This is a genomic window from Ruegeria sp. K3 (assembly GCF_056531845.1).
On the sequence record NZ_JBQFMM010000005.1, the window covers coordinates 1 to 53,894 of the forward strand.

Annotated in this window: 68 protein-coding genes, 1 tRNA gene and 1 pseudogene (1 of these 70 running past the window's edge); 56 read left to right on the forward strand and 14 right to left on the reverse strand. The window is 55.9% G+C overall.

All coding sequences use genetic code 11. The features are described from left to right. The 40 genes and pseudogenes from ACR0MP_RS10240 to rplQ all read left to right on the forward strand — a co-directional run. A partial coding sequence (locus ACR0MP_RS10240) for an EF-Tu C-terminal domain-related protein (RefSeq protein ID WP_211330766.1) occupies nt 1-90 on the forward strand: 90 nt, incomplete at its 5' end. A 238-nt stretch (nt 91-328) separates the two neighbouring features. Continuing rightward, the gene (locus ACR0MP_RS10245) at nt 329-2,041 is read left to right on the forward strand and encodes an amidohydrolase (RefSeq protein ID WP_480886685.1); all 1,713 of its coding nucleotides are present in this window, start codon (nt 329-331) and stop codon (nt 2,039-2,041) included. A gap of 275 nt (nt 2,042-2,316) precedes the next feature. Continuing rightward, nucleotides 2,317-2,796 carry a hypothetical protein gene (locus ACR0MP_RS10250; protein WP_170402823.1) on the forward strand — a complete coding sequence of 160 codons (480 nt, stop codon included), beginning with the start codon at nt 2,317-2,319 and terminating at the stop codon, nt 2,794-2,796. A 151-nt stretch (nt 2,797-2,947) separates the two neighbouring features. Further along, nucleotides 2,948-3,262: a 30S ribosomal protein S10 gene (gene rpsJ / locus ACR0MP_RS10255; protein ID WP_008756422.1), complete on the forward strand. Its 315-nt coding sequence runs from the start codon at nt 2,948-2,950 to the stop codon at nt 3,260-3,262. Nucleotides 3,263-3,280: 18 nt separating this feature from the next. Next, nucleotides 3,281-4,006, forward strand: a complete 726-nt coding sequence (rplC, locus tag ACR0MP_RS10260) for a 50S ribosomal protein L3 (protein WP_039538255.1) — start codon at nt 3,281-3,283, stop codon at nt 4,004-4,006. Beyond that, a complete protein-coding gene (gene rplD / locus ACR0MP_RS10265; RefSeq protein WP_010437039.1) occupies nt 4,003-4,620 on the forward strand; it encodes a 50S ribosomal protein L4 in 618 nt (205 codons plus the stop codon). The genes rplC and rplD overlap by 4 nt, the downstream gene beginning before the upstream one ends. Beyond that, complete coding sequence (locus ACR0MP_RS10270) at nt 4,617-4,913, forward strand: 50S ribosomal protein L23 (protein ID WP_008757532.1); 297 nt, start codon at nt 4,617-4,619, stop codon at nt 4,911-4,913. The genes rplD and ACR0MP_RS10270 overlap by 4 nt, the downstream gene beginning before the upstream one ends. Then, nucleotides 4,910-5,542: a hypothetical protein gene (locus ACR0MP_RS10275; protein WP_170737458.1), complete on the forward strand. Its 633-nt coding sequence runs from the start codon at nt 4,910-4,912 to the stop codon at nt 5,540-5,542. Before ACR0MP_RS10270 ends, ACR0MP_RS10275 begins: the two co-directional genes overlap by 4 nt. Nucleotides 5,543-5,793: 251 nt before the next feature. After that, entirely contained in the window at nt 5,794-6,828 is a 1,035-nt protein-coding gene (locus tag ACR0MP_RS10280; protein WP_170402816.1) for a fatty acid desaturase, read from the forward strand. 23 nt (nt 6,829-6,851) lie between these two features. Further along, nucleotides 6,852-6,929, forward strand: a pseudogene (locus ACR0MP_RS10285) (50S ribosomal protein L23); the annotation flags it as partial. 165 nt (nt 6,930-7,094) lie between these two features. Continuing rightward, a complete protein-coding gene (locus ACR0MP_RS10290; protein WP_170737463.1) occupies nt 7,095-8,000 on the forward strand; it encodes a hypothetical protein in 906 nt (301 codons plus the stop codon). Further along, nucleotides 8,000-8,548 carry a hypothetical protein gene (locus ACR0MP_RS10295; RefSeq protein ID WP_170402810.1) on the forward strand — a complete coding sequence of 183 codons (549 nt, stop codon included), beginning with the start codon at nt 8,000-8,002 and terminating at the stop codon, nt 8,546-8,548. The genes ACR0MP_RS10290 and ACR0MP_RS10295 overlap by 1 nt, the downstream gene beginning before the upstream one ends. 236 nt (nt 8,549-8,784) lie before the next feature. Beyond that, nucleotides 8,785-9,627, forward strand: coding sequence for a 50S ribosomal protein L2 (gene rplB, locus ACR0MP_RS10300; RefSeq protein WP_008757664.1), 843 nt, complete (start codon nt 8,785-8,787; stop codon nt 9,625-9,627). Between the two features lie 3 nt (nt 9,628-9,630). Next, nucleotides 9,631-9,909, forward strand: coding sequence for a 30S ribosomal protein S19 (gene rpsS / locus ACR0MP_RS10305; protein WP_010437056.1), 279 nt, complete (start codon nt 9,631-9,633; stop codon nt 9,907-9,909). Nucleotides 9,910-9,912: 3 nt separating this feature from the next. Beyond that, entirely contained in the window at nt 9,913-10,293 is a 381-nt protein-coding gene (rplV, locus tag ACR0MP_RS10310; RefSeq protein WP_039538267.1) for a 50S ribosomal protein L22, read from the forward strand. After that, complete coding sequence (gene rpsC / locus ACR0MP_RS10315; protein ID WP_008758042.1) at nt 10,293-11,003, forward strand: 30S ribosomal protein S3; 711 nt, start codon at nt 10,293-10,295, stop codon at nt 11,001-11,003. Before rplV ends, rpsC begins: the two co-directional genes overlap by 1 nt. 12 nt (nt 11,004-11,015) lie before the next feature. Further along, nucleotides 11,016-11,429: a 50S ribosomal protein L16 gene (gene rplP / locus ACR0MP_RS10320; RefSeq protein ID WP_039538270.1), complete on the forward strand. Its 414-nt coding sequence runs from the start codon at nt 11,016-11,018 to the stop codon at nt 11,427-11,429. A gap of 160 nt (nt 11,430-11,589) precedes the next feature. Beyond that, nucleotides 11,590-12,138 (forward strand): amino acid synthesis family protein, encoded by a 549-nt coding sequence (locus ACR0MP_RS10325; RefSeq protein WP_170402807.1) that lies wholly within the window; start codon nt 11,590-11,592, stop codon nt 12,136-12,138. A gap of 40 nt (nt 12,139-12,178) precedes the next feature. After that, nucleotides 12,179-12,799, forward strand: coding sequence for a 2OG-Fe(II) oxygenase family protein (locus ACR0MP_RS10330; RefSeq protein WP_170402804.1), 621 nt, complete (start codon nt 12,179-12,181; stop codon nt 12,797-12,799). Nucleotides 12,800-12,853: 54 nt separating this feature from the next. Further along, the gene (locus tag ACR0MP_RS10335) at nt 12,854-13,636 is read left to right on the forward strand and encodes an SDR family NAD(P)-dependent oxidoreductase (RefSeq protein WP_170402801.1); all 783 of its coding nucleotides are present in this window, start codon (nt 12,854-12,856) and stop codon (nt 13,634-13,636) included. 272 nt (nt 13,637-13,908) lie between these two features. Continuing rightward, nucleotides 13,909-14,115 carry a 50S ribosomal protein L29 gene (gene rpmC, locus ACR0MP_RS10340; protein WP_010437082.1) on the forward strand — a complete coding sequence of 69 codons (207 nt, stop codon included), beginning with the start codon at nt 13,909-13,911 and terminating at the stop codon, nt 14,113-14,115. A 4-nt stretch (nt 14,116-14,119) separates the two neighbouring features. Beyond that, nucleotides 14,120-14,350 (forward strand): 30S ribosomal protein S17, encoded by a 231-nt coding sequence (rpsQ, locus tag ACR0MP_RS10345; RefSeq protein WP_170402798.1) that lies wholly within the window; start codon nt 14,120-14,122, stop codon nt 14,348-14,350. Between the two features lie 75 nt (nt 14,351-14,425). Continuing rightward, a complete protein-coding gene (gene rplN, locus ACR0MP_RS10350; protein ID WP_008757934.1) occupies nt 14,426-14,794 on the forward strand; it encodes a 50S ribosomal protein L14 in 369 nt (122 codons plus the stop codon). Nucleotides 14,795-14,796: 2 nt separating this feature from the next. Next, the gene (gene rplX, locus ACR0MP_RS10355; RefSeq protein WP_010437096.1) at nt 14,797-15,108 is read left to right on the forward strand and encodes a 50S ribosomal protein L24; all 312 of its coding nucleotides are present in this window, start codon (nt 14,797-14,799) and stop codon (nt 15,106-15,108) included. Beyond that, nucleotides 15,101-15,661, forward strand: a complete 561-nt coding sequence (gene rplE, locus ACR0MP_RS10360; protein ID WP_170392897.1) for a 50S ribosomal protein L5 — start codon at nt 15,101-15,103, stop codon at nt 15,659-15,661. Before rplX ends, rplE begins: the two co-directional genes overlap by 8 nt. A 19-nt stretch (nt 15,662-15,680) precedes the next feature. Then, a complete protein-coding gene (rpsN, locus tag ACR0MP_RS10365) occupies nt 15,681-15,986 on the forward strand; it encodes a 30S ribosomal protein S14 (RefSeq protein ID WP_010437098.1) in 306 nt (101 codons plus the stop codon). A 13-nt stretch (nt 15,987-15,999) separates the two neighbouring features. Then, on the forward strand, nt 16,000-16,392 hold the full coding sequence (rpsH, locus tag ACR0MP_RS10370) for a 30S ribosomal protein S8 (protein ID WP_010437099.1): 393 nt from the start codon (nt 16,000-16,002) through the stop codon (nt 16,390-16,392). An 11-nt stretch (nt 16,393-16,403) separates the two neighbouring features. Further along, on the forward strand, nt 16,404-16,937 hold the full coding sequence (rplF, locus tag ACR0MP_RS10375) for a 50S ribosomal protein L6 (RefSeq protein WP_170392896.1): 534 nt from the start codon (nt 16,404-16,406) through the stop codon (nt 16,935-16,937). Nucleotides 16,938-16,948: 11 nt separating this feature from the next. Beyond that, nucleotides 16,949-17,308: a 50S ribosomal protein L18 gene (gene rplR, locus ACR0MP_RS10380; protein WP_170392895.1), complete on the forward strand. Its 360-nt coding sequence runs from the start codon at nt 16,949-16,951 to the stop codon at nt 17,306-17,308. Between the two features lie 116 nt (nt 17,309-17,424). After that, nucleotides 17,425-17,994, forward strand: coding sequence for a 30S ribosomal protein S5 (gene rpsE / locus ACR0MP_RS10385; protein WP_155148691.1), 570 nt, complete (start codon nt 17,425-17,427; stop codon nt 17,992-17,994). A 12-nt stretch (nt 17,995-18,006) separates the two neighbouring features. After that, on the forward strand, nt 18,007-18,195 hold the full coding sequence (gene rpmD, locus ACR0MP_RS10390) for a 50S ribosomal protein L30 (RefSeq protein ID WP_170402795.1): 189 nt from the start codon (nt 18,007-18,009) through the stop codon (nt 18,193-18,195). Between the two features lie 192 nt (nt 18,196-18,387). After that, nucleotides 18,388-19,257 carry a hypothetical protein gene (locus ACR0MP_RS10395; RefSeq protein ID WP_480886688.1) on the forward strand — a complete coding sequence of 290 codons (870 nt, stop codon included), beginning with the start codon at nt 18,388-18,390 and terminating at the stop codon, nt 19,255-19,257. 216 nt (nt 19,258-19,473) lie between these two features. Beyond that, nucleotides 19,474-19,689, forward strand: a complete 216-nt coding sequence (locus ACR0MP_RS10400) for a DUF1127 domain-containing protein (RefSeq protein WP_170402789.1) — start codon at nt 19,474-19,476, stop codon at nt 19,687-19,689. Nucleotides 19,690-19,890: 201 nt separating this feature from the next. After that, on the forward strand, nt 19,891-20,364 hold the full coding sequence (rplO, locus tag ACR0MP_RS10405; RefSeq protein ID WP_170567425.1) for a 50S ribosomal protein L15: 474 nt from the start codon (nt 19,891-19,893) through the stop codon (nt 20,362-20,364). A gap of 109 nt (nt 20,365-20,473) precedes the next feature. Next, nucleotides 20,474-21,838, forward strand: a complete 1,365-nt coding sequence (gene secY, locus ACR0MP_RS10410; protein WP_170737469.1) for a preprotein translocase subunit SecY — start codon at nt 20,474-20,476, stop codon at nt 21,836-21,838. Beyond that, entirely contained in the window at nt 21,835-22,479 is a 645-nt protein-coding gene (locus ACR0MP_RS10415; RefSeq protein ID WP_170737472.1) for an adenylate kinase, read from the forward strand. Before secY ends, ACR0MP_RS10415 begins: the two co-directional genes overlap by 4 nt. 549 nt (nt 22,480-23,028) lie before the next feature. Then, entirely contained in the window at nt 23,029-23,397 is a 369-nt protein-coding gene (gene rpsM, locus ACR0MP_RS10420) for a 30S ribosomal protein S13 (RefSeq protein ID WP_008757392.1), read from the forward strand. A 15-nt stretch (nt 23,398-23,412) separates the two neighbouring features. Then, complete coding sequence (rpsK, locus tag ACR0MP_RS10425; protein ID WP_008757289.1) at nt 23,413-23,802, forward strand: 30S ribosomal protein S11; 390 nt, start codon at nt 23,413-23,415, stop codon at nt 23,800-23,802. A gap of 114 nt (nt 23,803-23,916) precedes the next feature. Next, nucleotides 23,917-24,933 carry a DNA-directed RNA polymerase subunit alpha gene (locus ACR0MP_RS10430; protein ID WP_010437127.1) on the forward strand — a complete coding sequence of 339 codons (1,017 nt, stop codon included), beginning with the start codon at nt 23,917-23,919 and terminating at the stop codon, nt 24,931-24,933. A gap of 118 nt (nt 24,934-25,051) precedes the next feature. After that, nucleotides 25,052-25,474 carry a 50S ribosomal protein L17 gene (gene rplQ, locus ACR0MP_RS10435; protein WP_170392888.1) on the forward strand — a complete coding sequence of 141 codons (423 nt, stop codon included), beginning with the start codon at nt 25,052-25,054 and terminating at the stop codon, nt 25,472-25,474. An 87-nt stretch (nt 25,475-25,561) separates the two neighbouring features. Here the strand turns inward: rplQ and budA are convergent, their stop codons facing one another. Beyond that, entirely contained in the window at nt 25,562-26,350 is a 789-nt protein-coding gene (budA, locus tag ACR0MP_RS10440) for an acetolactate decarboxylase (protein WP_170402783.1), read from the reverse strand. Nucleotides 26,351-26,578: 228 nt separating this feature from the next. Between budA and ACR0MP_RS10445 the strand changes: the two genes are divergently transcribed. From ACR0MP_RS10445 to ACR0MP_RS10485, 9 genes are all read left to right on the forward strand, one after another. Further along, nucleotides 26,579-27,964 (forward strand): trypsin-like peptidase domain-containing protein, encoded by a 1,386-nt coding sequence (locus ACR0MP_RS10445; protein ID WP_170737474.1) that lies wholly within the window; start codon nt 26,579-26,581, stop codon nt 27,962-27,964. Between the two features lie 3 nt (nt 27,965-27,967). Further along, on the forward strand, nt 27,968-29,281 hold the full coding sequence (locus ACR0MP_RS10450; RefSeq protein ID WP_480886690.1) for a replication-associated recombination protein A: 1,314 nt from the start codon (nt 27,968-27,970) through the stop codon (nt 29,279-29,281). Between the two features lie 104 nt (nt 29,282-29,385). Next, the gene (locus ACR0MP_RS10455) at nt 29,386-30,429 is read left to right on the forward strand and encodes an RluA family pseudouridine synthase (RefSeq protein WP_170402777.1); all 1,044 of its coding nucleotides are present in this window, start codon (nt 29,386-29,388) and stop codon (nt 30,427-30,429) included. Next, nucleotides 30,426-31,097, forward strand: coding sequence for an HAD-IA family hydrolase (locus tag ACR0MP_RS10460; RefSeq protein ID WP_170737479.1), 672 nt, complete (start codon nt 30,426-30,428; stop codon nt 31,095-31,097). The genes ACR0MP_RS10455 and ACR0MP_RS10460 overlap by 4 nt, the downstream gene beginning before the upstream one ends. Nucleotides 31,098-31,101: 4 nt before the next feature. After that, nucleotides 31,102-31,809 (forward strand): ATP12 family protein, encoded by a 708-nt coding sequence (locus ACR0MP_RS10465; RefSeq protein ID WP_170392883.1) that lies wholly within the window; start codon nt 31,102-31,104, stop codon nt 31,807-31,809. A gap of 206 nt (nt 31,810-32,015) precedes the next feature. Then, nucleotides 32,016-33,035: an amino acid ABC transporter substrate-binding protein gene (locus ACR0MP_RS10470; protein ID WP_170392882.1), complete on the forward strand. Its 1,020-nt coding sequence runs from the start codon at nt 32,016-32,018 to the stop codon at nt 33,033-33,035. A 124-nt stretch (nt 33,036-33,159) separates the two neighbouring features. Then, complete coding sequence (locus ACR0MP_RS10475) at nt 33,160-34,428, forward strand: ABC transporter permease subunit (RefSeq protein WP_170392881.1); 1,269 nt, start codon at nt 33,160-33,162, stop codon at nt 34,426-34,428. Between the two features lies 1 nt (nt 34,429). Further along, a complete protein-coding gene (locus tag ACR0MP_RS10480; protein ID WP_480886693.1) occupies nt 34,430-35,785 on the forward strand; it encodes an amino acid ABC transporter permease in 1,356 nt (451 codons plus the stop codon). A 12-nt stretch (nt 35,786-35,797) separates the two neighbouring features. Further along, nucleotides 35,798-36,589 (forward strand): amino acid ABC transporter ATP-binding protein, encoded by a 792-nt coding sequence (locus ACR0MP_RS10485; protein ID WP_304621965.1) that lies wholly within the window; start codon nt 35,798-35,800, stop codon nt 36,587-36,589. 47 nt (nt 36,590-36,636) lie between these two features. Here ACR0MP_RS10485 and ACR0MP_RS10490 read toward each other — a convergent pair whose 3' ends face one another. The 11 genes from ACR0MP_RS10490 to rpmH form a co-directional block, all read right to left on the reverse strand. After that, a complete protein-coding gene (locus tag ACR0MP_RS10490; protein ID WP_170402764.1) occupies nt 36,637-37,134 on the reverse strand; it encodes a SixA phosphatase family protein in 498 nt (165 codons plus the stop codon). Beyond that, a complete protein-coding gene (locus ACR0MP_RS10495) occupies nt 37,131-37,832 on the reverse strand; it encodes a ferredoxin (RefSeq protein ID WP_480761626.1) in 702 nt (233 codons plus the stop codon). Before ACR0MP_RS10495 ends, ACR0MP_RS10490 begins: the two co-directional genes overlap by 4 nt. Nucleotides 37,833-37,847: 15 nt before the next feature. Next, entirely contained in the window at nt 37,848-38,711 is an 864-nt protein-coding gene (argB, locus tag ACR0MP_RS10500) for an acetylglutamate kinase (RefSeq protein ID WP_170392876.1), read from the reverse strand. Between the two features lie 147 nt (nt 38,712-38,858). After that, entirely contained in the window at nt 38,859-39,512 is a 654-nt protein-coding gene (gene yihA, locus ACR0MP_RS10505) for a ribosome biogenesis GTP-binding protein YihA/YsxC (protein WP_170402761.1), read from the reverse strand. Next, nucleotides 39,509-40,246, reverse strand: coding sequence for an MOSC domain-containing protein (locus tag ACR0MP_RS10510; protein ID WP_170402759.1), 738 nt, complete (start codon nt 40,244-40,246; stop codon nt 39,509-39,511). The genes yihA and ACR0MP_RS10510 overlap by 4 nt, the downstream gene beginning before the upstream one ends. Next, the gene (yidC, locus tag ACR0MP_RS10515) at nt 40,243-42,066 is read right to left on the reverse strand and encodes a membrane protein insertase YidC (RefSeq protein WP_170737482.1); all 1,824 of its coding nucleotides are present in this window, start codon (nt 42,064-42,066) and stop codon (nt 40,243-40,245) included. Before yidC ends, ACR0MP_RS10510 begins: the two co-directional genes overlap by 4 nt. Nucleotides 42,067-42,192: 126 nt before the next feature. Further along, nucleotides 42,193-43,734: a GGDEF domain-containing phosphodiesterase gene (locus ACR0MP_RS10520; RefSeq protein WP_170402753.1), complete on the reverse strand. Its 1,542-nt coding sequence runs from the start codon at nt 43,732-43,734 to the stop codon at nt 42,193-42,195. Nucleotides 43,735-43,804: 70 nt separating this feature from the next. Continuing rightward, a complete protein-coding gene (ttcA, locus tag ACR0MP_RS10525; protein WP_170402750.1) occupies nt 43,805-44,689 on the reverse strand; it encodes a tRNA 2-thiocytidine(32) synthetase TtcA in 885 nt (294 codons plus the stop codon). Nucleotides 44,690-44,727: 38 nt separating this feature from the next. Next, nucleotides 44,728-44,961 carry a membrane protein insertion efficiency factor YidD gene (yidD, locus tag ACR0MP_RS10530; RefSeq protein ID WP_170508727.1) on the reverse strand — a complete coding sequence of 78 codons (234 nt, stop codon included), beginning with the start codon at nt 44,959-44,961 and terminating at the stop codon, nt 44,728-44,730. Continuing rightward, a complete protein-coding gene (rnpA, locus tag ACR0MP_RS10535; protein WP_170392869.1) occupies nt 44,958-45,383 on the reverse strand; it encodes a ribonuclease P protein component in 426 nt (141 codons plus the stop codon). Before rnpA ends, yidD begins: the two co-directional genes overlap by 4 nt. A 26-nt stretch (nt 45,384-45,409) precedes the next feature. Further along, a complete protein-coding gene (rpmH, locus tag ACR0MP_RS10540) occupies nt 45,410-45,544 on the reverse strand; it encodes a 50S ribosomal protein L34 (RefSeq protein WP_005980833.1) in 135 nt (44 codons plus the stop codon). A 295-nt stretch (nt 45,545-45,839) separates the two neighbouring features. Here rpmH and ACR0MP_RS10545 point away from each other — a divergent pair, with 295 nt between their 5' ends. The 6 genes from ACR0MP_RS10545 to ACR0MP_RS10570 all read left to right on the forward strand — a co-directional run bounded on the left by ACR0MP_RS10545 (nt 45,840) and on the right by ACR0MP_RS10570 (nt 50,575). Beyond that, nucleotides 45,840-46,571, forward strand: coding sequence for a TVP38/TMEM64 family protein (locus tag ACR0MP_RS10545; protein WP_170392949.1), 732 nt, complete (start codon nt 45,840-45,842; stop codon nt 46,569-46,571). A gap of 3 nt (nt 46,572-46,574) precedes the next feature. Beyond that, the gene (locus ACR0MP_RS10550; RefSeq protein ID WP_170392868.1) at nt 46,575-47,993 is read left to right on the forward strand and encodes an FAD-dependent oxidoreductase; all 1,419 of its coding nucleotides are present in this window, start codon (nt 46,575-46,577) and stop codon (nt 47,991-47,993) included. Between the two features lie 18 nt (nt 47,994-48,011). Further along, nucleotides 48,012-49,394 carry a sensor histidine kinase gene (locus ACR0MP_RS10555; protein ID WP_480886695.1) on the forward strand — a complete coding sequence of 461 codons (1,383 nt, stop codon included), beginning with the start codon at nt 48,012-48,014 and terminating at the stop codon, nt 49,392-49,394. 64 nt (nt 49,395-49,458) lie between these two features. Then, nucleotides 49,459-49,535: transfer RNA gene (locus ACR0MP_RS10560), tRNA-Arg, on the forward strand. 183 nt (nt 49,536-49,718) lie between these two features. Next, entirely contained in the window at nt 49,719-49,988 is a 270-nt protein-coding gene (locus ACR0MP_RS10565; RefSeq protein WP_480886697.1) for a hypothetical protein, read from the forward strand. 293 nt (nt 49,989-50,281) lie between these two features. After that, nucleotides 50,282-50,575, forward strand: a complete 294-nt coding sequence (locus tag ACR0MP_RS10570) for a hypothetical protein (protein ID WP_480886698.1) — start codon at nt 50,282-50,284, stop codon at nt 50,573-50,575. 195 nt (nt 50,576-50,770) lie between these two features. Here ACR0MP_RS10570 and ACR0MP_RS10575 read toward each other — a convergent pair whose 3' ends face one another. Further along, nucleotides 50,771-51,544, reverse strand: coding sequence for a hypothetical protein (locus ACR0MP_RS10575; protein WP_480886700.1), 774 nt, complete (start codon nt 51,542-51,544; stop codon nt 50,771-50,773). A gap of 447 nt (nt 51,545-51,991) precedes the next feature. On the opposite strand from ACR0MP_RS10575, the gene ACR0MP_RS10580 reads away from it, so the two are divergent. Beyond that, entirely contained in the window at nt 51,992-52,447 is a 456-nt protein-coding gene (locus ACR0MP_RS10580) for a hypothetical protein (RefSeq protein WP_480886701.1), read from the forward strand. Nucleotides 52,448-52,600: 153 nt separating this feature from the next. Here the strand turns inward: ACR0MP_RS10580 and ACR0MP_RS10585 are convergent, their stop codons facing one another. After that, nucleotides 52,601-53,894, reverse strand: partial view of a pentapeptide repeat-containing protein gene (locus ACR0MP_RS10585; RefSeq protein ID WP_480886703.1) — the 3' portion only. 437 nt of this gene lie beyond the right edge of the window; only the last 1,294 of its 1,731 coding nucleotides appear in the window; its start codon lies off the right edge, out of view — the gene reads right to left on this strand; it ends in the stop codon at nt 52,601-52,603.

The following is a 53,894-nucleotide window of genomic DNA, read 5'->3' on the forward strand; positions in this document are numbered from 1 at the left end:
CCGATCGCGATGGAAGACGGCCTGCGCTTTGCGATCCGCGAAGGCGGCCGCACCGTCGGCGCCGGCGTCGTCTCGAAAATCATCGAGTAATTCGCGTAAGCGAATATACAAAGAAAGGGCGTCCCTCGGGGCGCCCTTTTTCGTTTTTGCCTAAGCCAACAGTAATGCTAACTTCTTTCGTATTGAGACATTGCAATTAGAAAGAGGTCATAAGATGCACTTTTGGGCGCGTTCAGTTTGTCTTGTCGCAGCGGTTGCTTTCTCATCTACCTCTGCGTCCTCACAACAGATTGCGGATCGGATCTATTTGGGCGGACCAATTGTAACGATGAACGATACGGCTCCGTCCGCCGAAGCTGTCGCAGTCAAAGACGGGCGCATTCTTGCGGTCGGGTCGCTATCTGACTTGTCGGTGCATCAGGGTGAGGAAACCGAAACCTATGATCTGGAAGGGCGCGCGATGCTTCCGGGTTTCGTTGATAGCCACGGACATGTCGTCATGGGCGGCCTGCAAGCCCTGTCCGCTAACCTTCTTGCGCCACCGGACGGGGATGTCATTGATATCGCCAGTCTGCAATCCACACTGACTGACTGGGCCGAGGAGAATGCGCAAGCCGTTGAGCAGGTCAAAATGATCATCGGCTTTGGTTACGACAATGCTCAGTTAAAGGAACTCCGTCACCCAACACGACAAGAGTTGGACATTGTGTCTGAGGACTTGCCGGTCGTCATTATTCATCAGTCTGGGCATATAGGTGTCGCAAACTCGAAAGCATTGGAATTGGCTGGTATAACGGCGGCTTCCGAAGCACCTCCGGGCGGGGTGATCCAACGCGATGAGGCCGGAGAGCCAAACGGTGTTCTGGAGGAGTACGCGTTCTTTTCGGTTCTCGTGCCGATGCTGGGGAATTTGGGTGAGGAAGGTCTGGCAGCATTTGCCCGAGCTGGGACCGAACTCTGGGCAAAGTTTGGATATACGACCGGACAAGAAGGTCGATCTTCAGGTGAAATCGTCGAAGTTCTTAAGAAAGTTGCCGCAGAAGAAGGGCTTCCTATCGACGTTGTAGCGTTTCCGGATGTTCTCGAGTCGAGGGAGTATATCGGAGCAAACACCTCGGCGGATTATGACAACCGGGTTCGGATAGGGGGCTGCAAGCTGACAATTGACGGTTCGCCGCAGGGCTTCACGGCTTTGCGGGATCGACCCTACTATGATCCGGTTGGAAACTATGCCGCGGGGTACGCAGGTTATGCCGCCATAACCATGGAACAACTCCAGGACGCTGTGAACTGGTGTTACGAGAATGATTTCCAGATCCTTGTGCATTCCAACGGCGAAGGAGCATCTGACATGCTGATTGCTGCGCTCGAAGAGGCGCAGATCAAGTATGGCGACCCTGGCAACCGGCCCGTTCTGGTGCACGGTCAGTTTCTAAGAGAGGATCAGGTTGCCAGTTTTAAGCGCCTTGGTGTGTTTCCGTCGTTATTCCCGATGCATACGTTTTATTGGGGCGATTGGCACCGAGATCATACTGTTGGGCCGGTCAATGCAGACAATATCTCTCCTACAGGATGGCTACGCGAACGTGACATGATGTTCGGCACGCATCACGATGCGCCGGTGGCCTTTCCAGATAGCATGCGTGTTCTTGCGGCTACGGTCACGCGTCGCACGCGGTCAGGTGACATTCTGGGGCCGTATCAGAGGGTCGATGTCATGACGGCATTGAAGGCAATGACGATCTGGCCTGCATGGCAGCATTTTGAGGAAGATGAGAAGGGCTCGATTGAGGTCGGCAAAGTGGCGGATTTTGTGATCCTGTCGGATGATCCCACGGCAGTCGATCCGGAGACTCTGGCTGAACTTGAGGTGCTGGTGACTGTCAAAGGGGATGAGGTTGTCTATGAAGCTGAGGAGGGCGTCAGAGAGGGCAATTTGCAATTCTCGCCATTTTCAAATGACCCTGTGATTGCTCATCTTTTCCTGCACGCGGTTTATCAAGGCATGAAGGTAGAAGATCCTTGGTTAGTGAGGAATTAGGTTAAGTTTTGATTGAAACAGACCGAAAATGGAGCCGAGGTGGACATGCGTATCGTTCGGCGTTGAGCTAATGGCACCGATCGCGATGGAAAACGGTCTGCGCCGGTGTAGTATCGAAAATCATCGAGAAAGGCGCGCTTGTCGCACCTGGTTGCGGCAGGCGATTTTCCATGGAAAAATCTGCCGAGAGCAACTCAGTGAGGAAATCAAGAAGGCCGTCCCTCGGGGCGGCCTTTTTCTTGTAATCAGCTTCTGAAGTTGAAATAGATTTTTGTATGGCGAGTAGAGATCAGCTTTATGCAAAGTTCGGAATTACTGCGGAAGCGGCACAGCTATTCGAGACTGCGCTCGGAACTGTTGTGTTGGCGAGCAAGGGACATAACAACAATTGGTACAGCGAACAGGACCCAAATGCGGCCGCAAGGGCTCTAGAAGTTATTGAATGCAGCACGTTGGGCAGAGTCCTGGAAATGCTAAAACAAGAATTGCGGTTTGAAGACGATCTAATCATCAAACAGTTCAAACGAGGCTTGGTCGCAAGAAACAAACTTTTTCACGGGTTTTTTGAGCGTCATAACTTTAAGATTCAGTCCGAAGTGGGGCGGGATGATATGGTCGCTGACTTAGAAGAGTTGCATGAAGAGCTTTTTCAGTGCTGGAGGGTGGCTGATAGTCTCGCGAGTGCGCTTGCGGAAGAACTCATCACTGAAGAGCAGATTAAGAAGCACACTTCAGGTGAAAGTCCAATCAAATAGGCCTTGCCAAATCCCACCAACCCCACTAATACGCGCGAGTTCTCATCAAGAACATCAAGGCGGGATGATTCCCGCCTTTTGGGTTCGAAGAGGGTTGGCGATGCGCGTCTGTCCTCCTCTCAACCTCAACGCCTGATAAAAGGCTGTATCTATGCAAAGCCAAAACATCCGTATTCGGCTGAAGGCATTTGACTATCGCGTTCTGGATGCCAGCACGCAAGAGATCGTCAACACTGCCAAGCGGACCGGCGCGAACGTGCGCGGCCCGATCCCGCTGCCGAACAAGATTGAGAAGTTCACGGTTCTCCGTGGCCCTCACGTTGACAAGAAATCCCGCGACCAGTTCGAGATCCGCACGCACAAGCGTCTCTTGGACATCGTTGATCCGACCCCCCAGACCGTTGACGCGCTGATGAAGCTCGACCTCGCTGCTGGTGTGGACGTCGAGATCAAGCTGCAGTCGTAAGATCGGAGGGTATAGATTATGCGCTCTGGTATTATCGCAAAAAAAGTTGGCATGACCCGCCTGTTCATGGAAGACGGCAAGCAGATCCCTGTGACCGTTCTCCACCTGGACAACCTGCAGGTCGTTGCACAGCGCACCGCTGACAAAGACGGCTACACTGCCGTTCAGCTGGGCGCCGGTGCTGCCAAAGCAAAACGCACCTCGAAGGCCATGCGCGGTCACTATGCCGCTGCCAAGGTCGAGCCCAAGCGTAAGCTGGCCGAGTTCCGCGTCTCCGAAGATGGCCTGATCGATGTGGGCGCCGAGATTTCGGCAGAACACTTCCTGGAAGGTCAGAAAGTTGACGTTTCAGGCACCTCGATCGGTAAAGGCTTTGCCGGTGCAATGAAGCGTTGGAACTTTGGTGGTCTGCGCGCCTCGCACGGTGTTTCGATCAGCCACCGTTCGCACGGTTCGACAGGTCAGTGTCAGGACCCGGGCAAGGTGTTCAAAGGCAAGAAGATGGCCGGTCACATGGGTGCTGCCCGTGTTACCACCCAGAACCTGGAAGTTGTCAAAACCGACGCCGACCGGAACCTGGTCTTCATCAAAGGCGCCGTTCCCGGACCGAAATCGGGCTGGGTCACCGTCAAGGACGCCGTCAAGAAGAAAGCACCCGAAGGTCTGCCTTTCCCGGCAGCCGTAAAAGGTGCTGCAACTGAAGCACCTGCGGAAGAAGCTCCCGCGGAAGGTGGTGAAGCATGAAACTTGATGTAATCAAACTGGACGGCGGCAAAGCCGGCAACATCGAGCTGGATGCAGACCTGTTCGGTCTCGAGCCGCGCGCGGACATCCTGCACCGTGTGGTCCGTTGGCAGCGCAACAATGCGCAGGCCGGCACCCACAAGGTCAAGACCCGCTCGGAAACCAGCTATTCGACCAAGAAGATCTATCGCCAGAAGGGCACCGGTGGTGCACGCCATGGTGACCGTAATGCGCCGATCTTCCGTGGTGGTGGTATCTACAAAGGCCCCGTCGTGCGTTCGCATGGTCATGACCTGCCAAAGAAGTTCCGCAAGCTTGGCCTGCGCCACGCTCTGTCGGCCAAAGCCAAGGCAGGTGAACTGGTCGTGATCGAGAACGCCGAAGCCGAAGGCAAGACCGCCGCTCTGGCCAAACAGGTTGCAAACCTGGGCTGGAAACGTGCTCTGGTCATCGACGGCGCGACCGTGAACGAAGGGTTCCTGAAAGCGTCCAAGAACATCGAAGGTCTGGATATCCTGCCGTCGATGGGCGCAAACGTCTATGACATCCTCAAGCGTGACACCCTGGTGCTCACCAAAGCGGCTGTCGAAGCACTGGAGGCTCGTCTGAAATGAGCGCGAAGGCAGAACACTACGACGTGATCCGCAAGCCGATCATCACTGAAAAGTCGACCATGGCGTCCGAAAACGGCGCAGTTGTCTTTGAAGTGGCGATCGATAGCAACAAGCCGCAGATCAAAGAGGCCGTTGAGGCTCTGTTTGGTGTGAAGGTCAAAGCGGTGAACACCACCGTGACCAAAGGCAAGGTCAAGCGGTTCCGCGGCCAGCTGGGCCGTCGGAAAGACGTCAAAAAAGCATATGTGACCCTGGAAGAGGGTAACACAATCGACGTGAGCACCGGTCTTTGATCCGACGCTTACTGCGACTATTCACGGCCCCGGCGGTTCAACCCGCCGGGGCCGATTTCGTTTTAGACCCTGAAACTGCGCGTGCGCAGGTGTTGGAGAAGATGCGGGCCTTCAGCGCCGAGCCCTATTTTCAGATCGCCGATGAAAAGCTGGGGCTTTTGTCGGTTTTCGACGATCTGAAATACGACCGGGCGGATGTGGACATGATCTCTCCGGCGATGCGCAATCATGTGGTCGATAAGCTTGGTCCGCTGGGGTTTCGCCAGACCTCGGGTACGGTGTTGGAACACGTCGAGGCCGAGATGCGTGTGCACATCCCCAAGTTCCACGCCCTCGGTGCGTCGCCCTTCGACATCACGCGCTATACTGAGAAACGCCCGCAGGATTACTGTCTCCTGACGCCTACACAGGTGGCCTGCCAGTATGTGGATCACTACGTGCTGGACGAAGCGGTGCAGCGGATCGAGACGTTAATTACGAAGCACCCGATCAACCTGCTCAAACTGGCGGATTATCTGGAAGGCAAACCCAAGCACCGCGCATTTCGCAAGGTTTTGGGTCATATCCAACTCAAGCAACGTATCGCGGTAGAGTCTGAGCCGCTCTGCAGAAGGCGGTCGTTGGGCTAAGAGTTTCGTTGACTCATCAGAAACGCGTCAGAAGCACGTGCAACCCTGGAAGAGAGGCCACACATCGATATATCCGGCGGTCCGTGATTGGACGCGTCTTTGGGGAGAGGTAAGTGGCGTGCTCATGGGGGTTGTTCTTACGCGGCGACACAAAATTTTGAGCACTAAACTCTCATATTTTGCACAATTCGCTTGCTATGTCGCGCGGGTAGTCTATCCGGCTTCCAACAAGCAAAAGACATGGCAGGCGCATGACCGAAACCTCTCTCTCGACCCGGGAAAACCCGGATAGAACTGCCGCGCGGGATTGGGTTTCGACGCTTGCCAAATACCGCGAACCTAATCAATGGCGCAGTTCCTTTGAGCTGGGTGTCAGCATTATCCCATTCTTTGTGCTTTGGGCGCTGTCCTGGATGGCATTATCCATCAGCTACTGGCTGGCATTTGCCATTGCGGTCCTGAATGCGGCCTTCCTGCTGCGCCTGTTTGCGATCCAACACGATTGCGGGCACGGGGCGTTCTTCAAGAACCGGACAGTCAGCGACTGGGTTGGACGGGTGATCGGGGTGCTGACCCTAACACCCTATGATGTCTGGCGCCGCACTCATTCTTACCATCACAACAGTTCGGGTAACTTGGACAAGCGGGGAATGGGGGATATCCACACGCTGACAGTGGCTGAGTACCAATCCAAGTCTCCCATGAACCGGTTCTGGTATCGCGTTTACCGAAATCCCATTACTCTGTTCGTGCTTGGCCCCGGTTATTTGTTCCTGTTCCAGAACCGCCTCCCGCTGGGTTTGACGGGCAGTGTGAGGTTCTGGGTCAGCGCGATGGGCACCAATGTTGCCATCCTGGCCGCTCTTCTGGCCGTCTACTACTTTGGCGGCATAATGCCGGTCTTGCTGATCTTTCTGCCATCAACCCTGATTGCGGCAACTGCCGGAGTATGGCTGTTTTATGTACAGCACCAATTCGAAGAAACGCATTGGGATTCGGACGACGATTGGCAACTGCATGAGGCGGCCCTTCACGGTAGCTCGCACTATATTCTGCCGTCCGTGTTGCAGTGGTTCAGCGCCAATATCGGCATCCACCACGTGCACCATCTGTACAGCCGCATTCCGTTCTACCGCCTGACCGAGGTGCTGCGGGATCACGACGAACTGGCCAACAGCAATCAGATGACCATCCGCGAGAGCCTCGCCAATGCGCGGCTGCATCTGTGGGATGAGCAAAGTCGTCGCCTGTTATCCTTCGCCGAGGCGCGCGCGCTTTATGGGTGAGAGGCAGGTTCTGCAGCCAGTAGGGCCGTCGGATAGACGTCAAAAAAGCATATGTGACCCTGGAAGAGGTTAACACCATCGACGTATCCACTGGTCTTTGATCGGACCTGTCTTTGGAGAGAGATAGAAGCCCCCGCGAAAGCGGGGGTTTTTTGTTAACTACGGGCAGAATGGGTGTGACGAATTTTCCTTTAGGTTGAGGAAGTATTGCGTATCTCGACCTAAGAGTTATCAAGTCTTGATATTAAATTTGTTGAGAGGGCCCTATGAGCAAAATTGGTCTTTATGTTTATCAATTGATGCTTAGTCGAAAAGACAACTACCAGTCGGTTCCGTTTTCTGATGCTGGGACTGGATCGGAGTTACATGAATTTCTTCCGCAGTTTGTTGCTTCTAAGTTCACAACCCTCCAAAATAACAACATTGAGAGAAGCTGGCGCTTGGAACCGGAAGAAGATCAAGGGCGTAGTCGTCATGGACTTGTTCATTACGGCACCTATGGATTTAGCTCCAAGATAGTTAATCCTGCGAATAGCGAAGTTCTCTACGACCGAACTGCCGGGGACGTTGAAGAGATTCCGCTATATTATCAGTTCTGGGTTCCTGATTTTGGAAACTATGGATTTGCAGCGCTCCAGTCCTTTCGAGAGCGTTCATGTGTGTCTCAGGTATTGGGTGATCTAACTAAGGATTTCAGCGACAGATTTGAGCATCTTAGGTTGACAACGAGAAAGGTAATGCCGACCTCCGATGACGCGTATCGAAACTCTCCAGTCAAGAAGCTTATATTATCGAAAAAGAGGGTGCCAAAAGACAGGGCTGAGATTTTGAGAAACTTGCCTCCAGAAGAACTCAATGTTGAGCTTTCGTTCTCTGCGGGCAGGTCAGGATTGTTCGGAACGTACTCCGATGTAGCCCCACAAATTCGCGCGGCTCAAGGGGGTACGGCGTTTTTGTTTGAGGGTATCGAGTTTGAGGAAGCAAGCGCTCTGATCAGCATCGGAAAAACCTATCGAAAAGTTGGTATTGTTGGTCCTTCAAACAACGCAGGTGTCATCGACATCACCGAAGACGTTGATTTGGATGAGGATCAGCATCCTTCTTTCGACTCTATTTCGGAAGTCGCGACAAATGTCATTACTGACTTTCGCGCAGAATATGGGATGTTGTAATGAAGATTTCGGTTGGAGCCATCGTCAATGCTCATATTGCAACGCTGCGTAATGTCGGTGCTAACGAAGTTAGCAAGCTTGATTTAACGATCTTCTTTGCCATTCCCGCGTTACTTGGTTTGATCGCATGGTATTTCGGCGCGCGTTTGTCTGATGAAGTATATAGCGTCTCGATCTCCGTTTTCTCTATTTTCTCGGCGCTTTTGTTTAGTGCTCAAGTTGCGATGTACGGTGTTTTTCGCGCAGATAGAAAAGCGACTGGCGATGCGATCTTAGAGGCTGATGCGCAGGTGGAGGCTCAGAATGCGCGTGAGTTGCTGAGAGAGGTCAACGCGAACGTTTCCTATTTGATATTGCTTTCATGCGTGGCCGTTACGACATTCTTAGTTTTCTTTGCTGCGCCAGTTCCATGCAGCGTGGAAGCCGGATTATTAATTGGAATCTACTCACATTTTCTTTTGACAGTGGCGATGGTCCTCAAGCGTGCCCATGAGGTTTTTGACTCGGAGTATTCCAAGCCACTGCGTTTTGAAGGAACCCACGACTGAAAGACGTATTAATCGTTTTACGAGTAGGCTTTGATTTCTGGTGAAAGATGAGTCGCTACCTATAGACACCCACCCCCAACCCTGTTACACGCTCCCAATCTTGCGGCCTCGGATTCGTTCCGGGGCCTCTGATATTTGTAACCGGGGACCTTCGGGGCCCTATACCCTTGGCACCTACGGGGGCCTATCACATAGTGGGGAAACTCCCTGCACTTGCTAAACGGAAGACAGAAAGCATGGCACTCAAGTCGTACAAGCCGACGACGCCGGGCCAGCGCGGGCTGGTGCTGATCGACCGTTCGGAGCTTTGGAAAGGACGTCCGGTCAAGTCTCTCACTGAGGGTTTGACCAAATCGGGCGGCCGGAACAACACCGGACGGATCACTTCACGCCGCCGCGGCGGTGGCGCAAAGCGTCTCTACCGGATCGTTGACTTCAAACGGAACAAATTTGATGTCGCGGCAACCGTCGAGCGGATCGAATATGACCCGAACCGGACCGCATTCATCGCACTGGTAAAATACGAAGACGGCGAGCAGGCATATATCCTGGCTCCGCAGCGTCTGGCTGTTGGTGACAAAGTCGTGGCATCCGCCAAGGCCGACATCAAGCCGGGCAACGCAATGCCGTTCTCGGGCATGCCCATCGGTACCATCGTCCACAACATCGAGATGAAGCCTGGTAAAGGCGGTCAGATCGCACGTGCGGCCGGTACATACGCTCAGTTCGTTGGTCGCGATGGCGGCTACGCTCAGATCCGTCTGAGCTCGGGCGAGCTGCGCATGGTCCGTCAGGAATGCATGGCCACCGTTGGTGCCGTGTCCAACCCCGACAACAGCAACCAAAACCTCGGTAAAGCCGGTCGTATGCGCCACAAGGGCGTTCGCCCGTCGGTTCGTGGTGTTGCAATGAACCCGATCGACCACCCGCACGGTGGTGGTGAAGGTCGTACCTCGGGTGGCCGTACGCCGGTTACCCCGTGGGGTAAGGACACCAAGGGTAAGCGTACCCGCAACAAGAACAAAGCGTCCCAGAAGCTGATCATCCGCTCGCGGCACGCCAAGAAGAAGGGACGTTAATCTATGTCTCGCTCTGTTTGGAAGGGTCCTTTCGTCGATGCTTACGTGCTGAAAAAAGCCGAAGCAGCGCGCGAGTCGGGCCGCAACGAAGTCATCAAGATTTGGTCGCGTCGTTCCACCATTCTGCCCCAGTTCGTGGGTCTGACCTTTGGTGTGTACAACGGCCATAAGCATATCCCCGTCAACGTCTCGGAAGACATGATCGGTCAGAAGTTCGGTGAATACTCGCCGACTCGTACCTATTACGGTCACGCCGCTGACAAAAAAGCGAAGCGGAAGTAAGTCATGGGCAAGGAAAAGAACCCCCGCCGCGTGGCTGAAAACGAAGCAATGGCGAAAACGCGCATGCTCCGTACTAGCCCGCAGAAACTGAACCTGGTTGCGCAGATGATCCGCGGCAAGAAAGTTGAGAAGGCTCTGACCGACCTGACTTTCTCGAACAAGCGTGTCGCGCAGGACGTCAAGAAGTGCCTGCAGTCTGCAATCGCCAACGCCGAGAACAACCACAACCTGGATGTCGACGAACTGATCGTCGCCGAAGCCTGGGTTGGCAAGAACCTGGTCATGAAGCGCGGTCGTCCGCGTGCCCGTGGCCGTTTCGGCAAGATCATGAAGCCGTTCTCGGAGATCACCATCAAGGTGCGTCAAGTTGAGGAGCAAGCCTAATGGGACATAAAGTCAATCCGATCGGCATGCGCCTTCAGGTCAACCGTACCTGGGACAGCCGCTGGTACGCCGACACCAAGGACTACGGTGATCTTCTGCTGGAAGACCTCAAAATCCGTGAGTTCATCAACAAAGAGTGCAAGCAGGCCGGTGTTGCCCGTGTGATCATCGAACGTCCGCACAAGAAGTGCCGCGTTACGATCCACACTGCACGTCCCGGTGTCATTATCGGCAAGAAAGGTGCAGACATTGAAGTTCTGCGCAAAAAGCTTGCTCGCATGACCGACAGCGAATTGCACCTGAACATCGTCGAAGTGCGCAAGCCCGAGCTTGACGCGCAGCTGGTTGCTGAGTCCATCGCTCAGCAGCTGGAGCGCCGCGTCTCGTTCCGCCGCGCGATGAAGCGGTCGGTTCAAAACGCCATGCGCATGGGCGCCCTGGGTATCCGGGTGAACGTCGCTGGTCGTCTGGGCGGCGCCGAAATCGCTCGGACCGAGTGGTACCGCGAAGGCCGCGTGCCTCTGCACACCCTGCGTGCCGACATCGATTACGCACATGCCGAAGCGATGACTCCCTACGGGATCATCGGGATCAAGGTCTGGATCTTCAAAGGTGAGATCATGGAGCACGATCCGCAGGCACGTGACCGTAAAGCACAGGAACTCCAGGACGGCCCTGCACCTCGTGGTGCTGGTGGCGGTCGTCGCTAAGGAGGGAAAGATATGCTTCAACCAAAGCGTACTAAATTCCGCAAGATGCACAAAGGCCGGATCAAGGGGCTCGCCAAAGGCGGTTCCGATCTGAACTTTGGCACCTACGGTCTGAAAGCACTGCAGCCCGAGCGCGTCACCGCGCGTCAGATCGAAGCTGCACGTCGTGCCATGACCCGTCACATGAAACGTCAAGGCCGCGTCTGGATCCGGATCTTCCCGGATACTCCCGTGACCTCGAAGCCAACCGAAGTCCGTATGGGTAAAGGTAAAGGCTCCGTTGACTTCTGGGCAGCGAAAGTAAAGCCCGGTCGTGTGATGTTCGAAATTGACGGCGTCAATGACGACATCGCCCGCGAGGCCCTGCGCCTGGCCGCGATGAAGCTGCCGATCAAGACCCGCGTTGTGGTCCGCGAAGACTGGTAAGCGATTGGGGCTTTGACCCCACTCGTTACAAGAATGACCCTCGTCGGGAAACCGGCGGGGGTTTTCTTTTGGTTCGGTAACCCGTGCTTCGTGGATCGTGAAAAACGTCGACCTCCCTCCGCCGCACCCCTAGGCTAGCTTGCAGGAATGGGAGGGTCCTATGGTTCAGCTACGCAAAAAGATGCTCATTAAGGAAGTCATAACCACCGACCAGTTGGGCCAACCTTGTGATCCGATCAGTCGAGTCGCAGCGATGGCGGTGATGCAGAACCCTCTGGCCGGGCAATTTTCGGACGATCTTTCAGAGTTGTTCGAGATCGGCGCCATTCTGGGTTCGGAACTCGCCGCTGAGGCAGTTTCTCAACTTGATGGGCCGCCGGTTTCGTACGGCAAAGCCGCGATTGTCGGCATGAACGGCGATCTTGAGCAGGGCGGGGCGGTGATCCACCCCAAACTCGGTGCGCCCATGCGCGCTGCGGTGGGCGGAGGTGAGGCGGTGATACCGTCCAACGCCAAGCTGGGCGCGCCAGGTTGCGCGATTGATCTTCCGCTGGGGCACAAGGACAATCCGTGGTCGTTCGATCATTTCGACACTATGACGCTGAACATCCCAGATGCGCCGAAACCGGATGAGATCGTGCTTTGCCTCGCCTATGCCGACGGAGGTCGCCCGATACCGCGCTGTGGCAAAGGGCCCATCAAGACCTAAGCGGCTGGTCTTGCTGAGAGGGCTGGGGTATGCCCGGCCCATGGCACAAATTGAATCACTCTTCGTCACACGACTCTATCGCGCAGCCCTGTCCGAGTTCGATCCCAGGATCGACGCGGAGGAATTGGAAAGTTCATGCTTCGTCATTGCTGAAGATGATGAGGCCGGGCAGGACTGGTGTGAAGCGAACGCATACCCCGGCTACACCAGTTATGCTTCGCTGACCGATTTGCCTTGGCGATTTCCGATATTTGCCGATCTTGTCAAAGTGCTGGATCAGCACGTCGCGGCTTTCGCCAAGGATTTGGAGTTTGATCTGGACGACCGCGCGTTGAAGCTTGAGGATCTGTGGATCAATATCCTGCCCGAGGGCGGAATGCATGCCAGTCACCTGCACCCTCACAGTGTCATTTCGGGCACAACCTATGTGTCCATGCCGGAAGGGGCCAGTGCACTGAAACTGGAAGACCCACGTTCGGGCCTTATGATGGCCGCCCCGACGAGGCTGAAAGGCGGGCGTCGGGAATTACAGCCTTTCATCTACATGAAGCCACAGGTGGGCGACGTCCTGCTGTGGGAAAGCTGGCTGCGCCACGAGGTGCCGATTAATATGGCCGAGGACGAGCGGATTTCTGTTAGCTTCAACTATAAATGGGAATGAAGCGTCTTAAAGCGTCAAGGTGAAAGCGCTCCAGTTACTTCGTCGGAGGATACTATGACCAAAACAGCTCTCGTCACAGGCGCATCATCCGGAATTGGTAGGGAATTGGCACGTTATCATGCGTCGCGAGGCGGCAATCTGATCATCAGTGCGCGACGCGGAGATGCGTTAGATGCCCTCAGATCAGAGCTTGAGGCAGCCCACGATGTTACTGTCACTGCCATTCCGCTTGATCTGGGTGCTGTTGGAGGCGCGGAAAAACTTTATGAGGCCGTCAAGAGCAAAGACCTGACGGTCGACTACCTGATCAACAATGCTGGATTCGGAGGGCATGGGGCTTTTTTGGATCGCCGCCTTTCGGACGATCTGGATATGATCCGGCTGAACGTCGAAGCCCTTGTCTCTCTGTGTCATCTGTTCGGCAGGGATATGATCAGTGGCGGTGGCGGAAAGATACTGAATGTCAGTTCGACTGCGGCACATATGCCGGGTCCATTGCAGGCGACCTATTTTGCCACCAAGGCCTATGTTTCGAGTTTCAGTCAGGCGCTCGCGGAGGAGCTGAAAGGTAAGGGCGTCACTGTGACGGCGCTGGAGCCAGGCTATGTCGTGACCGAATTTGCTGCTGCTGCAAATCTTGAGGGCACGAAGCTTGTTGCCCAAAAAGGGGCGACCGCTGAGGCCGTGGCCAAAGTGGGCTACGACGCCATGATCGATGGGAAGCTCACGATGATCAACGATAAGTCGCTCGCGTTTGTGCTGGGTTGGGTCATGCCGTTGCTGCCGCGACGCGCGCGCCTGAAAATGGTTCGGAAAATGCAGGAGAAAGGTGCCTGAGCACTTGGCCGCGTTTGTCGGGATCCAGAAAGGTCGCAGTAGTGATCTGCTGCCCGGTTTCAGAGGGCGGCGGTAATTTGGAAACAGGTAGTTTCATCTGCCCGAATACGGTTTGAAACTTTCCCTTGCCACCCACCCCCCAAACCCTTATACGGCGGCATCCTGCGATCTCCCGGCGTTGTCGGGCGATTCGTATGTCTATCATTCATCCACCAGGTCAAAGGTGACCCTGTAAGGGGGCCTTCTGGTGTTTTGAGCAAAGGAAAAAGGCGATGAACGCCCAAGAACTGCGTGACAAGACCCCGGACCAGCTCCGCGAGGAACTGGCCAACCTGAAGAAAGAAAGCTTTAACCTGCGCTTTCAACAGGCAACCGGTCAGCTGGAAAACACAGCCGGCATCAAAGCGGCCCGCCGCAATGCTGCCCGTGTCAAAACCATTCTGAACGAAAAGGCCGCTGCTGCGGCATCCGAGGAGTAATCAGATGCCCAAGCGTATCCTGCAAGGCACCGTGACCAGCGACGCCAACGAACAGACCATAACCGTATCCGTCGAGCGCCGCTTTACGCATCCGGTTCTGAAGAAAACCATCCGTAAGTCCAAGAAATACCGGGCTCACGATGAAAAGAACGCCTTCAAGGTCGGCGACACCGTACGCATCATCGAATGCGCGCCGAAATCGAAGACGAAACGTTGGGAGGTTCTGGAGGCGTAAGCCCCCAGGACTTTTCATTTGTCGAAACCCTGGGGGATTTAACGAGACCAGCCCCCACAGGTCGGGAGAAACCACATGATCCAGATGCAGACCAATCTGGATGTCGCTGACAACTCCGGCGCACGCCGAGTTCAGTGCATCAAGGTCCTGGGTGGTTCCAAGCGTAAATACGCCTCCGTAGGCGACATCATAGTCGTCTCGGTGAAGGAAGCCATCCCGCGCGGCCGCGTGAAGAAAGGGGACGTCCGCAAGGCCGTCGTCGTACGCACCGCCAAGGAAGTCCGTCGTGAAGACGGCACCGCGATCCGTTTCGATCGCAACGCCGCCGTCATCCTGAACAACAACAACGAGCCCGTAGGTACCCGTATCTTTGGCCCCGTTGTTCGTGAACTGCGCGGCAAGAACTTCATGAAAATCATCTCGCTGGCTCCGGAGGTGCTGTAATCATGGCTGCTAAACTCCGCAAAGGCGACAAGGTCGTCGTGCTGGCCGGCAAGGACAAGGGCAAAGAGGGAACTATCACCTCGGTTGACCCGAAAGCCGGTAAAGCTGTTGTCGATGGCATCAACATCGCCATTCGCCACACCCGTCAGTCGCAAACCTCGCAAGGTGGTCGCCTGCCTCAGGCAAACCCGATCGAGTTGTCGAACCTGGCACTGCTGGACAAAAACGGCAAAGCAACCCGCGTTGGCTTCCGCATGGAAGGCGACAAGAAGGTGCGCTTCGCCAAGACCACAGGGGACGTGATCGATGCTTGATAACGCAACCTACACCCCGCGTCTGAAAGCTCAGTACGCCGAAACCATCCGTGCCGCTCTGAAAGAAGAGTTCGGCTACAAGAACGACATGCAGCTGCCCAAGCTGGAAAAAATCGTTCTGAACATCGGTTGTGGTGCTGAGGCCGTCAAAGACTCGAAAAAAGCGAAAGCTGCTGTCGAGGATCTGACTGCGATTGCTGGCCAGAAGGCCGTTGCAACCAAGGCGAAGAAGTCGATCGCGGGTTTCCGCGTCCGTGAAGACATGCCGCTGGGTGCGAAAGTGACCCTGCGCGGCGACCGGATGTACGAATTCCTGGATCGTCTGATCACCATCGCGATGCCTCGCGTTCGTGACTTCCGCGGTGTGAAGCCGTCTTTCGATGGTCGTGGCAACTTTGCCATGGGCATGAAAGAGCACATCGTGTTCCCTGAGATTGATTTCGACAAGGTCGATGAAGTCTGGGGCCTGGATATCGTAATTGCCACCACAGCGAAAACCGACGCTGAAGCAAAGGCATTGTTGAAAGCATTCAACATGCCGTTCAACGCGTAAGCGCCGGGAGGATTGAGACATGGCTAAAAAAGCAATGATCGAACGCGAGAAGAAGCGCGAACGCCTGGTGGCCAAATATGCCGCAAAGCGTGCCGAGCTGAAAGAAATCGCGAATGACGAGAGCAAGCCGATGGAAGAGCGTTTCAAAGCGCGTCTGAAACTGGCGAAACTGCCGCGCAACAGCTCGGCTACCCGTCTGCACAACCGTTGTCAGCTGACCGGTCGTCCCCACGCTTACTACCGTAAGCTGAAGGTCAGCCGTATCGCGCTGCGCGAGCTGGGTTCTGCTGGTCAGATCCCCGGCATGGTGAAATCGAGCTGGTAAGGGAGACATAGATATGAATGATCCTATCGGCGATATGCTCACCCGTATCCGCAACGCGCAAATGCGCGGCAAGTCCACCGTTTCCACCCCGGCTTCCAAGCTGCGCGGCTGGGTTCTGGACGTGCTGGCGGACGAAGGTTACATCCGTGGCTACGAAGCGACGACCGGTGAAAACGGTCATCCGGCCATCGAAATCAGCCTGAAATACTACGAAGGCACCCCTGTTATTCGCGAACTCAAGCGGGTTTCCAAGCCTGGCCGTCGCGTCTACATGGGCGTCAATGACATCCCGCAGGTCCGTCAGGGTCTGGGCGTGTCGATTGTCAGCACTCCGAAAGGTGTGATGTCGGACGCAAACGCTCGCTCCAACAATGTTGGCGGCGAAGTGCTCTGCACCGTCTTCTAAGGAGGTCTGCAATGTCTCGTATTGGTAAAAAACCGGTCGAGCTGCCCAGCGGCGTTACCGCCTCTGTGTCGGGTCAGACCATCGAAGTGAAAGGTCCGAAAGGCACTCGTAGCTTCACCGCCACCGACGACGTTACGTTGTCGGTTGAAGACAACGTGGTCAAGATCGATCCCCGTGGCATGTCCAAGCGTGCGCGACAGCAGTGGGGCATGAGCCGCACCATGGTCGCTAATCTTGTTGAAGGCGTAACAAACGGCTTCAAAAAAGAGCTGGAGATCCAGGGTGTTGGTTACCGGGCTCAGATGCAGGGTAATACCCTGAAGCTGAACCTAGGCTACAGCCACGATGTTGATTTCACTGCTCCGGAAGGTGTCACCATCACCGCGCCGAAGCAGACCGAGATCGTTGTGGAAGGTATCGACCAGCAGCAGGTGGGCGAAGTCGCGGCCAAAATCCGCGAATGGCGCCGTCCCGAGCCGTACAAAGGCAAGGGCATCCGCTATAAGGGCGAGTTCATCTTCCGCAAGGAAGGCAAGAAGAAGTAAGGACGCAGACAATGGCAAACAGCAAAAGAACCCTGTTTCTGAAGCGCCGCCTGCGCGTTCGGAACAAACTTCGCAAGGTCAACGCGGGTCGTCCCCGTCTGTCCGTACACCGTTCGAACAAGAACATCTCTGTTCAGCTGATCGACGACGTACGTGGCGTGACCCTGGCCGCAGCCTCGACCCTGGAAAAGGATCTGGGCGTTGTGGGCAAGAACAACGTCGAAGCGGCCACCAAAGTGGGCGCGGCCATCGCCGAGCGCGCCAAAAAGGCAGGCGTCGAAGAGGCCTATTTCGATCGTGGCGGCTTCCTGTTCCACGGCAAGGTGAAGGCTCTGGCCGACGCCGCGCGTGAAGGTGGTCTGAAGATCTAAGACTTGCGGGCAGCTTTGCGGCTGCCCCGATGATCCGGGGGCCTCGGCGACAGTCGGGGCTCACTTGGATTGAACTAAACGGCGCCGCATGCGCCACATGAGAAAAGGGATGCCAAATGGCAGAACGTGAAAACCGTCGGGGCCGTGGCCGCGATCGTGAAGAAGCGCCGGAATTTGCAGATCGTCTGGTCGCAATCAACCGCGTGTCGAAAACCGTAAAAGGTGGTAAGCGCTTTGGCTTCGCCGCTCTGGTGGTTGTCGGCGATCAGAAAGGCCGCGTCGGCTTTGGCAAAGGTAAAGCGAAAGAAGTACCTGAAGCCATCCGTAAGGCGACTGAACAAGCCAAGCGTCAGATGATCCGCGTGCAACTGCGCGAAGGTCGTACTCTGCACCACGATATCGAGGGGCGTCACGGCGCTGGTAAAGTGGTTATGCGCACCGCACCTGAAGGTACCGGTATCATCGCCGGTGGTCCGATGCGTGCTGTGTTCGAAATGCTGGGCGTTAAGGACGTTGTGTCCAAGTCGCTGGGCTCGCAGAACCCGTACAACATGATCCGCGCCACCATCAACGGCCTGCAGAAAGAGCAGAGCCCGCGTTCGGTTGCCGCACGTCGTGGCAAAAAGGTTGCGGACATCCTGCCCAAGCGGGACGAAGCACCCGCTGCTGCTGAAGCAGAAGCATAAGGAGAGCGACCCATGGCAAAAACCATCGTCGTCAAGCAGATCGGCTCCCCGATCCGCCGCCCCGCCGAACAGCGCGCAACCCTGATCGGCCTGGGCCTGAACAAGATGAACAAAACCCGTGAACTGGAAGACACACCTTCGGTCCGCGGTATGGTCAACAAGATCCCGCATCTGGTTGAGATCATCGAAGAGCGCGGCTAAGCGCAGTCTCTTTCGCGAATTGAAAGGCCCCCGAAGTTTCGGGGGCTTTTTTCGTGTTTGCGATTGTGTTTGTCCGCTTTGAGCCCATAGCGTACCAACCTCCGCATTGGTAATAGGGGTAAACTTATTCGGGATGATATCGCTATGAATTTTCGAACCCTATTGGTGGCTCTAGGAACAACGTGCTCCACCATGCCCGCGTTTGCGGAATGCTTTGATACGCCAACATGGCATGACGAACCTCTTACACAGTCATTTTTGGGCGGTTTGGGCGATGGCACGGAGCAAGACGTTAGGCGGGCCAGCTTGAATATGTTGCTTATGTCTAAAGAACCCGCCCACGAACAGCGGGATGGGTTACAGCGTCTTTTGATGCGTACGGCTTTGTTGCAGTTCGATGGCGATAAAGGGGCACTAAGAAAGAAACTACAAGACGGGTCGCTTTACGATGTCATTCAACTCATTGATTTTTCCCGCTCAAACCCCAGAGACCAAAGCAGGATCATCGCAGCTTACTGGCTGAACGGGTGCGTCGAGAAAGCGCTGGAATTACTTGCCGCAACACCTAACTCACTAATAAGCCAATACTATATGCCGATTGCAGTCGGAGATTCCGAACTACTTCGCACCTTCGCACAACGTCTTGAGCCGGACGGATACCAACAAAGAAGACTGCTTACTTTTACAAAGCTGCTTGAGAGCCCAGAATCCAAAGAGGAAACACTTCAAGAGTTTTTGGAATATCTGATTTCGGAAACGAAAGATGGTGATATCAACGATACGATTGATGGCGTTGGGCTACAGCTTGCTCTGGACGTCGCCCAAGGCCAACCGCCGAACTTGGAATTGTTTCCGATTGAAACGAGCTATGAACCTGACGAGATACAACTCAATGGAATGCGGTTCGCTGCCTTTGTTGCATGGATGAATGCATCCGGGTTTTGCGATGCGACTTGGAAGACGGCTTTTGTCCTCTTAGGCACATCTGCCGAAAGTATGCCGTTGAATCGCGAACTACTTGAAGCCTCAGTGATTAGGTGCCTAAAAAATCAAGACGTGTGAAATCCGACGGAGTCAAGGTCGGTTTTGTCCGCAAAGTGGACATACGTTGCATTCAGAGTAGCCTGCGTACTCCCGCTTGCCATTCCCCCACCGCATATCGGCTAGACCAAAACGCGCGTTGTTAGCGATATCGAACACTCCTATCTGAGCCTTGTCCACAAAGGAACAAATGGAAACGCCCGGGGAATACGCCTCGGAACAGAAAGGAAATTAGATATGGCACATACAGCAACACTGACACATGGCGGTTTCAACCTGAGTGCTCGTATTGCGAGCTTTGTTGAGCGCGTAAAAGAAAACCGCGCTCGGGCTGCAGAATACAGCCGCACCTATCGCGAACTGCAAAGCCTGAGCAATCGCGAGCTGGACGATATCGGCGTTCGCCGTTGTGATATCGCAGATATTGCACGCGACCACGCATATTGCGCGTAACACCTGAACCACTCACCGTTGAAGAGGCGCCAATCTGGCGCCTTTTTTGGTTTTGGCAATTGTGATGGATCAAACCTTGCAACGCAGGGCACAACGCTGTAGAGCGCTCCGGTGGATTTCCATCCACGAGAATCAAAATCAAGAAATGCCGTGTTTGGCCCATCACGCTTCGGGGGTCACATCCGGCTTAGGAGAAGCGAAATGAAACTGAACGAATTGCGCGACAATCCTGGCGCCGCACCTAAACGCACCCGCGTTGGCCGTGGTCCCGGTTCTGGCAAAGGTAAAATGGGTGGCCGTGGTATCAAAGGCCAGAAATCCCGTTCGGGTGTGGCCATCAATGGCTACGAAGGCGGCCAGATGCCGCTGTACCAGCGCCTGCCCAAGCGTGGCTTCAATAAGCCGAACCGCAAGGCATTCGCCGTTATCAATCTGGGCCTGATCCAGAAATTCGTCGACGCCGGCAAGCTGGACGCCAAAGCTGCGATCACCGAGGACGCGCTGGTTGCGTCCGGTCTGGTCCGCCGCAAGCTGGACGGTGTCCGCGTTCTGGCCAAAGGTGAAATCACGGCCAAAGTGAACCTGGAAGTCACCGGTGCTTCGAAATCTGCTGTTGAAGCGGTTGAGAAAGCGGGCGGCTCACTGACGGTCACAAAAGCTGCTGCGGCAGAGTAAGCGCTTGTGAGCGGGCGCAGACCCGCTTACATAGACCTCAGAGTTTTCCAAGACGCCGCCCGAGCCGGAAAACGGTTCCGGGCGGTGTTTTCATAAGAGAGACCGATTTATGGTATCAGCAGCAGAACAAATGGCAGCCAACACAAGCTGGGCTGCTTTGGGCAAAGCCACCGATCTGCGCAACCGCATCCTGTTCACGCTGGGTTTGTTGATCGTCTATCGTCTGGGCACCTTCATTCCGGTCCCAGGTATCGACGGGCAAGCCCTGCGTGAGTTCATGGAGCAAGCGGGGCAGGGCATCGGCGGCATGGTTTCGATGTTCACCGGCGGGGCGCTGGGGCGGATGGGTATCTTTGCCCTCGGCATCATGCCCTATATCTCGGCCTCGATCATCGTGCAGCTGCTGACATCGATGGTTCCCGCGCTCGAACAGCTCAAGAAAGAGGGCGAGCAAGGGCGCAAGAAGATCAACCAATACACCCGTTTCGGTACCGTGGCTCTGGCCACCGTTCAGGCTTATGGTCTGGCGGTTTCGTTGGAATCGGGCGATCTTGCGACCGATCCGGGCATGTTCTTCCGTATGTCGACCATGATCACTTTGGTCGGCGGCACCATGTTCCTGATGTGGCTGGGCGAGCAGATCACCGCACGCGGCATCGGTAACGGTATCTCTCTGATCATCTTCGTTGGCATTATTGCCGAGGTTCCCGCCGCTCTGGCGCAGTTCTTCGCTTCGGGCCGCACCGGTGCAATCAGCCCCGCCGTGATCGTGGGTGTGATCATCATGGTCATCGCCGTGATCACCTTTGTGGTGTTCATGGAGCGGGCCCTGCGCAAGATCCATATCCAATACCCGCGCCGTCAGGCTGGTATGAAAGTCTACGAAGGCGGCTCGAGCCACCTGCCGGTCAAAGTGAACCCGGCGGGTGTGATCCCTGCGATCTTTGCAAGCTCGCTGCTGTTGCTGCCGGTAACGATCTCGACCTTCTCGTCGGGCGCCACAAATGGCCCGGTGATGTCGTGGCTGCTGGCCAACTTCGGCCCCGGACAGCCGCTTTATCTGCTGTTCTTCGCTTCGATGATCGTGTTCTTCGCCTATTTCTACACGTTCAACGTGTCGTTCAAGCCGGACGATGTGGCGGACAACCTGAAAAAGCAGAACGGTTTTGTACCGGGTATCCGTCCGGGCAAGAAAACCGCCGAGTATCTGGAATACGTCGTCAACCGCGTGCTGGTTCTGGGTTCGGCCTATCTGGCGGCCGTTTGTCTGCTGCCTGAAATCCTGCGGGGCCAGTTTGCTATCCCGTTCTATTTCGGCGGCACCTCGGTTCTGATTATCGTCTCTGTGACCATGGACACGATCCAACAAGTCCAGAGCCACCTGCTGGCGCATCAATACGAAGGGCTGATTGAAAAGTCCCAGCTGCGCGGCAAAGGCAAGAAACGCGGCAGAAAGGGAGCTGCTCGTCGATGAACATCATTCTTCTCGGCCCCCCGGGCGCAGGCAAAGGAACGCAGGCGCGTAACCTGGTTGAAACCCGCGGTATGGTGCAACTCAGCACCGGAGACATGCTGCGCGAGGCGAAGACCTCGGGCACGGAAATGGGCCAGAAGGTTGCTGCGATCATGGACGCGGGCAAGCTGGTCACCGATGAGATCGTGATCGGCTTGATCGAAGAGAAACTGACCACCGAAAAAGGTGCCGGTTTCATCTTTGACGGCTTCCCCCGGACGCTGGCACAGGCAGACGCGCTGTCGGCTCTGCTAACCAAGCTGGGCCAGTCGCTGCATACGGTGATCGAGATGCGTGTGGACGATGACGCGCTGGTGGACCGGATCACGGCGCGGTCAACCTGCGGCGGATGTGGTGAGGTCTATAACGACAACACCAAGCCGATTCCTGCGGATGGCAAATGCACCAATTGCGGCAAGGAAAATGACTTTGTCCGTCGCGCCGACGACAACGAAGACAGCCTGCGCACGCGGTTGATGGAATACTATAAAAAGACCTCTCCGCTGATTGGTTACTACTACGCCAAAGGCGATCTGCGTCCGGTGAACGGGCTGGCGGATATCAAGGAAGTTACGGCGTCGATTGAAGCTGTTTTGGGGTGATGCAGTCGACGACTGTTCCGGTTCCTGAAGATCTTGAAGAAGCATTCGAAAGATATGGAGAGCTTATAAAGGCGGAAAGCACTACGTTCAGGCAACGAACCTTGCCTGCTATTTGTGTGTTTACGGCTATCTTTATGTTTGGTCCGATACTCGGTTTCTTTCCACCGCTCAAATCGACAATATCGGTTGCCATCTTATTTTCTCTTCCATTCCTTGCTTTTAGATTTTTTGGAGGGAAACTCAGTGCAGAGCGTGAAGAGATACAGTGTAAATTTTCGGATCAAGGCCTCCGGATTTGCCACGATATGTCGCATCGGGTCGATGTGGTGAGGGAATGAAATTCCAACCTCACTTTGTATGGCTTGACGATCCTCTTAAAAGTCTCTACGCACCCCCATCCCTAAAGGGAATCAAGACCGCATGCGGGATTCGTCCCAATTGCCCCGACCACCTCGAATAATACTGGACCCTCTGGCGTCACTGCCACGGTCAAGTGTTGTGAAAAAAGGTTCCGGAGTTACGGAACCGCAACAAAAAGGAAAGTGACACGTGGCACGTATTGCCGGCGTAAACATCCCGACTGCAAAGCGGGTACCAATCGCCCTCACATATATCACCGGTATCGGAAACACCTCGGCCAAAGCGATCTGCGAAGCCGTAGGCATTGAAGCGCACCGTCGCGTCAATGAACTGTCCGACGCCGAAGTTCTGGCCATCCGCGAGCACATCGATGCAAACTTCACCGTCGAAGGTGACCTGCGTCGTGAAGTTCAGATGAACGTCAAGCGCCTGATGGACCTGGGCTGCTATCGCGGTCTGCGTCACCGCCGCAACCTGCCGGTTCGCGGTCAGCGTACCCACACCAATGCTCGTACCCGCAAAGGCCCCGCAAAGGCCATTGCCGGTAAGAAGAAATAAGGGAGGGTCTGACCGATGGCACGTGATAAGACTCGCGTTAAGCGCAAAGAGCGTAAGAACATCGCATCGGGCGTTGCCCATGTGAACTCGACCTTCAACAACACCAAGATCCTGATCTCGGACGTACAGGGCAACGCCATCTCGTGGTCGTCTGCCGGTACCATGGGCTTCAAGGGATCGCGGAAATCGACCCCCTACGCCGCTCAGATGGCTGCAGAAGATGCAGGCAAAAAGGCGCAGGAACATGGCGTCAAGACGCTGGAAGTCGAAGTTCAGGGCCCCGGTTCGGGTCGTGAATCGGCTCTGCGTGCGCTGGCTGCAGTGGGCTTCAACATCACGTCGATCCGCGACGTGACCCCGATCGCTCACAACGGCTGCCGTCCGCCGAAGCGTCGTCGCGTCTAAGCGATTTTGAATTAGGCTGGGGCTGTGTTTTTGCACGGCCCCAGCACGTCATTTTGAACCTCGGGCGTCTGCACCTTGTTGGTCATGGGGCGCGGACAGGAATGGAGGGATTACATGATCCATAAGAATTGGGCAGAATTGATCAAGCCGACCCAGCTTGACGGCAAGCCGGGCAACGATCCCGCACGTCAGGCAACCCTGGTTGCAGAACCGCTGGAACGTGGCTTTGGTCTGACCCTGGGCAACGCGCTGCGCCGTGTTCTGATGAGCTCGCTGCAAGGCGCGGCCATCACCAGCGTTCAGATCGACAACGTCCTGCACGAGTTCAGCTCGGTTGCCGGTGTACGTGAGGACGTCACCGACATCATCCTGAACCTCAAAGGCGTGTCGCTGCGCATGGAAGTCGAAGGCCCCAAGCGCCTGTCGATCAATGCCAAAGGCCCCGCAGTAGTTACCGCTGGCGACATCAGCGAAAGCGCTGGCATCGAGGTTCTGAACCGTGATCACGTCATTTGCCACCTGGATGATGGCGCAGACCTGTTCATGGAACTGACCGTCAACACCGGCAAGGGCTATGTCTCGGCTGAGAAGAACAAGCCCGAAGACGCACCCATCGGCCTGATCCCGATCGACGCGATCTACTCGCCGGTCAAAAAGGTTGCCTATGACGTTCAGCCGACCCGTGAAGGTCAGGTTCTGGACTATGACAAGCTGACCCTGAAAATCGACACCGACGGTTCGATCACGCCCGAGGATGCGCTGGCATTTGCCGCACGCATCCTGCAGGATCAGCTGTCAATCTTCGTCAATTTCGACGAGCCGGAATCAGCTGGCCGCCAGGACGAAGACGATGGTCTGGAGTTCAACCCGCTGCTGCTGAAGAAAGTGGACGAGCTGGAACTGTCGGTCCGTTCGGCAAACTGCCTGAAGAACGACAACATCGTTTACATCGGCGATCTGATCCAGAAGACCGAAGCCGAGATGCTGCGCACTCCGAACTTCGGCCGCAAGTCGCTGAACGAGATCAAGGAAGTGCTATCCGGCATGGGTCTGCACCTCGGCATGGATGTCGAGGACTGGCCGCCCGACAACATCGAAGATCTGGCCAAGAAATTCGAAGACGCGTTCTAAGCGCGTCTTCACAAATGCCCGGGCTGCCGGGGACCATATGGGCACTTCCGCCCCAAGGAGAGCCGGTGACACGCATCGCCGGCCAGACAAAGCAAAACGCGAAAGAAGGAACTAGAAAATGCGTCACGCACGTGGTTATCGCCGCCTGAACCGTACTCATGAGCACCGCAAAGCTCTGTTTGCAAACATGGCTGGCTCGCTCATCGAGCATGAGCAAATCAAAACAACTCTGCCCAAGGCAAAAGAACTGCGCCCGATCGTTGAAAAACTGATCACTCTGGGCAAGCGCGGCGACCTGCACGCCCGCCGTCAGGCCGCAGCACAGCTGAAAGAAGACAAAGACGTCGCCAAGCTGTTCGAAGTTCTGGGCCCTCGTTACGCCGAGCGTCAGGGCGGTTATGTCCGTATCCTAAAAGCAGGCTTCCGCTATGGCGACATGGCTCCGATGGCGATCATCGAATTCGTTGACCGCGACATCGACGCCAAGGGCGCGGCCGACAAAGCTCGTGTTGCCGCCGAAGAGGCCGCAGACGAAGAATAAGCCTTGGCTATATCTGAGTTTCAGCCCCCGCGTCGCAGACGCGGGGGTTTTCTTTTGCTCTGTGTGAAAATTCAAGTCGGCCTAAATTTAATTGCTTTCGGCTTTCAGAATACCATCCGCCGACGCTCCCGCGGACAAATTGGCGTCAGAGAAATCCTCTGTCTCTGGCAGTTCCAGATGAAGAGACGACGTGTGATCGATTTTGATCTTTCCCCGGGTCAATGTGTAATCAAGTACGTGCCCACCGGTGGTCCGGTCGTCAGAGATGAAATGCAAGTGGTAACCCGGTACGCCGATCCCGACTGCGTAGTCAGGGCAGCGGAACCCGAGAATAGTTCCCTCCACGTTTTCCAATTCAAACTCGGCCTGCGTTTTGACCACTTCCAGCAAAGGTCTGTATGGCCGTTCCTGTTTCAAAACGTTTCGATACCTAATGTGTTTGATCAATCCGGTGAAACGAACCGCATAAAACAGGTTCTTTGCATCGGCCATGTCATCCAAACCCTCCTCGAAATCGGATTTGTTAACCGGAGAATCCAACGCAAGCGAAATCGTTGGTTTGAAGTCAATGACGGCTGCGTATGGTGTCAGCGCGCCGTTATCCGCAATTGTCGCTTTGCCTTCCCCATCCAGGCGATAAGCGACACCATCCAGCACCACCATTTCTCCGTCCAGGGCGTTGAAGGTACCGAGACCGAAATCTCCGTGTTCCAGCAGCTGACCGATGGAAACAGTCCCATCATAGACCCCCTGCATGACGGCACTCAGTAGTGAGGCCTGGTAATACTCGTGGGCGTGCTCTTCCCGCACAAAGCTCTTATTTCGATGATGAGAGGCAAGGGCCGTTGCAAAGGTCAATTCCCGGTCTTGGTGCATGGTCGTTCCCTCTGATTGGATTCAGCGCCAAGTCCAACACATAGCACAATTCCTTGTGAAACTTTTGCAACGCTTTGCGAAGCCATAATGCTCAAGCAGGATATTTGTGCGAATAGCTCAAAAGAAAGCGGTAGGTCCTCAGCATTGTCGAAGGCAGCGGGTTATGTCGCTTGCAATCTTTGCATCGGCCCCGCATATCCGGTTGGCGATATTGCCGGAGGGCCGATGATGCTAAGACTATTGTGTTCCCTAGTATTGCTGATGGGCGCAATACCGGCAGCCGCGGAGACGCAGGTACCAAAAAGCCAGACCGAAATCAGCCTCGGGTTCGCCCCTGTCGTAAAGCAGGCTGCCCCGGCGGTTGTGAACATCTACGCCAAGATTGTGCGCGAAGGGCGGGCAAATCCACTGTTTTCTGACCCGTTCTTTCAGGACTTCTTTGGCCGTGGATTTGGGACGCCACGCCCCCGTGTGCAGAATTCGCTCGGCTCTGGCGTGATCCTCACTGGTGATGGGTATGTGGTGTCAAACTACCACGTTGTGGGGATGGCATCGGAAATTCAGGTCGTGACTACCGACCGTCGTGAATTCACTGCCGAAGTCGTTCTGGGTGACAAAGAAAGCGACATTGCAATCTTGCGGCTGAATGAGGCAAGCGATCTGCCGTTCCTGCAGATGCGCGATTCCGATCAGGTTGAAGTAGGAGAGCTGACGCTGGCGATTGGCAACCCCTTCGGCGTTGGCCAAACTGTTTCGTCAGGTATTATTTCAGGGCTGGCGCGCACAGGAACCGCAACCGGAAACGCAAGAGGGTACTTCATTCAAACCGATGCGGCGATAAACCCGGGCAATTCCGGTGGCGCGCTGATCGATGTGAATGGTGATCTGATTGGTATCAATACTTCAATCCTGACCCGCTCGGGCGGGTCGAACGGTATCGGCTTTGCCATTCCGGCCAATTTGGTAGCCGAATTCCTGCGGCAGGCGCAGTCTGGAAACGAAAGCTTCGTAAGTCCTTGGGCAGGAATGGCCGGTCAACACATGAGCGCGGACATAGCCGAGTCTCTGGGTATGGCCATCCCTCTAGGTGTGGTGATTTCTGACTTGCATGAACTGAGTCCGCTGGCAGAAGCGGGTCTGCGGGTCGGTGACGTTGTCACTCATGTCGACGGAGACGAGGTGAATTCTCCGGCCGAGATGAAATTTCGCATGGCTGTTGCCGGGGTAGGTGGAAAGTCGGTCCTGACTCGGCTGCGGGGCGAAGACCGCTCGGATATTGAAGTGGCGCTGATCAAACCGCCTGAAACGCCTGCGGCGGATGAGACTACGCTGGACGAGGATACGGTCATGCCAGGTCTGATCGTTTCGGGTGTAAATCCGGCGGTGATCGTAAAGCTTGGCTTGTCGCTGTCTCAGACCGGCGTCGTAGTGGTTGATCCGAACCGCTATGGCGGCCGCGCAGGATTGCGTGTGGGCGATGTCGTAAAAGGTATCAACGGAACCAGAACCGAGACACCGGAGGATATCGTTCAGGCACTGACCGATCCAGTTCGCCGGGTACAGATGGAGATTGAGCGGGGAAGCCGGTTAATCTCATTGCGGTTTCGGTTGTGATCCGTGAGTGATTTGTTCGATACCGGTTCTGCGGAACCAACCGCGTCGCCGCACCGGCCGCTTGCGGATCGCTTGCGCCCACAATCCCTGTCTGAGGTGATCGGGCAAGAGCAGGTTTTGGGACCAGATGCGCCATTGGGGGTGATGCTCGCGTCAGGTAGCCTATCCAGCCTGATCTTCTGGGGCCCGCCGGGTGTGGGAAAGACAACCATCGCCCGGTTGCTGGCGCAGGAGGCCGATCTGCATTTCGTGCAGATCAGCGCGATTTTTACCGGTGTGCTGGATCTGAAGAAGGTATTTGAGGCTGCTAAAATCCGTCGTCAAAACGGGCAGGGCACCTTGTTATTTGTTGACGAAATCCATCGTTTCAATAAAGCGCAACAGGACGGGTTTCTGCCGCATATGGAGGACGGCACGATCCTCTTGGTTGGCGCGACGACCGAAAACCCTTCCTTCGAGTTGAACGCGGCGGTACTCAGCCGGTCTCAGGTGCTGGTTCTGGAACGCCTTAGCCTTGCTGATCTTGAGCGTTTGACACAACGCGCCGAGAAAGAGCTTGACCGCGCCTTGCCGATAACGTCTGCCGCCCGCGAGGCGCTGCAGGAGATGGCGGATGGCGACGGTCGCGCACTACTGAACCTGATTGAACAGGTTGCTGCTTGGAAAGTGGACGCCGATCTGGACCCGGATGCATTGTCGACGCGCCTGATGCGGCGGGCCGCAAAATACGACAAATCGGGGGATGAGCATTATAATCTGATCTCAGCCCTGCACAAATCGGTGCGTGGATCGGACCCTGACGCGGCGCTGTATTGGTTTGCGCGGATGCTGACTGGCGGCGAAGACCCGCGCTATCTGGCGCGGAGGATCACGCGGATGGCGGTTGAAGATATCGGTTTGGCCGATCCTCAGGCGCAATCGATCTGCCTGCACAGTTGGGAAACCTACGAACGACTGGGCTCGCCCGAGGGCGAGTTGGCACTGGCGCAGGCGTTGGTGTATCTGGCGCTCGCTCCGAAATCTAACGGGGCCTATGTGGGGTATAAGGCGGCGATGCGGCTGGCCAAGCAATCGGGCAGTGAACCGCCACCCAAACATATCCTGAACGCTCCGACATCGCTGATGAAGGATCAGGGATATGGTGCAGGGTATGCCTATGACCACGATGCCGAAGATGGGTTCTCGGGTCAGAACTATTTCCCGGATGATATAAAGCGCCCGGTTCTCTATCAGCCGGTAGAGCGTGGTTTTGAGCGCGAGCTGAAAAAACGGCTGGAATACTTCGCCAAGCTGAGAACGCAACGCAATCAGGGCTAGACTTGACTCTGCACCCGATGCGCGCGACAGACGCGCATGATTTCTAAGGCACTGAAACAAGCACAATCCGGGCGGATCAGCCGTGCGGAACAAGGGGCAATGGCATGAGCGGCGTACAGGTGATCACCGTAGCAGAGGGCGATGGCGACCAGAGGCTGGATCGTTGGCTGCGCCGCCTGTTTCCTCATGTCAGCCAGGGCAGGATCGAGAAGATGTGCCGCAAGGGTGAACTGCGTATCGACGGCGGTCGGGTCAAGGCCTCGACCCGGTTAGAGGTGGGGCAGTCCGTGCGTGTGCCTCCGCTGCCGCACGCGGATCACAAGCCCGCAGTCGTGAAGCATCGTGTCTCAGACGCTGACGCAAAGATGATCCAGTCTTGCGTGATTTATAAAGACGATCACGTGCTGGCGCTGAACAAGCCGCATGGCTTGCCAGTTCAGGGTGGCAGCGGTCAAACCCGCCATGTGGACAGCCTGTCCGAAGCGTTGCGCTTTGGGTATGACGAGAACCCGCGCCTTGTGCATCGTTTGGATAAGGACACATCTGGCGTTCTGCTGATGGCCCGTACGCGCGAGGCCGCCAAAGGGCTGACAGCAGCCTTCCGGCACCGAAACACCCAAAAGATCTATTGGGCGCTGGTAGCTGGTGTTCCAACTCCGTACCTGGGCGAAATCAAGACCGGGCTGGTCAAGGCACCGGGGCATGGTAAGCATGGCGAAGGCGAGAAGATGATCGCTGTTCATCCGAGCGAGGTGAACGATACGCCCGGCGCGAAACGCGCGCATACGCTCTATGCAACGCTCTATCGCGTTGCAGGGCGGGCAGCCTGGGTCGCGATGGAGCCGGTGACGGGGCGGACCCATCAGCTGCGCGCACATATGGCGGCGATCGGCCACCCGATCATTGGCGATGGGAAATATGGCGGCTCGGGGCAGGAAAACCTCGGCGATGGCTGGGGCGCGCAGTTGGGAGGTATCATCAGCAAAAAGCTGCACCTCCACGCCCGCAGCCTGTCCTTTGAACACCCGATGACCCGCAAACCCATCTCGCTTACGGCGCCTTTACCGGATCATATGAAACACAGCTGGGATACGCTGGGCTGGACCGAAGACCTCGCTGCAGATGATCCGTTTGAGGAGTTGCGATGAACGCTCCATTGCGGCTGGTCCTGTTTGATGTGGATGGCACTCTGGTCGATAGTCAGGGTGCCATTGTTTCGGCAATGACCGCCTGTTTTCAGGCGCAGTCACTGCCGGTCCCGGATCGTGACGCGATCCTGTCCATCGTCGGTTTATCTCTGCCCCATGCAATGGCGCGTCTGGCAGCAGATCAGTCCGAACGGATACAAGACGCATTGGTTGACGGTTATAAGCAGGCCTATCACGCGCAAAGGTTGGAGCAGGGCGCCGCAAGCTCGCCGCTTTATCCCGGTGCGCGCCAAGTGATTGACGCTCTTCACGCTCAGCCCGAGGTACTTTTGGGAGTGGCCACAGGCAAGTCTCAGCGCGGGCTTGATGCGCTGCTTGAAGGGCATGGGTTGCAGCAGCATTTTATTACTCGTCAGGTTGCAGATCACCACCCGTCCAAGCCGCACCCGTCGATGATAGAAACAGCTTTGGCTGAAACGGGCGTGCCGGCTGCGCAAGCCGTCATGGTGGGCGACACCAGCTTTGACATGGATATGGCCGCAGCCGCGCAGGTTGCCGGGATCGGTGTCAGCTGGGGTTATCACGATCGTCGGGTACTGACGGCTGCGACACATGTGATCGAAACATTCGAAGAATTGCCAGGCGCACTGGCCAAGATCTGGGGCTAAAGAGATGAGCGACTGGAAACCCAAACGCTTCTGGACGACAAGCACGGTCGTTGAGACCGACGTGGGCTATACGGTTGAACTGGATGGTCGGCGGGTCAAAACGCCCGCCAAGGCTGCGCTAGACCTGCCCACGCGTGCCATGGCCGAGGCCGTTGCACGGGAATGGGATGCACAGGAAAAAGAAATCGATCCGACCACGATGCCATTCACCCGTTCGGCCAATGCGGCGATCGACAAGGTGCGGCACCAGCATGGTGAGGTTGCCGATATGCTGGCCGATTACGGCGACTCGGATCTGCTGTGTTATCGGGCGACCCATCCCGAAACGTTGCAGCAACGGCAGTCCGAGGCCTGGGATCCTGCATTGGATTGGGCTGCGGACGCCCTGGGCGCGCGGTTGATCCCGCGTGCAGGGGTGGTGCATCAACCGCAAGCTGCCGAGGTGCTGCAAGGCCTGCGTGACCGGGTGCATGGACTGAATGCGTTCCAGCTGGCGGCGTTTCATGACCTCGTCAGCCTGTCGGGGTCATTGATTCTTGGTTTTGCGGCAGCCCAGAATTGGCGCAAACCGGACGAGATATGGCGCATTTCTCGGCTGGACGAGCTTTGGCAGATCGAACAATGGGGCCACGACGATGAGGCACATGCTGCCGCCGAAGTGAAACGGGCCGCCTTTCTGCACGCAAAGCAGTTCTTTGACCTCTCGTTCTGAGACGGATTCTCGTCAAATCGTGAATTTGTGTCCGATTCTGGCAGAAAAGACCTATCGTTTTCCCTGATCCAGCCCTTGACGTTTGTTGATGAATACGCCCAAACTCGGGCCACTAAAGGGGAGACACCTTTTGGGTAACCTTTCTGGCGCCTATGCGCCGGATCGAACCGTTCCATTCAGGGATGGAAAATCAGGAAGAGGTAAAAATGAAAAAATCCGTAATTTTGGGCGTGGCAACCATTGCCGGCCTGGCTGCTGGCGCGGCTGCAGCGGGTACCGTTGACGACGTGAAAGCCCGCGGCAAGCTGAACTGCGGCGTTGCAACCGGCGTACCCGGCTTTGCCAGCCCCGATGCCAATGGTGAGTGGCAGGGTTTTGACGTGGCCGTATGCCGCGCGGTAGCCGCTGCCGTTCTGGACGACCCAAGCGCCGTAGAGTTCATCCCGACCACCGGTAAAACACGTTTCACCGCGCTGGCTTCGGGCGAGATTGACATGCTGGCCCGTAACACCACGTGGACCTTCAGCCGCGACGTCGACCTGAAGTTCGAATTCGTCGGCATCAACTACTACGATGGTCAGGGTTTCATGGTTCCCAAGGCACTGGGCGTCAGCTCGGCCAAGGAACTGGACGGTGCAACCGTTTGTATCCAGACCGGCACCACCACCGAGCTTAACCTGGCGGATTTCTTCCGTATCAACAACATGAGCTACGAGCCGGTTCCGATCGAAACCAACGCCGAAGCGCAGCAGCAGTATCTGGCTGGTGCCTGTGACGTTTACACCACCGACGCATCGGGTCTGGCTGCTACGCGCGCCACCTTTGAAAACGCAGGCGACCACGTGATCCTGCCCGAAATCATCTCGAAAGAGCCGCTGGGCCCGCTGGTCCGTCACGGCGATCACGAGTGGGGCGATGTGGTCCGCTGGACCCTGAACGCACTGATCGCAGCGGAAGAGCTGGGTGTAACCTCGGCGAACATCGACGAGATGTCCAGCGGTGCCACCGACAACCCAGAGGTAAACCGCCTGTTGGGTACCGAAGGTACGCTGGGTGAGATGCTGGGTCTGGACGCGAACTGGGCACAGCGCGCGATCAAAGTCGGCGGTAACTACGGCGAAGTGTTTGCCAAGAACATCGGTGAGGAAACCCCGATCGGTCTGGCACGCGGCCTGAACGCACAGTGGACCGATGGTGGCCTGCTGTACGCACCGCCTTTCCGCTAAGATCCACGGAAAAGGGCGCGGGGGAACCCGCGCCCTTTTTCCTTCCATAAGAAACACGCCCGGAACGATCTGAGCAGAGGCAAACTCTGCCAACATCCGGGATGCACGGGGATATACATAGGTCATGACGACACTCACTGACCCGCCGAAGGAGCACTTCCGGCTGTCCATGCTCCTTTATGATACGCGGTACCGATCTGCGACCATTCAGGTCATAGCGATGATCGGTTTCATGCTTCTGGCAGCCTGGATTATCAACAACACCATTCAGAACCTTGAAACGCTGGGCAGAACAGTCGGGTTCGACTTTTTTGCCGAACCGGCCAGCTATGACATCAACCAACGCCTGCTGGAATACGACTCGCGCGATACCCATCTGCGCGCAGCGTTTATAGGCCTGCTAAACACTCTGGTTGTTGCAGTTCTGGGCTGTATCACAGCAACGATCATCGGTGTCATGGTCGGTGTTTTGCGCCTGTCGAATAACTGGCTGATCGCGCGGATCATGACAGTCTATGTCGAGATGTTCCGTAACGTTCCAGTGCTGCTTTGGATCGTGTTCGCCATGGCGATCCTGATTGAAAGCCTGCCAGCACCGCGCGCCTTCCGAGGTGAAAACCCAGAAGCCACGATGGATCTTTTTGGCACGGTCGCGGTCACAAATCGCGGGGTCTATATCCCCGAGTTTCTGTTCTCGCGCGGATTGGGCGATATCCACCTTTTCGGTACATCAAGCCTGCGCTTTGATGTTTCGCTTGACCTGATCGCCTTCCTGATCGTGTTTGGCGGCAGCATCTTTGCGATGCGTAAGGTTTCGGCCTGGGCCAATTCAACGCAAGAAAAGACCGGCGATCGCCCGACCATCTGGCACATCCAACTGGGCCTTTTGTTCGTGCCGTCAGCTATCCTGCTGGGCGTTCTGGGTTTTCACCTGGGCTACCCTGAGCTGAAAGGCTTCAACTTCAGCGGCGGTACCCACCTTCGTAACTCGCTGATTGCCTTGTGGCTGGCCCTGTCGCTGTACACTGCGGCATTCATCGCCGAGATCGTGCGCGCTGGTATTCTGGCTATTTCCAAGGGTCAGACCGAGGCTGCATCCGCACTGGGCCTGCGCCCGGGCCGGACCATGCGTCTGGTGATCTTGCCGCAGGCGTTGCGGGTGATCATCCCGCCAATGATCTCGAACTATCTGAACCTGACCAAGAACTCGTCGCTGGCGATCGCGGTCGGATATATGGACATCACGGGTACGCTGGGTGGCATCACAATGAACCAGACCGGTCGCGAGCTGGAATGCGTTCTGCTGCTGATGCTGGTCTACCTGTCCATCTCGCTGAGCATTTCGGCGGTGATGAACTGGTACAACAACCGTGTCAAACTGGTGGAGCGGTAATATGAGTGATGTTTCATTTGTCCGCACGGAAATGTTGCCGGAACAGGCACCACCCGCCTCCGAGGTCGGTGTACTGGGCTGGATCAAGCATAACCTGTTTTCAAGCTGGCTGAACGCCATCCTGACGATCGTATCGCTGATCTTCATCTACTATGTGCTCTCCAACATCCTGTACTGGACGTTCGAATCCGTTTGGAACGCCAATTCCCTGTCGGAATGTCGTGAGATCATGATGGCCACCTGGGGCGATACGCATGGTCATGCCTGCTGGGGTGTGATCAAGGATCGTTGGCTACAGCTGCTATATGGGTTCTATCCGCCGTATCCGGCGCATCCGGATGCCACATGGTCGAACCCGCCTGAAACAGGGGCATGGCCGGCCTATTTCCGTCCGAACCTAACCTTCATCCTGTTGTTGGTTGCTATTGCGCCAGTGTTGTTCACTAAGGTGCCGCGTAAGCTGTTGATTGTAACGGCGGCTTATCCGTTCCTGCTGCCTTGGCTGATGTGGGGTGGCTCGATCTGGGGGCCGCTCATGGTCGCCGCCGGATTTGCCATCGGGTATTTCGCGTACAAGTTTGCGCTTCCGGTTGCCGGGTCTCTTGCCGCGATTATCCTTGCGATTGCGCTGCCCATACTATGGTGGCTGTTTGCTGCCGGTTCCGTGGCTGACGCAATCAATGCAATCATTCCGATCGGTATCGCGCCGGTGGAAAGCCGCGACTTTGGTGGCTTTATGCTAGCGATCCTGTTGGGTGTCGTGGCCATTGGTGTTTCGCTGCCTATCGGTATCGTGCTGGCGCTGGGTCGTCAGTCCGATCTGATGATCGTCAAATACCTGTGCGTGGGCTTTATCGAGTTCATTCGGGGCGTGCCGCTGATTACCCTGCTGTTTGTGGCATCGCTGTTGCTGAACCTGTTCCTGCCGCCGGGCACTAATTTTGACATCATCCTGCGGGTGATGATCATGATGACCCTGTTCTCGGCCGCCTATATGGCCGAGGTGATCCGGGGTGGTCTGGCCGCCCTGCCGCGTGGTCAGTACGAAGGCGCAGACAGTCTGGGCCTGAACTACTGGCAGGCGCAGCGGCTGATCATCATGCCACAGGCGCTGAAAATCTCGATCCCGGGCATCGTGAGCACGTTCATCGGTATCTTCAAGGATACGACTTTGGTCTCGATCATCGGTCTGTTCGACGTGATTGGCCTGACCAACGGCATCCGCGCCGATACCGCCTGGAACGGCGTCTACTGGGAACTGTTTGCCTTTATCGGCGTTCTGTTCTTCGTGGTTTGCTTCTCCATGTCCCGTTATTCCATGTACCTGGAGCGCAAGCTTCAGACTGGCCACCGTTAAGGAGTTCAACACATGTCTGAACTTGCAATTGAACGCGAAATCGACCGCTCCAAAATGCAGGTGAGCGACGAAATCGCCATCGAAATCACCAACATGAACAAGTGGTACGGGGCCTTCCACGTGCTGCGCGATATCAATCTGACCGTCAATCAGGGCGAGCGGATCGTGATCGCGGGGCCGTCGGGGTCGGGCAAGTCTACCCTGATCCGCTGCCTGAACGCGCTGGAGGAACACCAGCAGGGCACGATCATTGTGGATGGGACCGAGCTGTCGAATGACCTGAAAAACATCGACAAAATCCGGTCCGAGGTTGGCATGGTGTTCCAGCACTTCAACCTGTTCCCGCACCTGACCATTCTGGAAAACTGCACGCTGGCCCCGATCTGGGTGCGCAAGACGCCCAAGAAAGAGGCCGAAGAGCGCGCGATGCATTTCCTGGAAAAGGTGAAGATCCCTGAGCAGGCCGACAAGTATCCCGGTCAGCTATCGGGTGGTCAGCAGCAGCGTGTGGCGATTGCCCGCTCGCTGTGCATGATGCCACGGATCATGCTGTTCGATGAACCGACATCGGCGCTGGACCCCGAGATGATCAAAGAGGTGCTCGACACCATGATTGAACTGGCCGAGGAAGGCATGACGATGCTGTGTGTGACCCACGAGATGGGCTTTGCCCGCCAGGTCGCCAACCGCGTGATCTTTATGGATGCCGGTCAGATTGTGGAGCAGAACGAACCGGAAGAGTTCTTCAACAACCCGCAGAGCGAACGGACCAAGTTGTTCCTCAGCCAGATTCTGGGACACTAAATTCGGATCAGAAAACCAAAAAGGCGGGGTGTCGACCTCGCCTTTTTCTATTGCAGCAGCTCGCGTGGGATCGTGAAGCCCAGAACCTCACCCTGATGCCATTCGAGCGCATTCCAGTCGGGGATATCGAACCGGACTACAGTCGTTGCACAAGTCGGATAGTCGTAGAATCTCGAATGATCGGGCTGGTTGCGTACCAGCCGATTTGCAAAAGCAGCGATGCCGGGATTATGCCCCAGCATTAGTACGGTATTGCCGGTGGCTGTGGCCAATTCGGCGAACATCTCATCGGGGCCTGTCAGATACAAGGCGGGGGTAAAGCGGATTTCCGGGGTGCTCAGCCCCAGCCTGTCCCACGTTTCCCGGGTGCGCTTGGCGCTTGAGCAGATAACGTCATCCGGCAGCCAGCCATTGCTTTGCAGCCACGCCCCAATCGCGGGGGCCGATTTGCGTCCTCGATTGTTCAACGGGCGGTCGTGATCTTCGGCAAAGGGATCGCCCCAACTGGACTTGGCATGGCGCATTAGGATCAGTGTGCGGGTCATGATCGGTGAAATGCTTTCATGTGATGCGCAGATTGCTCTGGCTGGCGCTCTGCGCCGGCGCTGAGAGGGCAGGCGAGCCGGGCAAGGCAGCCTTTATTCATGCAGCTGTGTCCTGCTTTGGTATCGAGATGATCATGACAGGCTGCCACGTCATAGAAGCTGTGGGTGTTCAATGCCCCAACCGGACAGGTTGTTGCACAAGGCGCGGGGCATTCTGTGCAGGGTGACGATTGAGAAACGGATGGAATTGAGAACTCATCCGCAAAATGCAACGCACCACGGAATGACATCATCATCCCTACCGTATCGTGCACCAGGGCCCCGACCGGACTGCTGAAGGTGCGACCGGACTTAAGTGCCCAGTCAATGAAGGGTGCGTATGGTGGGTCGCCGAACGGATAGTAGGCGGTGCCCCTCATGTCCCGCGCAAGCTGGCCGATCACCCGTCTGGACCAGCGATCAACCGGGTCGGGTTGGCCATCCTGCCACTCAGCCGAGGCCTTCAGAGCGGGCCAGAATGCCCCCGCAGCCCCCAGAAGGATTAGGGTTCCGTCATCAAGTTGCTTTGCTTCACTGGGCCTTGGATGAAGTGCACCCATGACCATAAGACCCACATCCTGAGCAGCTTGTTCAACAATTCGATAGGGTTCGGTGATTGGCATCATTGTTACCGCATTATGCCCGCTCTGCCGCGCCATACCACCTCCGACGTCTCAGTCAGGTCGGATCAGAGAACCGGCACCGTGTTCGGTGAACAGCTCTAGCAGCACCGCATTAGGCGCGCGCCCGTCCAGAATAACGACCGCCCGAACGCCATTATGCAGCGCGTCCAGCGCAGTTTCGGTTTTTGGGATCATACCACCCGCAATAGTGCCTTCACGCGTCATCTCACGAATCTGGCCAGCTTTGAGCTCGGTCACGACATCGCCTGCTGCGTTCTTGACGCCCGCTACATCGGTCAGCAGTAGCAGGCGGTCTGCCTTAAGAGCTGAGGCGATCGCCCCGGCTGCAGTGTCGCCATTCACATTGAAGGTTTCGCCATTCCGACCTGCGCCCAGCGGCGCGATCACAGGGATAACATCATGCGCAAACAGGTCATGCAGGATTTTGGGGTTCATCTCGGACGGTGTGCCGACAAACCCGAGCGAGGCGTCGGTCTGTTCGCACATCATCAAATGGGCATCCTTGCCCGACAGACCCACAGCCATGCCACCCTGCGCATTGATCGCCTGCACGATCCGCTTGTTCACAAGGCCCGACAGGACCATTTCGACCACTTCGACTGTGGCTTTGTCCGTCACGCGTTTACCACCCACAAACTCGGACTGGATATCCAGTTTGTCGAGCATCGCATTGATCATTGGGCCACCGCCGTGCACGACGACCGGGTTTACGCCAACCTGACGCATAAGCACCACATCGCGCGCAAAGCTTTCCATGGCTTCGTCGCTGCCCATGGCGTGGCCACCTAGCTTGATGACGACAATCGCACCGTCGTATCGCTGCAGATAGGGCAGGGCGCTGTTCAATGTGGCGGCGGTGGCGATCCAATCCCGGTTCATATCTCGTGTCTTCATGGCTGAGTGTCCCTCTGGGACCCTGTGTTAGGGCGTTTGGAGGATGGTGCCAAGACCGGATCGCGGAAACAGCCAATCTGAACGGGCCGTACCCGATGGGCGCAGCCCGGCTTCCTTAGCTCATGACTTGGATATTGCTGAACAACGTCACTCCAGATGCGCAATGATCGAACGCAGGGTCGGAATGCCGTCGCCCTTCTCGGATGAGGTCAACACGATCTCGGGGAAGGCCGCAGGATGTTTCGAAAGCGCGGCGCGCACCTGGTCCAGCACTTTTTCCCGGTCTTTTGCTTTGACCTTGTCGGCCTTTGTCAGAACGCACTGAAAGGTCACTGCGCTGGTATCCAGCAGCTTCATGATCTCGGCGTCCACAGGTTTCACCCCGTGGCGCGAGTCGATCAGGACGAAGGCACGGCGCAGGGTCTGACGTCCACTCAGATACTGTTTCAGCAGACGTTGCCATTTTTCCACGACCTTCACCGGCGCGTTCGCATACCCGTACCCAGGCAGGTCGACCAAATAGAGTTCAGGCCCTTGCGTGAAAAAGTTGATTTCTTGAGTACGCCCCGGCGTGTTCGAGGCACGTGCTAACCCCTTGGTGCCCGTTAGCGCGTTGATCAAGCTGGATTTACCGACATTCGAACGCCCGGCGAAACATACCTCCAGCCGATCGGGGGCAGGCAGGCCATCCATGGCAACGACGCCTTTGACGAATTCGGATGGCCCGGCAAACAGCTTTCGACCGGTTTCCGTTGCGAATTCATCTGGCGTTTCAGCTAGTGGAAAGGGAAGTGGGGTCATAGAACCTGAACCTCGTCACCGGTGTGAATGGTGCCGCCTTCCAGAACTTCGGCATAAACGCCAAAATCCTGATGATCCCAGCTGCTCAGCGCACCCAGTGTGTCGGCATCCCGCTCACCCGTATCAGGGTTGGCGGCTGTCGCCAAACACCGCGTGATGCGTTCGCGCACATGAAAAACGGCCTCGCCGATCCGGATGTCGCGGCCAATCCAGTCGAGCTCATTCCACAGCGGCAGGCCATCGAACCAGATATTTCCGCGCCAGCGAGCGATAGAAAGATCCCTGCCTAGCTTCTGCTCGACCGCCCGATGCGACGACATGTTGCACAAACTGATCGAAGGAAAATCGCTGTCCGTCATGCCGCGATTAGCGGCGCGGACAATGCGGGCAGACGCAGCGCGATCTGCAGGCATCAGCGGTTTGACCCAGTCCAGAAAGGTGTCCTGATGCGCGTCGGGCTCAAAGCTTAGATCGGGGCGATTGGGATGGCTCAGCGTGACCGAGTCGCCTTGCAGCTGCGCCGAGATTGCCATCAACTGAGGGGCCTTCGCGCCTCGGCTGAAATTGGCGCAGGGTGCCCATTCCGATCCATCCGCTTTCGACGCCTCATGTGCAACCGCCCAAACACGATCCCCGGGCATGGTATGCCCGGGGATCATGGTAATGCGATCAAGGCGTTCACGCCCGTGACTTTTGATCGGGTGCCGCCAAATGCTGGTGACCGAACCGCTCATTTGTCGTCCGTCTTTGGCGTGCGTTTGAAGCCTGATTTGATGTTGCCGAATACATCGGGCGTATAGCCCTGGCTCCGCATGATCAGGTATTGCTGGGTAAATGTGATCGTGTTGTTCGCGATCCAGTAGACCACCAAACCGCTGGCAAATCCGCCCAGCATGAACATGAACACCCATGGCATCCAGGCAAAGATCATCGCCTGTGTTGCATCGGTCGGTGCCGGGTTCAGTTTCTGCTGCAGCCACATCGAGATACCCAGCAGCAGTGGCAGGATACCGATAAAGATCAGCGCCATGAAGCTTTCAGGCTGCGGTGCCGCCCAAGGCAGCCAACCAAAGAAGTTGAAGATTGAGGTAGGATCCGGAGCGCTGAGGTCCTGGAACGGGCCAAACCATGGGGCTTGACGCAGTTCGATGGTGACAAAAATCACCTTGTACAGCGAGAAGAAGATGGGGATCTGCATCAGGATCGGCAAACAGCCTGCGGCCGGGTTAACCTTTTCCTTCTTGTACAGCTCCATCATGCCTTGCTGCATCTTCTGGCGGTCATCCCCTGCGGCCTCTTTCAAGGCTTCCATCTGGGGCTGCAGTTCCTTCATCTTGGCCATCGAGACGTAGGATTTGAAAGCCAGCGGGAACAGAATCGCCTTGATGATCAGGGTCAGGCCGATGATCGACCAGCCCATATTGCCGATCAGCAGATTGATGTTGTGTAGCAGCCAGAAGATCGGCTTGGTCAGGAAGAAGAACCAGCCCCAGTCGATGCTGTCGATGAATTTCTGGACGCCTTCCGCCTGGTATTCCCGAATGGCTTCCCATTCCTTGGCACCAGCGAACAGGCGTGTGGTCACTTCGGCAGTCTCACCCGGCGCTACAGTCAGCGTCGGCAGCACCGTTTCGGTTTGATAGATTTTGCGGCGCGAGTCATATTTTGCGGCTGCTTTGAAGGTCGAGCCCGGCTCTGGGATCAGCGTGGTCATCCAGTAGTGATCCGTGAAGCCGATCCAGCCATCTTCCTTGACCTGATAGACCTCGGCCTGCGCCCGTTCGTTCGGGTCGATGTCAAAATCGCGGACATCACCATAGTCAACTTCTGACAGCGTGCCGTCCGCCATGCCGATCACACCCTCATGCAGGATGAAGAAGTTTTTCAGGCCCGGAAGGTCGCCGTCTTCACCAATACCGTGGCGTGCAAGAATGCCATAGGGGGCCATGCCCACCTCGGATTGGGTCGCGTTTTCAACCGATTGGGTAACTGTGAACATGTAGTCCTGGTCGACCGCGATGGTGCGGCGGAAAGTCAGGCCATTGCCATTGTCCCAGGCCAGCGTGATGGGGTTGTCTACGCCAAGCGTCTCACCCTCTTCCAATGTCCAGAGCGTGTTGGGGCCCGGGACATCCGCACCTGCAACTCCTGTACCCGGTGCCCAGCCGTAAAGGGCATAGTAAGCCGATTCCGAACCAACCGGAGACAGCAGCTCAACAATAGGCGCGCCTTCTTCGATCGAGACTTTGTAATCTTTCAGAAACAGCTCATCGATCCGCCCGCCGGACAGGGACAGGCTGCCTTTCAGACGGGGGGTGTCAATGTTGACGCGAGGGGCTTGTTCCTCTGGCAGTGTTTCCTCGGCGGTCGCTGTGGCTTCACCCACGGTGCTGGTCGCGCTGGGTGTTTGCACCTCGTCGCCTTCCAGAGCTGCAATTTCTGCAGCGTCCTGCGTCGTGGTTGATTCCGGCGGTGGGAACAGCACGAACCAGACAAGGATCACCAGAAAGCTGAGCGCGGTTGCAAGGATGAGATTTTTGTTCTGATCGTCCATCGGGGACAGCCACCTTGAGCAGTGAAACACACCCGGTGGGTTCAACAGAGTGCAGCCCCAAAGGTCAAGCGGAATCGCCCGTTGAATCGCCCAGACGCTGGATTTGGCGCACCGTAATTGCAGATTTCATCCCATTTTGCGACCGATCTTGGATGCACCCCTGATCTTGGCACGATGCGCCGCGATCCAATCCAGGGTCTGCTCAAATGGCATTGGCTCTCCAATTCCGAACCCCTGAACGTGGTTACTGCCCAATTGCGCCATCAGCGCGTGCTCGCCGGGCGTTTCCACGCCTTCGGCGAGCGTCTCGAGGTTCAGACGTTCAGCCATGGTCAGAATGGCGCTGACCAGTTGCTGCTGGCTGGGATCTTGATCCGATTTGGTGACAAATGTCCGATCAATCTTGATCCTCGAGACGTCAAACCGCTTGATCGAGGCGATCGAGGCATGGCCGGTTCCAAAGTCATCCAGGTCGATACAGCATCCAAGCGCAGCCATGCCGGTTACATTCCGCGTGATCACGTCATCCGGCCTGCGCGAGAACACGGTTTCCAAAATCTCAACCGCCAGCCGATCCGGTGTCAAATCAAACTGATCCAACTCCCATTTCAGGCGGTCGATCAAGCCGGGATTGCGCAACTCATCGGATGAGAAATTGATACCGATCCGGGGCACAACGCATGCTGCACGATCCCAAGCTTGCATCGCTTTAAAAGCATGGTGACGCATGATTTGGCCTAGCCGCTCCATCAGTTCGGCTTGCTTGGCGAAGGGCAGGAATACCTGCGGGCTGAGAACACCTTTTATTGGATGCTCCCACCTTGCCAAAGCCTCGAACCCTGTGATGTTCCCATTATCCGTTGAAACCTGAGGCTGAAACCAGGGCCGAATCTCTCCATTGTCCAATGCCGCCTCGAACTCTTTTCTCAAATTGGCTCGGACCAGGGATCGCCGACGGGTCCCGGTTGAATAAGCGCGTATGGTCGAGGGACCGCTTCTTTGCGCTTCGGACAGTGCAGCGGTGGCGGCGCCAATCCACTCATCAGCCTCGACCTGTCGCAGGTCTGAATGCAGGCAGAATCCGATTGAGCAGGATTGGTAAACTCCTGTGCCATTCAACAAAAGCGGCTCTTCGACTGCGCTTTGGATGCGGCCAGACATTTGAATGCAGGCTTCCAGATCAAGATGTGGGGAGGGATGCAGGCCAATGAGAAACCGGTTCTGATCGATCTGCGAAAAGATGTCCTGATTTCGGATGATCGACAGGATACGATCACTGAATTGCTGCTTTACATGAGTGGCGGCAGCCTGACCGTGCAGATCCTGAAGCTCGGCATAGCCGTCCAAAGCAATTGCGATACAGGCGGCATTCTCACCTGATTTGCTGACCGATTCACTCAACGCCTCCAACTCTGATTGGAATACGTCATATGGAACCAGGCCGCTGGGGCGCATACCTGAACTGTGGGCTGTATAAGAACGGCTTCCCCAATTTCCGATGACGGCAAAAGCAAGGGGCAAACCCAAAGCCGTGGTAACAAGTGCACGTTCACCGACCAACCAGAAGGCGGCTAAACACGCCGCGGGAATAAATGCCAGAACCTGCGGTCCGGTGAGAAATATCCGCAGCGTTTCGGAACAACGGTCGACAAACAGGAATTTCCGCATAGGTTTTACGGCCTTCAGCTTGGGCTAGGATCGCGCAAGCCAACCGTAGGAAATCAATCTGAGTCAGGCGTTAACGTAACTGGGGAATATCGTCTGAATTTTCGTCTTTTTGAATCGGATCGATCGAAAGATTTGCGAAATCAAACAGTTTTGGGTCCAGAAGATGCGAAGGCCGCGCATTGGTCAATGCCCGAAACATCACTTGTCGCCGGCCGGGGCTGTTCTTTTCCCACTGATCGAGGATCTGCTTGACCTGTTGGCGCTGCAGCCCGTCCTGACTGCCGCACAGATCGCAGGGTATGATGGGATAGTTCATCGCCTTGGCGAATTTCTCGCAATCCGCCTCGGCCACATGGGCCAGCGGGCGATAGACGAACAGATCACCTTCTTCATTCACCAGTTTTGGTGGCATGGTTGCAAGACGACCGCCATGGAACAGGTTCATGAAAAAGGTTTCAAGGATGTCATCGCGGTGATGGCCAAGCACAACTGCGGAACAACCTTCCTCGCGCGCGATACGATAGAGGTTGCCCCGACGCAGGCGTGAACACAGCGCACAATAGGTGCGGCCCTGCGGAACTTTGTCCATCACAACGGAATAGGTGTCCTGATACTCAATCCGATGTGGCACCCCCATACGGTCTAGGAATTCTGGCAGGACTGTTGCCGGGAACCCCGGTTGCCCCTGATCCAGATTGCAGGCCAGAAGATCCACGGGCAGCAGACCGCGCCATTTCAGTTCGTAGAGCACCGCCAGAAGGGTATAGCTGTCCTTGCCGCCCGACAGGCAGACCAACCAGCGGGGTGTTTTACCTTCGGCGGTGCGGTCCACCATGCCGTACTGCTCAATGGCCTCGCGCGTCTGGCGCACGATGCGCTTGCGCAGCTTCTTGAACTCGGTGGTTGAAGGCGCACCGGCAAAAAGCGGATGGATATCGTCGGCTTCATCAAACATGGGCTGGGCCTATCGCAGTTGGGTGAACCGGGCAAGGGTCAGGGTCGTTCGTCGTCGGGCACAGGGTCATAGCCATCGCCACCCCACGGATGGCAGCGCCCGATCCGGCGCGCCGCCAGCCATGCGCCCTTGATGGCGCCGTGTTTATCAAGCGCTTCCAGTGCATAGGCGGAACAAGTCGGCTGATAGCGGCAGTTAAATCCAACCCAGGGGCTGAAGATCAACCGGTAGGCCCGGACGGGCAGGGCGAGGAGATGGGCAAAGAGGGTCATTTGCCACCCCCGTGTATTTTGCGCAGCGCATAGCGCAAATCGTCTTTAAGCGCATCAAAGGGCCGTGCAGCGGTAACCTCGGCGCGGCCGATCAACACGTAGTCCCAGCCCGCATGCCCATGAATAGGTAATACGGCTCGCGCGGCTTCACGCAGGCGGCGTTTGGCGCGGTTGCGGGCGACGGCATTGCCGACCTTCTTTGAGCAGGTGAACCCGATGCGAATGCCCGCAGCCTCATCAGCGCCACGTTTACGCGCCTGCACCATCATCGATGCAGTGCCTTGCCGTTTGGCCCGCGCGGCTTTCAGAAAGTCCGAGCGATTCTGCAGTACGGTCAATGATTCAGATGCGCAAACGGACGCCGCCGGGGGCATCACCCTCGGCTGGTTGTTACCATCCTCAGGGGCCTCCGGCGGCGTCATGTTCATAACCTGAAAGGTCGAGCGGCTTATGCGCTCAGCGACTTGCGGCCGCGTGCGCGACGTGCGTTCAGGATTTTGCGGCCGGCTTTGGTAGCCATGCGCGCGCGGAAACCGTGGCGGCGTTTGCGAACCAGGTTCGAAGGCTGATAGGTGCGTTTCATCGCTCCGTCTCCAATCTATAGCGGTGGGTGCGGCGCGGATTCGCCTAGCCCTAGTGTTCGAAGCCCGTCCTCTACTGGGTAGCGGGGGGTAAGTCAAACCCCTAGGTGGGGGTTTTGGTGCGTTTTGCAACAAATCTGTAATCTGCCCGGGCAAAAGATTTCAAAAACCGGGTTCAGAGCGCGTATCCCTCACATTAAGTGCCATAAACATCAAGGCCCCGTGAGGCCTCTGTTGCAGCGCGCGCGGGCGGCGCATGTTGTGGGCAAGATGAATGAACAAGAACCTGCTACCCAGATGAACGAAACCACCAAGATCCCGCGCAACGGGCTGGCACGTCATATCCCTTTGGCGGTGATTCTCGCCGTTGCCGCCGTGGGGTTCTTTGCGCTGGGCGACTATCTGACCTTTGAAACCCTGCGCGACAATCGCGAGGCTTTGCTGGCCTGGCGCGATTCAAACTACTGGGCGATGGCTGCGGCTTTCGTGGGGATTTACATCATTATTGTTGCCTTCTCGCTGCCTGGCGCTGCGGTTGCTTCGATGACCGGTGGGTTCCTGTTCGGGTTGCTTGCAGGAACGGCTTTTAATGTTTTTGCCGCAACCATAGGCGCTTCGACGATCTTTCTAGCCGCACGCTGGGGTTTGGGTGAATCTCTGACCGCCAAGCTTGAAGCCTCGGAAGGGACGGTCAAGAAACTGAAGGACGGGCTGCGTGAGAATGAAATCTCGGTTTTGTTCCTGCTGCGTCTTGTACCTGTGGTGCCCTTCTTCGTTGCCAATCTGGTGCCCGCATTGGTTGGGGTAAAGTTCCGAAACTTCCTGATCACGACGGCGCTGGGCATCATCCCTGGTGGGATTGTCTATACCTGGATTGGTGTTGGGCTGGGTGGTGTCTTTGATCGCGGCGAAACCCCTGATGTCTCGCTGTTATGGGAACCCTTCGTGATCGGGCCAATTATTGGCTTGTGCGCGCTGGCAGCGCTGCCGATTGTCATCAAATCCCTCCGTGGTCGAAAGGGTTCCTGATCCATGCAAGAGTTGAAAACCGATATCCTGGTGATCGGGGCCGGGTCAGGCGGGTTGTCTGTAGCCGCCGGGGCCAGCCAGATGGGTGCGGATGTCATCCTGCTGGAAGGCCACAAGATGGGTGGGGATTGCCTGAACTTCGGCTGTGTCCCATCCAAAGCTCTGATCGCCAGCGGCAAGGCTGCATATGCTCAGGCCCACGCGTCGGCTTTTGGCGTCGCGGATGCGATGCCACAAGTGGATTACGCAGCTGCCAAGGATCATGTGCAGAGTGTTATCGCCCAGATCGAACCCATGGATAGTCAGGAGCGTTTTGAAGGCTTTGGCGTCAAGGTAATCCGGGAGTACGGTCGCTTCATCTCACCCACGCAGGTACAGGCCGGAGATCACCTGATCACCGCCCGTCGCGTCGTGGTGGCCACAGGTTCATCGCCCTTGGTGCCGCCGCTGCCCGGGCTGGATCAAGTACCGTATTACACCAACGAGACCATATTCGACCTGCGCGATAAGCCCGAGCACCTGCTGATCATCGGCGGAGGTCCCATCGGCATGGAAATGGCGCAGGCGCATATCCGGCTGGGCTGCAAAGTGACCGTGATCGAGGGCCTTAGTGCGCTGGGCAAAGACGACCCTGAAGCTGCAGCCGTCGTGCTGGATAGTCTTCGGACTGAAGGTGTCGAAATCCATGAAAACGCCATGGTGTCCCAGATCCGAGAAAATGCAGGCACCATTGAGGTGGTCACTGAGAATGATGAGGTCTACGCGGGCTCTCATCTGTTGCTGGCCGTCGGACGCAAGGCCAATATCGACCGTCTGAACCTCGGCGCTGCCGGGATCGACAGCACGCGGGCAGGCATCAAGGTGGACGACTCTTTACGCACGAGCAATCGCAAGGTCTATGCCATTGGTGATGTTGCAGGTGGGCTGCAATTTACCCATGTCGCCGGATATCATGCTGGGATCATCATCCGCTCTGCCTTACTGGGGCTTCCGTCGAAAGCGAAGACCGCTCATATCCCATGGGCCACCTATACAGATCCCGAACTGGCACAGGTCGGCCTGACCGAGGCACAAGTCCGTGAACAGCATGGCGACGCGGTGGAGGTTGCCCGGTTCGACTATCACCACAATGACCGCGCAGTTTCCGAGCGCAAGACCAAGGGGTTCATCAAGGTGATGGTCGTAAAGGGCCGACCAGTGGGCGCGACAATCGTCGGATATCAGGCCGGAGAATTGATCAACTTGTGGTCGCTGGCGCTGGCCAATAATCTCAAGATGGGTCAGATCGCAGCGATGGTTTCGCCTTACCCAACGGTCGGAGAGCTTAACAAACGTGTGGCAGGGGCCTATTTCTCTCCAAGGCTGTTTGAGAATCAAATGGTTAAAAGAGTGGTCAGGTTCGTCCAGCGCTGGATTCCCTGACCCAAGGAGGTGCGCAAAGTGAACTCGCTGTCGGGCCGATTTCTGATCCTGACGACGGTCTTCGTCATGTTGGCCGAAGTACTGATCTTTGTGCCCTCGATCGCGCGCTTCCGTGAAGATTTTCTGCTGAACCGGCTGGAACGCGCCCAGATCGCCTCGCTTGCTTTGTTGGCCGACGATATGCTGGCTGATGAGCTTGAAGCGGAATTGCTGTCAAATGCGGGGGTCTATAACGTCGTATTGCGCCGCGACGAGGTGCGTCAGCTCATGCTGTCTTCACCGATCCCGACCCAGATCACCAAGACCTTTGATTTGCGTAATGCCAGCGCTTGGGTGCTGATCCGTGATGCGGTCTCGAGGCTGTTTACCCCCGAAAACGAGGTCATTCGTGTGATCGGCGCGCCGGTCAAAGACGCAGGACTGTTGATCGAGGTGACAATGGACAGTGAGCCTTTGCGTATGGCCATGACGGATTATGGTCTCCGCATCCTTGGGCTGTCCTTTGTGATCTCAATCATAACGGCCTCGTTCCTGTTTCTGGCTGTGCGCGTGGTACTGGTGCGTCCGATCAAAAGCGTTGTGGGCTACATGCAGCGCTATGCCAGCGCACCTGAGGATGCGCGCGGCATCATCTCCCCCAATTCCAAGGTGACCGAACTGCGCGAGGCCGAAGAGGCCCTGCAGATGCTTCAAACCGATCTGACCCAGGCCCTGAAACAACGTGAACGTCTGGCCCAGTTGGGCGGGGCGGTGGCTAAGGTCAGCCACGATCTGCGCAACATTCTGACGTCTGCTCAGCTGTTTACCGATCGAATTGAGGCCAGCAATGACCCCCTGGTGGCGCGAATGGCACCCAAACTTGTCAATTCGATCACGCGGGCGGTTTCTTTGTGCGAAAGCACCTTGGCGTTCGGACGCGCCGAAGAACCAGCCCCAACCCTGACCATGGTGCGCTTGCGGGACGTTACCGCAGATGTTGTCGCCAGCGAGCAACTCGCCATTGCCGATGCCTGCGTTGAGATTGTGAACGACGTACCCGAAGATCTTGTTATCCGTGCCGACCCAGAACAGATTTTCAGGGTTATCATGAACCTCGTGCGCAATGCCCGCCAGGCGCTTCTGACGTCGGGCAAGGCGGGTCGTGTAACCGTGTCGGCATCCGAACTTGATACCGACTGGTGCATCGAAATCAGCGACACAGGTCCAGGCCTGCCCCCAAAGGCACGAGAGAATCTGTTTACACCATTTCAGGGTGGTGTTCGCAAAGGGGGCTCGGGACTTGGGTTGGCGATTTCGCAAGAACTGGTGCGGGGCCACGGCGGAGATCTGTTTCTGAAAGACACAGGGCCAGATGGAACCACCTTTGAAATAAGGCTTCCACGCGGTGATATGACTTTTTGAAGTTTTTTTGAAGAATCGACTTGCGCGCCCTCGGCCTCAGGTCTAAATACCGCCTCACCAACGCGGACCGATAGCTCAGCTGGATAGAGTACTTGACTACGAATCAAGGGGTCGGGGGTTCGAATCCTCCTCGGTCCGCCACTTGGTAAATCCAACATCATGAAAAATAACGTGAAATTGGGATTTTGAGTTTCTCTGCCCCACATTTTGCCCAACATATGGTGTATCTCCGAAGTCCTTTCTTTGTTGTTTCTGAGCTCGAACTACCCGCGCGCTGTTCTGCCAGTGTCGGGTTCTCAAGCACCAAATTGGAAAGGAAATAGGATGACTATCGACTCACCGAAACAACTCTGTGACGAAATGCTAGGCTTGGCCATGGAGGCCGCGGGTTTGGCAGTAGCACTGGACAACGCACTCTTCTTCGACAATGGGGGACTACAAGAACTGCATCCCCAAACGCGAAAGGCTTTCGATGGTATCTCAAAAGCCTTGTGCAGATCCACTGATATGCTTGTTGATCAGATCGAAGCTCTCGACCATTCAGTTCACTGGCCGAATGCAACAAAGGACAGCCCCAAGTTGGTCAACGGCTAGGGCAATCGTTCAAGTTTGCGATCAGCGTTGAGAGTACAAAGAACCCCTCGTGTTTAGCACCCCGGGGGGCCATTTAATTGAGGGGGCGGGGGAAAAATTCGCGCGATCAGATGCGGTGTCCACTTTCGCAGTCGCGAGCCTCTTGAAATTTTCATAATTTAACTGGTCAATTGCATATTTGATTGGAGGCAATCCGATATGTGTTTGGAGCAATTGTATATCGTTTTGATGCTGTGCATCGGCCATTCGAATATCTGATTGGAGACTTTCTCCCGAAGTTGATGGAGGAAGATATGAAGAACTCTGAGATTGTCGAACGGATATCGCGCGGCGAGAAGGTCTTGGTGCCTTGTCAGTATTTTTCTGCCCATACGATCTCAGAAAAGATTGAGGCATTCGCAGCGCGGGACCCGAAACTGATGATCGATTGGCAACGATCCGAAGTACTCCATCCATCGGGTGGGCTAGCTCACTTTGCAGTAAACGATGAGGCGGTATCCAGTCGCGAATACCACGCTGTGGGCCAGTACCCGACCCGAGAGATGCGCTCCCGTGCGACCCTAACAGATGTCACTGTAGAGGGCTGAGAGACGTCGGCGCAACATTGTGACGAATAGGAAGTTGACCCTCGTTTGCATAGTTGTTGCTAACATGCAGCAACCTGCCCCCATGCTACCTAGTCAGTTTGCGGACTTTGCTGCCATTCGGTTCACGGTTTGCAATGACCGGTCCCAGCTCAAAGCAGCCGTTAGGGCAAAGCTCCCCCAATAGGTAAGCTATCTCTATCGGATGATCTCCGGGTGCATTTCGGCACGATCTTCGTAAGCGGTGATTTTGAGCTTGTAGTTCCATAGGCGCCCTGCCGGCGTTAGCCCAGCAAATTGCTTGTCCATCGGTGGCACAAAAATGTCTCTCATTTCTATTTCGCCGTAGTCGTATTCACGCGGAGGTTCTCCAATCGCGACGGTCGAAAACGGCGCAGAGAAAAAGGTAAATGAACGCGAAGGATAGCCCTTTGACAGATCGAACGTCACAGGACGATACTTTTCTCCCCTCCTGTGAATGAACTGCATACCCGCTTTAGGGTCCCAAAATAGAACTCTATCGAAGCCACTTGGTACGCACGATGCACCATATCGCAGCATTTGCCTCTCCCATGCGAAGTCTCCTCGGACGAAGACTTGGCTGTCTTGGATCGGGGTATGCACGAGCAACCAACACTGTTCCGCTCCTGTGGCACGTTTGTACGAGACGATCTTGGAGCGCTTTCTCTTAACTGCTGACGCGACCCACATATGCGGCTCTTCTGCCCATGTGACGCGCGTCCCAATCGCTCGGTCATCCGGACATTCGTGAAGTCTCTTGTGGACATATCGAAACACCTCTGACGGCGGCACCTGCACCGCCTCGCAAGCAACAACTCGGCCCGACAGAGAAAACAGAAAATCCGGTTTGTCCTCTTGCGCTCTATCAACAAATTCAAAATCTTGTCCGCCAAAAAAATTGAGAAGCTCTCGTTGTAAGAATTTTTCTGCGTCTGTTTGTTCGGTTCTCATGGGGCCTAGACTGCTTTTCCCTTATCAAAACAGAACTTCCCAGAAGCCATTGAGAATGGAGCCATCCAGCACCCAAAAGCTGGTAAATCGTTCCTATCCATGACCTACAGAGGACTTCTCGCAGTTCCTACGGAAAGTCTTATCCCTGCTTGCATGCTCCTCAAAGTGGAAATGGATCGAATATCCACATTGACCATGGCGCAGAATGGCTACCCGAGCCAAAATGCAGCAAGAACTCTGCAGTTCTGCAATGTCTAGTTTGTACGCGTAGCCGTCATTCGTTGATCGTGCAGCATCCGTCAAAATGGACTCAAAGCGGTCATCTGACAAATTCGGTAAGCCATCACAGGTCTCCCAGTGTGCCAGAGGTCGGCTCTGTGTAAATTATCTCAGTTTCCGCAACGTAGGTGCATACGTAAGAGGACCTCTTAAACCTAGTGTTTGCACATGACAAAACTCGCCACAATCCCCGCCCCCAAACCTCGGATATCGTCCAAACTTCGCAAGGCCATCGAACTTCGTGTTCGCAGCGGCCTGACGATCGACAAGGCTTGCGCAGAAGCGGGGTTGTCGCCTGCCGGGTACTACAAAGCGATGAAACGGTCGGCGGTTAAGGAACACTACGAAGAAGTTCAGCGTGCCTATATCCATGAAGCAGAGCAACTGCGAACTATGGCGAAAGCTAGGGCTATCGAGGTGGCACTTGATCTAATGCACAACGCCAAGTCGGAGACGATCAGGGCTCGTATGGCAGAGTTCCTAGCGAGTGAAGGCAAGACCCCTCAAGTTGCGGTTCACGTCGACGCCCGGCAAGCTCCACAGGGCTATGAATACGTCAAACCTGGGCAGCAGGTCGTTGAGGTAGTCCCTCAAAATGCTGAACAAAACGAACTCGACACTTAATGGCCACACAGTTGCCATTCGCCGCGTTAGCAGCGCCGATCATCACGAACGGCCGCTTTGATGCGCTTGACAGCTATCGATGTTTTTAGCTGGCAACTTGATCAACGAGGGCAGCGCCAAGACGCAACGGCTGGGGCTGGTTGTATGGAGGAGTTACTTCAGCCTGAAGCGTTGCCTAATCCCTAAGCCCAATAGAAATAGCAGAGGCAAGCTGACAACGGTTTGAACGGAAGAGAAAAACCGCAGGGAAGCTGGCAACTCCTTCATGAAGTCGGCGCCAAAATACAATCGGTGAAAACCGAACAACGGAAACAGGTTGGCAAAGCTCAAGCCGAAAGCCTGGCTGAATGGGCTTGAAATATTTTTGGTTGGTTGAACATAGCAACATCCAGAAAAGTAACCCCAAAACATCGCAAATCCGATGAGCCACACCGCCGCCAGCCAAAGGGAAGGGCGGGCGATCGAATGTCCATAGCTGGCGGCATTTCTATAGAGGAAAAACAAAAATCTCTGAGGCCATCCGCCTACCAATGCCCTGAAGTTCATTTCTCGCCGAAAAAAGAAATGTTCCTCCTCTGGTAATCCTTGTTTAGCCAAATGGTGTCGGATTGCAGCGCAGGACTCGACGACCTGCTCGGGTGCCTGATGGGTTTTGTCGGGCCAATACTCTCGGCCTGTTGAGAACGTCGCCGTGTCTGGAAGTGAAACGCCTGTGAAGTCAGGGTAAACGTTCTTGAAATTTGCTTTCTTGAATGAAACGGGGCCTAAGAACGTGCAATCCTGAAATGACACTCTGTCTTGAAATGTCTCGTTTGCAACGGCGAAATTGCCATTGGTGAAGTAAACGTGTTTGTCAAATATAGCGCCGCGGAAGTCAGCTCCTTGATTGAATGTTGCCGCAGAAAATTGAACAAGCTCGCGAAACTTGGCCTCGTTGAAGGCTGCTCCTTGCGTAAAAATGGTGCCAATGAAACTTACATTCGCCTTGAATTCCGAATTCTGAAAAGTCGCCTCATCAAGAAGAGATGCGCCGAAATCCGCGCTTCTTTTAAACTCACATCCAGCAAAGTCCGAGCCGTTGCGAAAATGGCAGTGCTTAAGTTCAGCATATCCTGAAAATTCAGAGCCCCCTGCATACAACCCCTCAAAAAACTTTGTGCTGTTGCTGATGCTAAATGTCGAAGCAAACCGGCACTTAGTCATAGATACTCCTGCTTTGAAATCGGATTTCCCAATTTTCATCGGCTTGTGATAATACGAGCCATCAAACCGGAGTTCGTCCAGGAAGCAGGCGTGTTTAATACCCATACCGTCGGCAAAGACTGCTTCTGAAAAATCGGCGGCCTTCTGAAACTCGCAGTTTGTGATGTCCACCGATGAGTTGAACTGAAAGCCACGACAAGAAAATATGTTGTCTAGCCTAAAGTCAGATAGATCAATCGAACTT

What these genes read in the sequence shown, in the direction of transcription:
- ACR0MP_RS10465 (WP_170392883.1), top strand. Translation starts at nt 31,102, where the DNA reads ATGAGCGACTGGAAACCCAAACGCTTCTGGACGACAAGCACGGTCGTT.
- ACR0MP_RS10490 (WP_170402764.1), bottom strand. Translation starts at nt 37,134, where the DNA reads ATGACCCGCACACTGATCCTAATGCGCCATGCCAAGTCCAGTTGGGGC.
- ACR0MP_RS10270 (WP_008757532.1), top strand. Translation starts at nt 4,617, where the DNA reads ATGAGCGCGAAGGCAGAACACTACGACGTGATCCGCAAGCCGATCATC.
- rpsJ (WP_008756422.1), top strand. Translation starts at nt 2,948, where the DNA reads ATGCAAAGCCAAAACATCCGTATTCGGCTGAAGGCATTTGACTATCGC.
- ACR0MP_RS10245 (WP_480886685.1), top strand. Translation starts at nt 329, where the DNA reads ATGAACGATACGGCTCCGTCCGCCGAAGCTGTCGCAGTCAAAGACGGG.
- ACR0MP_RS10290 (WP_170737463.1), top strand. Translation starts at nt 7,095, where the DNA reads ATGAGCAAAATTGGTCTTTATGTTTATCAATTGATGCTTAGTCGAAAA.
- yidC (WP_170737482.1), bottom strand. Translation starts at nt 42,066, where the DNA reads ATGGACGATCAGAACAAAAATCTCATCCTTGCAACCGCGCTCAGCTTT.
- rplB (WP_008757664.1), top strand. Translation starts at nt 8,785, where the DNA reads ATGGCACTCAAGTCGTACAAGCCGACGACGCCGGGCCAGCGCGGGCTG.
- rplN (WP_008757934.1), top strand. Translation starts at nt 14,426, where the DNA reads ATGATCCAGATGCAGACCAATCTGGATGTCGCTGACAACTCCGGCGCA.
- ACR0MP_RS10430 (WP_010437127.1), top strand. Translation starts at nt 23,917, where the DNA reads ATGATCCATAAGAATTGGGCAGAATTGATCAAGCCGACCCAGCTTGAC.
- ACR0MP_RS10400 (WP_170402789.1), top strand. Translation starts at nt 19,474, where the DNA reads ATGGCACATACAGCAACACTGACACATGGCGGTTTCAACCTGAGTGCT.
- ACR0MP_RS10250 (WP_170402823.1), top strand. Translation starts at nt 2,317, where the DNA reads ATGGCGAGTAGAGATCAGCTTTATGCAAAGTTCGGAATTACTGCGGAA.
- rpsE (WP_155148691.1), top strand. Translation starts at nt 17,425, where the DNA reads ATGGCAGAACGTGAAAACCGTCGGGGCCGTGGCCGCGATCGTGAAGAA.
- rpsN (WP_010437098.1), top strand. Translation starts at nt 15,681, where the DNA reads ATGGCTAAAAAAGCAATGATCGAACGCGAGAAGAAGCGCGAACGCCTG.
- ACR0MP_RS10295 (WP_170402810.1), top strand. Translation starts at nt 8,000, where the DNA reads ATGAAGATTTCGGTTGGAGCCATCGTCAATGCTCATATTGCAACGCTG.
- rplE (WP_170392897.1), top strand. Translation starts at nt 15,101, where the DNA reads ATGCTTGATAACGCAACCTACACCCCGCGTCTGAAAGCTCAGTACGCC.
- ACR0MP_RS10415 (WP_170737472.1), top strand. Translation starts at nt 21,835, where the DNA reads ATGAACATCATTCTTCTCGGCCCCCCGGGCGCAGGCAAAGGAACGCAG.
- ttcA (WP_170402750.1), bottom strand. Translation starts at nt 44,689, where the DNA reads ATGTTTGATGAAGCCGACGATATCCATCCGCTTTTTGCCGGTGCGCCT.
- ACR0MP_RS10280 (WP_170402816.1), top strand. Translation starts at nt 5,794, where the DNA reads ATGACCGAAACCTCTCTCTCGACCCGGGAAAACCCGGATAGAACTGCC.
- ACR0MP_RS10565 (WP_480886697.1), top strand. Translation starts at nt 49,719, where the DNA reads ATGACTATCGACTCACCGAAACAACTCTGTGACGAAATGCTAGGCTTG.
- ACR0MP_RS10460 (WP_170737479.1), top strand. Translation starts at nt 30,426, where the DNA reads ATGAACGCTCCATTGCGGCTGGTCCTGTTTGATGTGGATGGCACTCTG.
- rpsH (WP_010437099.1), top strand. Translation starts at nt 16,000, where the DNA reads ATGAATGATCCTATCGGCGATATGCTCACCCGTATCCGCAACGCGCAA.
- ACR0MP_RS10475 (WP_170392881.1), top strand. Translation starts at nt 33,160, where the DNA reads ATGACGACACTCACTGACCCGCCGAAGGAGCACTTCCGGCTGTCCATG.
- ACR0MP_RS10455 (WP_170402777.1), top strand. Translation starts at nt 29,386, where the DNA reads ATGAGCGGCGTACAGGTGATCACCGTAGCAGAGGGCGATGGCGACCAG.
- ACR0MP_RS10550 (WP_170392868.1), top strand. Translation starts at nt 46,575, where the DNA reads ATGCAAGAGTTGAAAACCGATATCCTGGTGATCGGGGCCGGGTCAGGC.
- rplR (WP_170392895.1), top strand. Translation starts at nt 16,949, where the DNA reads ATGGCAAACAGCAAAAGAACCCTGTTTCTGAAGCGCCGCCTGCGCGTT.
- ACR0MP_RS10580 (WP_480886701.1), top strand. Translation starts at nt 51,992, where the DNA reads ATGACAAAACTCGCCACAATCCCCGCCCCCAAACCTCGGATATCGTCC.
- rpmH (WP_005980833.1), bottom strand. Translation starts at nt 45,544, where the DNA reads ATGAAACGCACCTATCAGCCTTCGAACCTGGTTCGCAAACGCCGCCAC.
- rplX (WP_010437096.1), top strand. Translation starts at nt 14,797, where the DNA reads ATGGCTGCTAAACTCCGCAAAGGCGACAAGGTCGTCGTGCTGGCCGGC.
- ACR0MP_RS10330 (WP_170402804.1), top strand. Translation starts at nt 12,179, where the DNA reads ATGGCACAAATTGAATCACTCTTCGTCACACGACTCTATCGCGCAGCC.
- ACR0MP_RS10570 (WP_480886698.1), top strand. Translation starts at nt 50,282, where the DNA reads ATGAAGAACTCTGAGATTGTCGAACGGATATCGCGCGGCGAGAAGGTC.
- rplQ (WP_170392888.1), top strand. Translation starts at nt 25,052, where the DNA reads ATGCGTCACGCACGTGGTTATCGCCGCCTGAACCGTACTCATGAGCAC.
- rpmC (WP_010437082.1), top strand. Translation starts at nt 13,909, where the DNA reads ATGAACGCCCAAGAACTGCGTGACAAGACCCCGGACCAGCTCCGCGAG.
- ACR0MP_RS10495 (WP_480761626.1), bottom strand. Translation starts at nt 37,832, where the DNA reads ATGGCGCGGCAGAGCGGGCATAATGCGGTAACAATGATGCCAATCACC.
- ACR0MP_RS10480 (WP_480886693.1), top strand. Translation starts at nt 34,430, where the DNA reads ATGAGTGATGTTTCATTTGTCCGCACGGAAATGTTGCCGGAACAGGCA.
- ACR0MP_RS10395 (WP_480886688.1), top strand. Translation starts at nt 18,388, where the DNA reads ATGCCCGCGTTTGCGGAATGCTTTGATACGCCAACATGGCATGACGAA.
- yihA (WP_170402761.1), bottom strand. Translation starts at nt 39,512, where the DNA reads ATGACCCCACTTCCCTTTCCACTAGCTGAAACGCCAGATGAATTCGCA.
- ACR0MP_RS10510 (WP_170402759.1), bottom strand. Translation starts at nt 40,246, where the DNA reads ATGAGCGGTTCGGTCACCAGCATTTGGCGGCACCCGATCAAAAGTCAC.
- ACR0MP_RS10470 (WP_170392882.1), top strand. Translation starts at nt 32,016, where the DNA reads ATGAAAAAATCCGTAATTTTGGGCGTGGCAACCATTGCCGGCCTGGCT.
- ACR0MP_RS10545 (WP_170392949.1), top strand. Translation starts at nt 45,840, where the DNA reads ATGAACGAAACCACCAAGATCCCGCGCAACGGGCTGGCACGTCATATC.
- ACR0MP_RS10335 (WP_170402801.1), top strand. Translation starts at nt 12,854, where the DNA reads ATGACCAAAACAGCTCTCGTCACAGGCGCATCATCCGGAATTGGTAGG.
- budA (WP_170402783.1), bottom strand. Translation starts at nt 26,350, where the DNA reads ATGCACCAAGACCGGGAATTGACCTTTGCAACGGCCCTTGCCTCTCAT.
- rpsK (WP_008757289.1), top strand. Translation starts at nt 23,413, where the DNA reads ATGGCACGTGATAAGACTCGCGTTAAGCGCAAAGAGCGTAAGAACATC.
- rplD (WP_010437039.1), top strand. Translation starts at nt 4,003, where the DNA reads ATGAAACTTGATGTAATCAAACTGGACGGCGGCAAAGCCGGCAACATC.
- argB (WP_170392876.1), bottom strand. Translation starts at nt 38,711, where the DNA reads ATGAAGACACGAGATATGAACCGGGATTGGATCGCCACCGCCGCCACA.
- ACR0MP_RS10520 (WP_170402753.1), bottom strand. Translation starts at nt 43,734, where the DNA reads ATGCGGAAATTCCTGTTTGTCGACCGTTGTTCCGAAACGCTGCGGATA.
- yidD (WP_170508727.1), bottom strand. Translation starts at nt 44,961, where the DNA reads ATGACCCTCTTTGCCCATCTCCTCGCCCTGCCCGTCCGGGCCTACCGG.
- rpsC (WP_008758042.1), top strand. Translation starts at nt 10,293, where the DNA reads ATGGGACATAAAGTCAATCCGATCGGCATGCGCCTTCAGGTCAACCGT.
- ACR0MP_RS10325 (WP_170402807.1), top strand. Translation starts at nt 11,590, where the DNA reads ATGGTTCAGCTACGCAAAAAGATGCTCATTAAGGAAGTCATAACCACC.
- rplC (WP_039538255.1), top strand. Translation starts at nt 3,281, where the DNA reads ATGCGCTCTGGTATTATCGCAAAAAAAGTTGGCATGACCCGCCTGTTC.
- rplP (WP_039538270.1), top strand. Translation starts at nt 11,016, where the DNA reads ATGCTTCAACCAAAGCGTACTAAATTCCGCAAGATGCACAAAGGCCGG.
- ACR0MP_RS10485 (WP_304621965.1), top strand. Translation starts at nt 35,798, where the DNA reads ATGTCTGAACTTGCAATTGAACGCGAAATCGACCGCTCCAAAATGCAG.
- rpsQ (WP_170402798.1), top strand. Translation starts at nt 14,120, where the DNA reads ATGCCCAAGCGTATCCTGCAAGGCACCGTGACCAGCGACGCCAACGAA.
- rpmD (WP_170402795.1), top strand. Translation starts at nt 18,007, where the DNA reads ATGGCAAAAACCATCGTCGTCAAGCAGATCGGCTCCCCGATCCGCCGC.
- rplF (WP_170392896.1), top strand. Translation starts at nt 16,404, where the DNA reads ATGTCTCGTATTGGTAAAAAACCGGTCGAGCTGCCCAGCGGCGTTACC.
- rplO (WP_170567425.1), top strand. Translation starts at nt 19,891, where the DNA reads ATGAAACTGAACGAATTGCGCGACAATCCTGGCGCCGCACCTAAACGC.
- secY (WP_170737469.1), top strand. Translation starts at nt 20,474, where the DNA reads ATGGTATCAGCAGCAGAACAAATGGCAGCCAACACAAGCTGGGCTGCT.
- ACR0MP_RS10445 (WP_170737474.1), top strand. Translation starts at nt 26,579, where the DNA reads ATGCTAAGACTATTGTGTTCCCTAGTATTGCTGATGGGCGCAATACCG.
- rplV (WP_039538267.1), top strand. Translation starts at nt 9,913, where the DNA reads ATGGGCAAGGAAAAGAACCCCCGCCGCGTGGCTGAAAACGAAGCAATG.
- rnpA (WP_170392869.1), bottom strand. Translation starts at nt 45,383, where the DNA reads ATGACGCCGCCGGAGGCCCCTGAGGATGGTAACAACCAGCCGAGGGTG.
- rpsS (WP_010437056.1), top strand. Translation starts at nt 9,631, where the DNA reads ATGTCTCGCTCTGTTTGGAAGGGTCCTTTCGTCGATGCTTACGTGCTG.
- ACR0MP_RS10575 (WP_480886700.1), bottom strand. Translation starts at nt 51,544, where the DNA reads ATGAGAACCGAACAAACAGACGCAGAAAAATTCTTACAACGAGAGCTT.